This window comes from Caldanaerobacter subterraneus subsp. tengcongensis MB4 (genome assembly GCF_000007085.1).
GTDB lineage: Bacteria > Bacillota > Thermoanaerobacteria > Thermoanaerobacterales > Thermoanaerobacteraceae > Thermoanaerobacter > Thermoanaerobacter subterraneus.
Genome location: NC_003869.1, coordinates 2,618,872 through 2,676,542, shown reverse-complemented (window position 1 = coordinate 2,676,542; position 57,671 = coordinate 2,618,872). Strand labels below are relative to the sequence as shown.

General features: G+C 33.2%; 56 protein-coding genes and 6 pseudogenes (2 of these 62 only partly in view). 56 read left to right on the top strand and 6 right to left on the bottom strand.

Features of this window, described 5'->3' with window-relative positions:
* Window positions 1-411 carry the end of a cyanophycinase gene (locus TTE_RS13195; protein WP_009610976.1) on the top strand. 423 nt of this gene lie to the left of the window's left edge, so only the last 411 of its 834 coding nucleotides appear in the window; its start codon lies off the left edge, out of view; it ends in the stop codon at window positions 409-411.
* Window positions 408-3,047 (top strand): cyanophycin synthetase, encoded by a 2,640-nt coding sequence (gene cphA, locus TTE_RS13190; RefSeq protein ID WP_011026754.1) that lies wholly within the window; start codon window positions 408-410, stop codon window positions 3,045-3,047. The genes TTE_RS13195 and cphA overlap by 4 nt, the downstream gene beginning before the upstream one ends.
* On the opposite strand, the gene yyaC is transcribed toward cphA, so the two are convergent.
* On the bottom strand, window positions 3,044-3,604 hold the full coding sequence (gene yyaC, locus TTE_RS13185) for a spore protease YyaC (RefSeq protein WP_011026753.1): 561 nt from the start codon (window positions 3,602-3,604) through the stop codon (window positions 3,044-3,046). The two genes, cphA and yyaC, sit on opposite strands and share 4 nt — an antisense overlap.
* Window positions 3,605-3,755: 151 nt before the next feature.
* On the opposite strand from yyaC, the gene mscS reads away from it, so the two are divergent.
* The 12 genes from mscS (at window position 3,756) to hcp (ending at window position 13,470) form a co-directional block, all read left to right on the top strand.
* Window positions 3,756-4,604: a small-conductance mechanosensitive channel MscS gene (gene mscS, locus TTE_RS13180; protein WP_011026752.1), complete on the top strand. Its 849-nt coding sequence runs from the start codon at window positions 3,756-3,758 to the stop codon at window positions 4,602-4,604.
* Between the two features lie 10 nt (window positions 4,605-4,614).
* Entirely contained in the window at window positions 4,615-4,821 is a 207-nt protein-coding gene (locus tag TTE_RS13175) for a DUF951 domain-containing protein (protein ID WP_031314159.1), read from the top strand.
* Window positions 4,822-4,895: 74 nt separating this feature from the next.
* Window positions 4,896-5,183, top strand: a complete 288-nt coding sequence (rpsF, locus tag TTE_RS13170; protein WP_011026750.1) for a 30S ribosomal protein S6 — start codon at window positions 4,896-4,898, stop codon at window positions 5,181-5,183.
* Between the two features lie 30 nt (window positions 5,184-5,213).
* Window positions 5,214-5,666: a single-stranded DNA-binding protein gene (locus tag TTE_RS13165; RefSeq protein WP_011026749.1), complete on the top strand. Its 453-nt coding sequence runs from the start codon at window positions 5,214-5,216 to the stop codon at window positions 5,664-5,666.
* 21 nt (window positions 5,667-5,687) lie between these two features.
* Window positions 5,688-5,957, top strand: coding sequence for a 30S ribosomal protein S18 (rpsR, locus tag TTE_RS13160; RefSeq protein WP_011026748.1), 270 nt, complete (start codon window positions 5,688-5,690; stop codon window positions 5,955-5,957).
* A gap of 59 nt (window positions 5,958-6,016) precedes the next feature.
* A complete protein-coding gene (locus TTE_RS13155; RefSeq protein ID WP_011026747.1) occupies window positions 6,017-6,325 on the top strand; it encodes a MazG-like family protein in 309 nt (102 codons plus the stop codon).
* Window positions 6,326-6,329: 4 nt separating this feature from the next.
* Entirely contained in the window at window positions 6,330-7,238 is a 909-nt protein-coding gene (locus TTE_RS13150) for a YybS family protein (RefSeq protein ID WP_011026746.1), read from the top strand.
* A gap of 12 nt (window positions 7,239-7,250) precedes the next feature.
* Window positions 7,251-9,218: a DHH family phosphoesterase gene (locus tag TTE_RS13145; RefSeq protein ID WP_011026745.1), complete on the top strand. Its 1,968-nt coding sequence runs from the start codon at window positions 7,251-7,253 to the stop codon at window positions 9,216-9,218.
* Window positions 9,215-9,658: a 50S ribosomal protein L9 gene (gene rplI, locus TTE_RS13140; RefSeq protein WP_011026744.1), complete on the top strand. Its 444-nt coding sequence runs from the start codon at window positions 9,215-9,217 to the stop codon at window positions 9,656-9,658. The genes TTE_RS13145 and rplI overlap by 4 nt, the downstream gene beginning before the upstream one ends.
* 19 nt (window positions 9,659-9,677) lie before the next feature.
* Window positions 9,678-11,012 carry a replicative DNA helicase gene (dnaB, locus tag TTE_RS13135; RefSeq protein ID WP_011026743.1) on the top strand — a complete coding sequence of 445 codons (1,335 nt, stop codon included), beginning with the start codon at window positions 9,678-9,680 and terminating at the stop codon, window positions 11,010-11,012.
* Window positions 11,013-11,015: 3 nt separating this feature from the next.
* Window positions 11,016-11,705, top strand: coding sequence for a Crp/Fnr family transcriptional regulator (locus TTE_RS13130; RefSeq protein ID WP_081427439.1), 690 nt, complete (start codon window positions 11,016-11,018; stop codon window positions 11,703-11,705).
* Between the two features lie 115 nt (window positions 11,706-11,820).
* Window positions 11,821-13,470 carry a hydroxylamine reductase gene (gene hcp / locus TTE_RS13125; protein WP_041587251.1) on the top strand — a complete coding sequence of 550 codons (1,650 nt, stop codon included), beginning with the start codon at window positions 11,821-11,823 and terminating at the stop codon, window positions 13,468-13,470.
* A 209-nt stretch (window positions 13,471-13,679) separates the two neighbouring features.
* Here hcp and TTE_RS13120 read toward each other — a convergent pair whose 3' ends face one another.
* A complete protein-coding gene (locus TTE_RS13120) occupies window positions 13,680-14,645 on the bottom strand; it encodes a helix-turn-helix domain-containing protein (RefSeq protein WP_011026740.1) in 966 nt (321 codons plus the stop codon).
* A gap of 101 nt (window positions 14,646-14,746) precedes the next feature.
* Between TTE_RS13120 and TTE_RS14080 the strand changes: the two genes are divergently transcribed.
* The 9 genes from TTE_RS14080 (at window position 14,747) to TTE_RS13080 (ending at window position 22,925) form a co-directional block, all read left to right on the top strand.
* Window positions 14,747-14,896, top strand: a complete 150-nt coding sequence (locus tag TTE_RS14080) for a hypothetical protein (protein ID WP_162828801.1) — start codon at window positions 14,747-14,749, stop codon at window positions 14,894-14,896.
* Window positions 14,897-15,179: 283 nt separating this feature from the next.
* On the top strand, window positions 15,180-15,314 hold the full coding sequence (locus TTE_RS14535) for a hypothetical protein (protein WP_012268693.1): 135 nt from the start codon (window positions 15,180-15,182) through the stop codon (window positions 15,312-15,314).
* 144 nt (window positions 15,315-15,458) lie between these two features.
* Window positions 15,459-16,226, top strand: coding sequence for an SPASM domain-containing protein (locus TTE_RS13115; protein WP_011026739.1), 768 nt, complete (start codon window positions 15,459-15,461; stop codon window positions 16,224-16,226).
* 19 nt (window positions 16,227-16,245) lie between these two features.
* Entirely contained in the window at window positions 16,246-17,979 is a 1,734-nt protein-coding gene (locus TTE_RS13110; protein ID WP_011026738.1) for an ABC transporter ATP-binding protein, read from the top strand.
* Window positions 17,980-18,012: 33 nt separating this feature from the next.
* Window positions 18,013-18,831, top strand: coding sequence for an ABC transporter transmembrane domain-containing protein (locus tag TTE_RS13665; RefSeq protein WP_081427438.1), 819 nt, complete (start codon window positions 18,013-18,015; stop codon window positions 18,829-18,831).
* Window positions 18,832-19,521: 690 nt separating this feature from the next.
* Window positions 19,522-20,649 carry a hypothetical protein gene (locus tag TTE_RS13095; RefSeq protein WP_011026736.1) on the top strand — a complete coding sequence of 376 codons (1,128 nt, stop codon included), beginning with the start codon at window positions 19,522-19,524 and terminating at the stop codon, window positions 20,647-20,649.
* A gap of 32 nt (window positions 20,650-20,681) precedes the next feature.
* On the top strand, window positions 20,682-21,269 hold the full coding sequence (locus tag TTE_RS13090; protein ID WP_011026735.1) for a hypothetical protein: 588 nt from the start codon (window positions 20,682-20,684) through the stop codon (window positions 21,267-21,269).
* A 432-nt stretch (window positions 21,270-21,701) separates the two neighbouring features.
* A complete protein-coding gene (locus tag TTE_RS13085; RefSeq protein WP_041587250.1) occupies window positions 21,702-21,881 on the top strand; it encodes a hypothetical protein in 180 nt (59 codons plus the stop codon).
* Window positions 21,882-22,343: 462 nt separating this feature from the next.
* The gene (locus TTE_RS13080) at window positions 22,344-22,925 is read left to right on the top strand and encodes a hypothetical protein (RefSeq protein ID WP_226990209.1); all 582 of its coding nucleotides are present in this window, start codon (window positions 22,344-22,346) and stop codon (window positions 22,923-22,925) included.
* 319 nt (window positions 22,926-23,244) lie between these two features.
* Here the strand turns inward: TTE_RS13080 and TTE_RS13075 are convergent.
* Window positions 23,245-24,467 (bottom strand): annotated as a pseudogene (locus tag TTE_RS13075) (IS256 family transposase).
* A 205-nt stretch (window positions 24,468-24,672) separates the two neighbouring features.
* Between TTE_RS13075 and TTE_RS13070 the strand changes: the two are divergent.
* The 17 genes and pseudogenes from TTE_RS13070 to TTE_RS14070 all read left to right on the top strand — a co-directional run bounded on the left by TTE_RS13070 (window position 24,673) and on the right by TTE_RS14070 (window position 39,845).
* The gene (locus tag TTE_RS13070) at window positions 24,673-25,260 is read left to right on the top strand and encodes a hypothetical protein (protein WP_011026731.1); all 588 of its coding nucleotides are present in this window, start codon (window positions 24,673-24,675) and stop codon (window positions 25,258-25,260) included.
* A gap of 471 nt (window positions 25,261-25,731) precedes the next feature.
* Window positions 25,732-25,905 (top strand): hypothetical protein, encoded by a 174-nt coding sequence (locus TTE_RS14075; RefSeq protein ID WP_011026730.1) that lies wholly within the window; start codon window positions 25,732-25,734, stop codon window positions 25,903-25,905.
* A 441-nt stretch (window positions 25,906-26,346) separates the two neighbouring features.
* The gene (locus TTE_RS13065; RefSeq protein WP_011026729.1) at window positions 26,347-27,420 is read left to right on the top strand and encodes a hypothetical protein; all 1,074 of its coding nucleotides are present in this window, start codon (window positions 26,347-26,349) and stop codon (window positions 27,418-27,420) included.
* Window positions 27,421-27,895: 475 nt separating this feature from the next.
* Complete coding sequence (locus TTE_RS13985; RefSeq protein WP_157858526.1) at window positions 27,896-28,051, top strand: hypothetical protein; 156 nt, start codon at window positions 27,896-27,898, stop codon at window positions 28,049-28,051.
* Window positions 28,052-28,763: 712 nt separating this feature from the next.
* Window positions 28,764-28,988, top strand: a complete 225-nt coding sequence (locus TTE_RS13055; RefSeq protein ID WP_157858525.1) for a terminase gpP N-terminus-related DNA-binding protein — start codon at window positions 28,764-28,766, stop codon at window positions 28,986-28,988.
* 275 nt (window positions 28,989-29,263) lie between these two features.
* Window positions 29,264-29,971 (top strand): SPASM domain-containing protein, encoded by a 708-nt coding sequence (locus TTE_RS13050; RefSeq protein WP_041587247.1) that lies wholly within the window; start codon window positions 29,264-29,266, stop codon window positions 29,969-29,971.
* Between the two features lie 5 nt (window positions 29,972-29,976).
* A complete protein-coding gene (locus TTE_RS13045) occupies window positions 29,977-30,711 on the top strand; it encodes an MFS transporter (protein WP_011026725.1) in 735 nt (244 codons plus the stop codon).
* 277 nt (window positions 30,712-30,988) lie between these two features.
* Window positions 30,989-31,770 (top strand): annotated as a pseudogene (locus TTE_RS14410) (LuxR C-terminal-related transcriptional regulator).
* A 459-nt stretch (window positions 31,771-32,229) separates the two neighbouring features.
* Window positions 32,230-32,460: a hypothetical protein gene (locus TTE_RS13030; protein ID WP_011026723.1), complete on the top strand. Its 231-nt coding sequence runs from the start codon at window positions 32,230-32,232 to the stop codon at window positions 32,458-32,460.
* A gap of 443 nt (window positions 32,461-32,903) precedes the next feature.
* On the top strand, window positions 32,904-33,080 hold the full coding sequence (locus TTE_RS13980) for a hypothetical protein (RefSeq protein WP_157858524.1): 177 nt from the start codon (window positions 32,904-32,906) through the stop codon (window positions 33,078-33,080).
* A 254-nt stretch (window positions 33,081-33,334) separates the two neighbouring features.
* A complete protein-coding gene (locus TTE_RS13025; protein ID WP_011026721.1) occupies window positions 33,335-34,660 on the top strand; it encodes a radical SAM/SPASM domain-containing protein in 1,326 nt (441 codons plus the stop codon).
* 378 nt (window positions 34,661-35,038) lie between these two features.
* Entirely contained in the window at window positions 35,039-36,331 is a 1,293-nt protein-coding gene (locus TTE_RS13020; RefSeq protein WP_011026720.1) for a S41 family peptidase, read from the top strand.
* A gap of 20 nt (window positions 36,332-36,351) precedes the next feature.
* Window positions 36,352-36,558: a hypothetical protein gene (locus TTE_RS14405; RefSeq protein WP_226990143.1), complete on the top strand. Its 207-nt coding sequence runs from the start codon at window positions 36,352-36,354 to the stop codon at window positions 36,556-36,558.
* Window positions 36,559-36,746: 188 nt separating this feature from the next.
* Window positions 36,747-37,358, top strand: coding sequence for a S41 family peptidase (locus TTE_RS14395; RefSeq protein ID WP_226990208.1), 612 nt, complete (start codon window positions 36,747-36,749; stop codon window positions 37,356-37,358).
* The gene (locus TTE_RS14390; RefSeq protein WP_226990207.1) at window positions 37,355-37,735 is read left to right on the top strand and encodes a S41 family peptidase; all 381 of its coding nucleotides are present in this window, start codon (window positions 37,355-37,357) and stop codon (window positions 37,733-37,735) included. The genes TTE_RS14395 and TTE_RS14390 overlap by 4 nt, the downstream gene beginning before the upstream one ends.
* A gap of 29 nt (window positions 37,736-37,764) precedes the next feature.
* Window positions 37,765-39,414 carry an ABC transporter ATP-binding protein gene (locus tag TTE_RS13010; RefSeq protein WP_011026719.1) on the top strand — a complete coding sequence of 550 codons (1,650 nt, stop codon included), beginning with the start codon at window positions 37,765-37,767 and terminating at the stop codon, window positions 39,412-39,414.
* Between the two features lie 263 nt (window positions 39,415-39,677).
* Window positions 39,678-39,845 carry a hypothetical protein gene (locus TTE_RS14070; protein WP_011026718.1) on the top strand — a complete coding sequence of 56 codons (168 nt, stop codon included), beginning with the start codon at window positions 39,678-39,680 and terminating at the stop codon, window positions 39,843-39,845.
* A gap of 155 nt (window positions 39,846-40,000) precedes the next feature.
* Here TTE_RS14070 and TTE_RS13005 read toward each other — a convergent pair whose 3' ends face one another.
* Complete coding sequence (locus TTE_RS13005) at window positions 40,001-40,474, bottom strand: hypothetical protein (protein ID WP_011026717.1); 474 nt, start codon at window positions 40,472-40,474, stop codon at window positions 40,001-40,003.
* Window positions 40,475-40,719: 245 nt separating this feature from the next.
* Between TTE_RS13005 and TTE_RS13000 the strand changes: the two genes are divergently transcribed.
* The 5 genes and pseudogenes from TTE_RS13000 to TTE_RS14385 all read left to right on the top strand — a co-directional run bounded on the left by TTE_RS13000 (window position 40,720) and on the right by TTE_RS14385 (window position 46,078).
* Complete coding sequence (locus TTE_RS13000; RefSeq protein WP_011026716.1) at window positions 40,720-41,736, top strand: ABC transporter ATP-binding protein; 1,017 nt, start codon at window positions 40,720-40,722, stop codon at window positions 41,734-41,736.
* The gene (locus tag TTE_RS12995; RefSeq protein ID WP_011026715.1) at window positions 41,729-42,520 is read left to right on the top strand and encodes an ABC transporter permease; all 792 of its coding nucleotides are present in this window, start codon (window positions 41,729-41,731) and stop codon (window positions 42,518-42,520) included. Before TTE_RS13000 ends, TTE_RS12995 begins: the two co-directional genes overlap by 8 nt.
* A gap of 4 nt (window positions 42,521-42,524) precedes the next feature.
* Window positions 42,525-43,298: an ABC transporter permease gene (locus TTE_RS12990; protein ID WP_011026714.1), complete on the top strand. Its 774-nt coding sequence runs from the start codon at window positions 42,525-42,527 to the stop codon at window positions 43,296-43,298.
* A gap of 53 nt (window positions 43,299-43,351) precedes the next feature.
* Window positions 43,352-45,013 carry an ABC transporter ATP-binding protein gene (locus tag TTE_RS12985; RefSeq protein ID WP_011026713.1) on the top strand — a complete coding sequence of 554 codons (1,662 nt, stop codon included), beginning with the start codon at window positions 43,352-43,354 and terminating at the stop codon, window positions 45,011-45,013.
* A 282-nt stretch (window positions 45,014-45,295) separates the two neighbouring features.
* Window positions 45,296-46,078: pseudogene (locus TTE_RS14385) on the top strand (LuxR C-terminal-related transcriptional regulator).
* Window positions 46,079-46,294: 216 nt separating this feature from the next.
* Here TTE_RS14385 and TTE_RS13660 read toward each other — a convergent pair.
* Window positions 46,295-46,668, bottom strand: a pseudogene (locus TTE_RS13660) (transposase); the annotation flags it as partial.
* A 422-nt stretch (window positions 46,669-47,090) separates the two neighbouring features.
* On the opposite strand from TTE_RS13660, the gene TTE_RS12970 reads away from it, so the two are divergent.
* Complete coding sequence (locus TTE_RS12970) at window positions 47,091-48,326, top strand: hypothetical protein (RefSeq protein WP_011026710.1); 1,236 nt, start codon at window positions 47,091-47,093, stop codon at window positions 48,324-48,326.
* A gap of 17 nt (window positions 48,327-48,343) precedes the next feature.
* Window positions 48,344-48,880, top strand: a complete 537-nt coding sequence (locus TTE_RS12965; RefSeq protein WP_011026709.1) for a hypothetical protein — start codon at window positions 48,344-48,346, stop codon at window positions 48,878-48,880.
* 416 nt (window positions 48,881-49,296) lie between these two features.
* Here TTE_RS12965 and TTE_RS14380 read toward each other — a convergent pair.
* Window positions 49,297-49,663, bottom strand: a pseudogene (locus TTE_RS14380) (transposase); the annotation flags it as partial.
* Between the two features lie 109 nt (window positions 49,664-49,772).
* On the opposite strand from TTE_RS14380, the pseudogene TTE_RS12960 reads away from it, so the two are divergent.
* The 9 genes and pseudogenes from TTE_RS12960 to TTE_RS12930 all read left to right on the top strand — a co-directional run.
* A pseudogene (locus TTE_RS12960) lies at window positions 49,773-50,995 on the top strand (IS256 family transposase).
* A gap of 552 nt (window positions 50,996-51,547) precedes the next feature.
* Window positions 51,548-52,927: a TldD/PmbA family protein gene (locus TTE_RS12955; protein WP_011026707.1), complete on the top strand. Its 1,380-nt coding sequence runs from the start codon at window positions 51,548-51,550 to the stop codon at window positions 52,925-52,927.
* Window position 52,928: 1 nt separating this feature from the next.
* Window positions 52,929-54,224 (top strand): TldD/PmbA family protein, encoded by a 1,296-nt coding sequence (locus TTE_RS12950; protein ID WP_011026706.1) that lies wholly within the window; start codon window positions 52,929-52,931, stop codon window positions 54,222-54,224.
* A gap of 149 nt (window positions 54,225-54,373) precedes the next feature.
* Entirely contained in the window at window positions 54,374-55,102 is a 729-nt protein-coding gene (locus TTE_RS12945; protein ID WP_011026705.1) for a peptidase E, read from the top strand.
* A gap of 171 nt (window positions 55,103-55,273) precedes the next feature.
* Window positions 55,274-55,750 carry a DUF2975 domain-containing protein gene (locus TTE_RS12940; RefSeq protein WP_011026704.1) on the top strand — a complete coding sequence of 159 codons (477 nt, stop codon included), beginning with the start codon at window positions 55,274-55,276 and terminating at the stop codon, window positions 55,748-55,750.
* Window positions 55,751-55,785: 35 nt separating this feature from the next.
* A complete protein-coding gene (locus TTE_RS12935) occupies window positions 55,786-55,968 on the top strand; it encodes a helix-turn-helix domain-containing protein (protein ID WP_259082545.1) in 183 nt (60 codons plus the stop codon).
* Window positions 55,969-56,287: 319 nt separating this feature from the next.
* Window positions 56,288-56,431, top strand: a complete 144-nt coding sequence (locus tag TTE_RS14055; RefSeq protein WP_162828800.1) for a hypothetical protein — start codon at window positions 56,288-56,290, stop codon at window positions 56,429-56,431.
* 4 nt (window positions 56,432-56,435) lie between these two features.
* A complete protein-coding gene (locus TTE_RS14530; RefSeq protein WP_259082404.1) occupies window positions 56,436-56,567 on the top strand; it encodes a hypothetical protein in 132 nt (43 codons plus the stop codon).
* A gap of 1 nt (window position 56,568) precedes the next feature.
* A protein-coding gene (locus TTE_RS12930) for an ABC transporter ATP-binding protein (RefSeq protein ID WP_011026702.1) crosses the window boundary here: on the top strand, window positions 56,569-57,671 show its 5' portion. Its footprint extends 451 nt past the window's final position; only the first 1,103 of its 1,554 coding nucleotides appear in the window; it begins with the start codon at window positions 56,569-56,571; its stop codon lies beyond the right edge, outside the window.

Here is a 57,671-nt window from a genome sequence, read left to right as displayed (position 1 = left end):
TCTCAGACGATGATTGTAGAGGGGAATGACGATGATTCCCCTAGGAAATGCACTATAAAGATGGCACCAGGGCTGGGATTGTTAAAGAATGTAATAATAGACCAGCATTTTGCTCAAAGGGGTCGCATAGGGAGGCTTCTTGCTGCAATAGCACAGAATCCGAGCAATTTGGGCATAGGAATTGATGAGGATACGGCGATAGTGGTGGAGGAAAATCGCTTTAAAGTGATTGGCAATAATGCTGTAACAGTAGTGGACGGGAGGTGGCTTACTCATTCAAATGTCTCTGAATCGAAGCCCGATGAGATTTTGGCTCTGACAAATGTGCTCATTCACATCTTGCCGTCAGGTTATCAATTTGACTTAAAAAGGTGGCGGCCTGAACCTGCGATTGAGGAGGATAAAATATGAAAATAAAGGAAATAAGGGTGTACAGGGGAAGGAATGTATACAGCCACAGACCCGTGATAAAAATGACAGTAGACATAGAAGGGGAGGAAATCCCTACAAAAGATATACCCGGATTCAATGAAACTCTCCTTAATCTTCTTCCCGGATTAAAAAAACATACCTGCTCTTACGGCTATGAAGGTGGCTTTGCAAAAAGGCTGGAAGAGGGCACATACCTTCCCCATGTGACAGAACACATAATTTTAGAACTTCAAAACGTGCTGGGATATGACGTTAAGTTTGGAAGAGCGCGGAATGTTGAAGGAAGCCTGTATAATGTTATATTTGAATATAGCTTAGAAGAATGCGGAATAAGGGCAGCAAAGTTAGCTGTTGATTTAGTAAATAAGCTTATAAGAGGCGAGAAAATAGATTTGGAGGAAAAGTTGGAGAAAATTAGCAATATAATTGCAGAAGTAGAGCTGGGGCCTAGCACAATGGCCATAAAAATGGAAGCACTAAAAAGGGGGATACCGGTTACAAGAGTTGGAAATGGGAGCATACTGAGATTAGGATATGGCAAATATCAGAAAATAATTGAAGGGACTATTTCTCAGAATACGAGCTGTATCGCTGTTGACATCGCCTCAGACAAAATCCTGACCAAGAAAATACTTAAAGACCACGGCCTTCCAGTTCCAGAAGGAGATGTAGCTTACAATGAAGAAGAAGCTATTTCAATTGCAGAAGAGCTGGGCTATCCCGTTGTCATAAAGCCCTACAATGGGAATCAGGGGAAAGGAGTTCACCTCAATATCTCAAACAGAGAAGAAGTGGTGATAGCCTATAGAAATGCCAAAAATTACAGTGACCTTGTGATGGTGGAAAAGCAAATTAGAGGAAGACATTACAGAGTGCTGGTAGTGGGCGAGAAAGTCGTGGCTGTTGCGGAGAGAATCCCTGCCCACGTTATAGGGGATGGAGTTCACACAGTGAAAGAGCTTATTGAGATAGAGAATAAAAATCCTTTAAGAGGAAATGGCCATGAAAAACCCCTCACCAAAATAACAGTAGATGCTGTGTCAAAAATGGTGCTTCAGAAACAAGGGCTTACCCTTGATGATGTGCCAAGGAAAGGTAGAAAGGTTTTCTTAAGGGAAAGTGCTAACTTGAGCACTGGAGGAATTGCCATAGACAGAACTGACGAAATACACCCTCACAACATAGAAATTGCAGTAAGAGCAGCAAAAGCTATAGGACTTGACATAGCAGGAATAGACATTACTATGGAAGATATAAGAAAACCTCTATCTGCAACCAATGGGGCTATAATAGAAATAAATGCATCGCCTGGCATAAGAATGCACCATTATCCTAGCAAGGGCAAGCCCAGAAATGTTGCAAAAGCCATTGTTGACATGCTGTTTCCTAAAGGAAGCAAAGCTACAATTCCAATTGTGTCTATAACAGGCACTAACGGAAAGACGACAGTGACCAGAATGGTGGCCCATATCCTAAAAACCTATGGATATACAGTGGGAATGACTACAACAGATGGCATATACATTGACGATAAATGCATATACAAGGGAGATAATACAGGCCCCAAAAGCGCTAGAACTTGCCTTGCAGATAAAAACATAGATGCGGCAGTTTTAGAGACAGCAAGAGGAGGCATTTTAAGAGAAGGATTGGGATATGACCTGGCAGACGTGGGAGTTATAACAAATATTTCAGAAGACCACTTAGGGATAGATGGTATAAATACACTGGAAGATCTGGCCTTTGTAAAGGCTCTTGTGGTAGAAGCAGTAAAGGACGATGGCTATAGCGTTTTGAATGCGGATGACCCAATGACCCCTTATCTTGCAAAAAAAGCTAAAGGGAAAATAATATACTTCTCTATGTATGACAACAACTTAACTGTAAAAAGACATATTGAAAATGGCGGGATAGCTGTGTATGTAAAAGAAGGAGTTATTGTTATTGCCAATGGGCAGATAGTTCCTGTGGTAAGAATTGAAGAAATTCCCGCTACATTAGGAGGGAAAGTTTTACACAATATTGAAAATTCTCTTGCTGCAATTGCCGCTTCTTATGGAGTAAAGGTGCCAATCAACATAATAGCAAAAGGGATAAAGACGTTTTATCCTGACACCACCCACAATCCAGGAAGATTCAACCTATTCAACATTGGCAGTTTCCGAGTGTTGGTGGACTATGGCCACAATGTAGAAGGAATTAAAAAAGTCATAGAAGCAGCAAGAAAACTCGATGCAAATAGACTAATAGGTGTTATAGGGGTTCCCGGTGACAGAATGGATTCCAGCATATTTAAAGTAGGAGAGGTGTGTGGAGGAGGATTTGACTTCATCTATATAAAAGAGGATGAGGATTTAAGAGGCAGAAAACAGGGAGAGGTGGCAAAAATTTTAGAAGAAGGCGCTATAAAAGGGGGAATGGATAAAAAGAATATAAAAATCATCCTGAAAGAGACAGAAGCTTTAAAAGCGGCTATGCACAGTGCAGAGGCTGGAGATTTAATTGTGGTGTTTTATGAGAAATATGAGCCTCTGGTGAAGGTTATAGAGGAATTTGTAAAAAACAGGCAGATTAAAAACATGGAAGATGAAAACAAAGTAAGGGCATATCCTTAAGCCCTTACTTTGCTTTTCTCGCTTATTTCTGTTATGGTTCTAAAAACACCTGCTGCAATTATGTCTGCCATCTTCATTACAGTTCTAAGCCTGGTGTTTTGCAAAACCATGTACTCCATGAAACCGGATATATTTACTATACCTGTGACAAACATATCTCCCACAGGGGGGAGCTCTTTTGACACTCCTGCCCCTGGCTTTATGGGGCCTTTTCCAATGGAAATGTGGCCTACGTGTTTTAATGAGCCAAGAGAAGCATCAATAGCTATTGTAAAGGGCATATAAAAAGTATTTCTTATCTCTTTTAAAACATCAATTATGTTCTTCGCATGAAGGGGATCTTCCAAAGTTCCGAAGACATGAGCTTTATTTCTCAAAAGCGGCTTTAGCTTATGGCCTGTGAGGGGCCCCAAGCTATCTCCTGTAGACCTGTCTGTTCCTATGCAAAGGAGTATTATTTCTCTATAAGGTTCTTTATAGAGGTTTTTGAAGTAAAATTGAAATGTTCTGTAAAAATTTTCAAAGGCGTTTTTATCTTCTATATTTATGAACTCCATTTAATACCCCTTTCTCTGCAGTAGTCTTAAATATATTTTTGTCAAATGTGTAAATTTACATACACTCAATTTAATCTAAAAGCAGCGGTTGAAAAAAAGAGTAGATTCGTGTAATATAAAGATAAAACAGAAAAACAAGGTGATGGAGAAAATGTGGGCAGATATATACCACAAGCTAGTAGAAATTTATGACATAAAAGCAGTAAAATTTTTATTAGATGTGCTAAAAATACTCATCATTGCCTTCATTGGCATTAAGTTTGCTGATTTTCTAATATATAGGTTTTATAAGTTGTACAGTAAATCCAAAATTCAATTGCCTCAGAGGAAAATAGACACTCTGACATCTCTTACAAAAAATGCTGTCAGGTATATAATCTATTTTCTCGCCGGAGCTTCTATTCTCAAACTTTTCAACATAGATATGACCTCTTTACTGGCTGTTGCAGGTATCGGAAGCCTTGCCATAGGATTTGGAGCGCAGAATCTGGTGAAAGACATGATTTCAGGCTTTTTTATAATCTTTGAAGACCAGTTTTCTGTTGGGGATTATGTTACCATCAATGGGATTTCCGGTACAGTGGAGGAGATTGGTTTAAGAGTTACAAAAATTCGTGGCTTTTCTGATGGCCTTCACATAATACCGAACGGAGAAATAAAGATGGTAACTAATCTCACAAAAGACAGCATGATGGCAGTGGTCAATATAGCATTTCCGATAGATGAGGACGTAGACAAGATAATAGAAGGGCTTCAAGAGATATGCGAGGAAGTAAAGAAGTCGAGGGACGACTTAATAGAGGGCCCGACAGTATTAGGGATAACAGATATGCAGGATTCAAAGCTTGTCATAATGGTTTACGCAAAGACCCAGCCTATGCAAAAATGGGCGGTGGAAAGAGACATCCGCTACAGAGTTAAAAAGATGTTTGACCAGAAGAACATATCTTTCCCCTACCCGCGCACAACCGTCATTCTTTCAGAAAAGAAAACTAATTGAGGTGATGGCTTTGCCTAAAGACTTGCACGTTGGTGATATAGTGAAGCTTAAAAAGAAACACCCTTGTGGGTCTGACGAGTGGGAAATTTTGAGGGTTGGCATGGATATACGGATAAAATGCTTGAAATGTGGCAGGATGGTGTTAATGCCGAGGGCTAAGTTTGAAAAGAGCATCAAAAAAATTTTAAAAACAGTTGAAAATCCATCGGGACAATGATAGAATAGGAATGTAAATTGCCGCCTTGCCCTATTTTGCAAATAGGGCCGCTTAGTCCAGAAGGAGGTGAAAAGATGAGGTCATACGAGACTATGTATGTACTCTCTCCAGATTTGAATGAGGAAGAAAGAAAGGGCTTGATTGAGAGGTTCAAAAACCTCATAGTAGAAAGAGGCGGGGAAATTACCAATTTTGATGAATGGGGTAAAAGAAAACTGGCTTACCCTATTCAAAAGAAGTCAGAGGGTTATTATGTTTTAATGAATTTCAATAGTAGCCCAGATGTTTCACGCGAATTGGAGAGAGTATATAGGATTACTGATGGAGTCTTGCGCTACCTTATAATAAGGACAGACGATTAATTTTTATTAATATAAAAAGGTGGGTTAAAAATGTTAAATAAAGTAATTCTGATAGGCCGCTTGACAAAAGACCCTGTCATGAGGTATACCTCTGACATGGTTCCTGTTACTACCTTTACACTGGCGGTTAACAGGAACTATGTGAGCCAGAGCGGGGAAAGGCCTACAGATTTTATACCCATCGTCACGTGGAGAAAGCTGGCGGAAATCTGTGCTAACAATCTAAAAAAAGGGAGACTAGTAGCGGTTACAGGGAGTATACAGACAAGGACATGGGATGACAGCAGTGGTAACCGCCATTGGGTCACTGAAGTGGTAGCAGATGATGTGAGATTCTTAGAGCCTAAATCTGGCTTTGGTAGTGGCAGCGCTCCAGAAGAGGAGAAAGAATTGGATGAAGATTTTGATAAGCTATTCGAAGACATCCCCGACGATTTTGATGGGTTTACGCCTATAGAGAGCGAAGATGACTTGCCTTTTTAAAGGAAGAAAGGAGGTTTGAAAGTGACGACGGCAAATACCAATGAAACTGCGGCAGCTGCAGCTGCTAAAAATAGAAGAAACAAAAAGAAAAAGAGAGTATGCGCCTTTTGCGCAGATAACATAGATAGAATTGACTACAAAGACGTAGCAAGACTTCGCAAATATATCACAGAAAGAGGCAAAATTTTGCCGAGGAGAATAACAGGAAATTGCGCAAGACATCAGAGGCAGCTCACTAAAGCGATCAAAAGAGCAAGGCAAATTGCACTGCTACCATATACAGTAGAATAATGGTATAATTATAAGAGGGCTATGCCCTCTTTTAGTTTACTAAAAAGGGCGGAGGAAAGATGAAAAGCGATTTGGAAATTGCTAAAAATATAAGGGAGATAGAGAACTTAAAAGTAGAAATTTTGGGGAAATTATATAATTTGCTAAAATCTTTTGTCGATGCAGGAGAAGAAGATGCTATCTTAGATAGCATTGTAGATATTTTAATTTACACTTATCTTTTGGGGGATAAAATAGGTTACAGGTTTGAAGAGATAGATGAGGCATTTACAAAAAAATTGAAATCTTTAATTGTTGATAAAAACTTTGATGTAGAATATAATTTTTCTGAGCTCTTGAAGTATGTTAAAAGTCGAAAGCGGGAGTGATTTAATGGATACTAGAAAACTCACAAATGCGGCAATGATGGCGGCTTTGGCAGTAGTATTGAGCCTTTTAGGGGCATACTTTCCACCACTTTTTTTGCTCTTTTTCCTGATTCCGGCCCCCATTGCTATAGCCTGTATTCGCGGTTCTGAATCTTACGCTATTGCCGCTTCTTTTATAGTCTTTACAGCAGATGTCATTTTTATAGACTTGGGGACTGCTTTTACTGCTCTTTTTTTCGCGCTACAGGGATTTCTAATGGGCTACCTCATCTCTAAAAAGAGAAAAGCTAGTGAGGTGCTTCTTGATGTCACTGCCCTTTCAATTGTTGGCATGGTCGGGATATTTTATTTACTCAAACTGGCATTTAATGTAGACATAATGGCGCACTTTTTTAAAGCCATCGATGCCGCAGTTGCGAATATATCATCATCTTACAAGGGTCATCCTAATTTTTCCATGATACAGTCTAACCTGCTTTCTATAAAGCAGATGCTGGAGATGACAATACCTGCTTCTTTAATAATTGCTGTTTTGCTCATGGTTTGGCTAAACTATTTATTAGTTTACAGGATATTGAAAACGCAGCACTTTAATATAGAGCCATTGCCTCCTTTTGATGAGTGGAAAATGCCTTATATCACTGGCTGGATTTTTATCGTAGCCTTGCTGTATCAGTATTTTACAAAAGAACCTAATTTGATAATTACCAATATAGTAGTTCTTTTATCTTTTGGCTTTACTGTAGGGGGACTGGCGTTAATAAAATTTTATCTCACCCGAAAATTAAACATGAACTCGTGGGGAGCGAACTTGTTGCTGGTGTTTTTGCTCTTTTTCCCTTTGACCTCCTGGCTTTTGGCGGTTGTGGGGATAGCTGATACGAGCCTTGACCTTAGGAAATATTTAAGGTAAAGAGGTGTCTTTGTGGATAAAAAATTTTATAGGATAATATCTTCCATAAACATCTTAAACCTCTTGCTATCTGCTTTCTTAATAGGGTTTTTATTTTATTACAACAAAATAATCGCTTCTATTTCTTTTATCATCCTTTTATACATACTTTTGGCAGAATACTATGGGGTAAAGAGGAAAAAGATAGAGCTTGACAGGTACATAGAGGATATATTTTTCAGTGTGGACAAGGCTTCAAAAACTGTCTTGGCAAAGATTCCGCTTCCTGCTGTTATTTTAAATGACAGAGGAGAAATTATATGGTATAACACCCATTATTCTCAAACCTTTAATGAAAATGAAGAGATAAAAAAGCTCATAAAAAAGTATGTCACAGCAAAAACAGAAGAATTAAAAGGGCAGATAGAATTCAATGGCAGATACTATTCTGTCTTGAAAATAGAATCCTCTTTCAAGAAAAAAAGAGAGGGAGATACAAGTGCTACCTTGCTCTTTTTTGACGATACAGACTATGTACAATTGAAAAAGAGCTTGGCAACTTCAAGGCCTGTTGTAGCTCATATAATGATTGACAATTACGAAGAAGCATTGATGAGCGTGGAAGATGTAAAAAGAGCCGTCATCTCTTCTGAAATAGAGAAAAAACTCTCAGAATGGGCTTCTTCTATAAAAGCCTTTTTGAAAAAATATGATGACGACAAATACTTTGCAATTTTTAAAGAAGGAGAATTAAAAAAACTGGAAGAAAATAGATTTGACATATTAGACAAAATAAGAGAAACTGGAGAGGAAATGAGAGTCCTTCTCACCTTGAGCATAGGCGTAGGGGCAGAAGCTGACGATTTTCTCACTTTAAACGAGTACGCTTCTTCTGCTTTAGACCTTGCGCTGGGGAGGGGAGGAGACCAGGCTGTTGTAAAAAGAGGAGACAAAATATCTTTTTACGGCGGAAGGACACAGGCTGTAGAAAAAAGGACAAGAGTAAAAGCAAGAGTTATAGCCCACGCCTTAAGAGAACTTATTAAAGAATCTTCTACCATTTTTATAATGGGGCACAATTTTATGGACTTTGACTCTTTAGGTGCGGCTATTGGGATGTACAGAGCTTGTGCGGATTTGGGTAAAAAAGCTTATATAATCCTGGACAAATCCAATGTGGCTATAGATGAGCTTGTGAAGAAAATAAAGGCAACAGATGGGTATCAAGACCTGTTTATAAAAAGTTCAGAAGTGAAAAACATGATAGATGAAAACAGCTTATTAATAGTGGTGGATACACACAGGCCAAGTTATCTCAGCTACCCCGAAATTGTAGAATTGATTGATAGAATTGTTGTAATTGACCACCACAGAAGAGGTAAAGAATTCATTGACAAAGCTGTGTTAGTCTACTTAGAGCCATATGCTTCTTCTGCCAGTGAGCTTGTGACTGAAATACTCCAGTATATTGTAGAAAAAGTCGATTTAAAACCGATTGAGGCAGAAGCTCTTCTTGCTGGAATAGCTGTTGACACTAAAAACTTCACTTTTAGAACAGGTTCCAGGACTTTTGAAGCGGCTTCTTTCCTGAGAAAAAAAGGAGCAGATACAACTTCTGTGAAACAGCTTTTCCAGAACGATTTGGCTTCCTACATCATAAAAGCGACTATAGTAAAAAATGCAGAAATACTTGACAATGGCATTGCAATAGCTATAAGCCCTCCTGCTGCCAACAATTTAATAATCGCACAGGCGGCTGATGAACTTTTGACAATAAAAGGAGTAAAAGCTTCTTTTGTCCTTCTGCAGAGGGAAGAGGATGTCGCCATAAGCGGCCGTTCCATGGGAGATGTAAATGTACAAATAATACTAGAAAAATTGGGTGGAGGAGGACATTTGACTGTCGCCGGTGCACAGGTTAAAAAGCCTATGGAAGAAGTGTTAAATGAATTGAAACAGGCTATAAAAGAATACTTTGAAGAGGAAGGTGAAGATAGATGAAAGTTATATTGGTAAAAGATGTAAAAAATGTGGGTAAGGCAGGAGAGGTTGTAAATGTAAGCGATGGATATGGAAGGAATTATCTGATTCCTAAGGGACTTGCAATTGAAGCTACAGAGTCAAATTTAAAAATGTTAAATGAAAAGAAAAAGGCAGAAGAGAGAAAGAGGCAGCAGGAATTAGAGCAGGCAAAGGAACTGGCTCAAAAACTTTCTAAAGTGGGAGTGACATTGAAAGTAAAAGCAGGAGAAAATGGCAAACTCTTTGGTTCTGTTACTTCAAAAGATGTAGAAGAAGCCTTAAAAGAAAAGGGATTTGAAATTGACAAAAAGAAAATAGTCCTTCCTGAAAATATAAAGACAACTGGCACTTACTATGCCGAGATAAAATTGTATCAGGGAGTTACAGCAAAAGTGCAGGTGGATGTGGTAGCCGAGTGAAAAGTGAGGGGGAATATGAATGGACAGGACGCGCATCCCTCCCCAAAACATAGAGGCAGAACAATCGGTTTTAGGTTCAATGCTCTTGTCCAGAGAAGCCATAATAGAAGTGTCTGAGATATTAAGAGCAGAGGATTTTTATAAAGAATCCCACAAGAAACTTTTTGACGTAATAATGGAAATGTTTGAAAAGGACATACCAGTCGACCTTGTTACAGTAGTGGATGAGCTAAGGAAAAGGGACATGCTGGAAGTAGTGGGCGGAATAGAATACCTTGCAAGCCTCACTTCCAGCGTAATTACCACAGCCAATGTCTCCTATTACGCTAAACTTATAAAAGAAAAAGCTACTTTAAGGCGGCTTATTGAGGCATCTTCAGAGATTATGGAATTAAGCTATCAGGAAGACGACGTGGAAACTGTTTTAGATATTGCCGAACAGAAAATATTCGACATAGCCCAGGGAAGGAATACCACTACTTTTTCTTCAATGAAAGACATTTTAATGGATACTTTTTATAAAATTGAAGAGCTTTATAAAAACAAAGGAAAGCTTACAGGTATACCTTCGGGTTTTCCAGATTTAGATGCCAAGACAGCGGGATTTCAGCCTTCTGACTTTATATTAATCGCTGCAAGGCCTTCAATGGGCAAGACTTCATTTGCGCTAAACATTGCACAAAATGCCGCACTTTTAACAGGGCTTCCTGTTGCTATATTTAGTTTAGAGATGTCAAAAGAACAGCTTGTCACAAGGCTTATATGCTCAACGGCCAATATTGACAGCCAGAAACTCAGGACCGGAAATTTAGATGAAGAGGACTGGATGAAATTAGCAGCTGCCATGACTCCTCTTTCAAAGGCTCCTATCTACATTGACGATACTCCCGGTGTAACTGTAATGGACATAAGAGCAAAAGCAAGGAGATTAAAGCTTGAAAAGGGCTTAGGGTTGGTGATGATAGATTACCTTCAGCTTATGCAGGGAAGAGGAAGAGCAGAAAACAGACAGCAAGAAATTTCAGAAATATCAAGGTCATTAAAAAGCCTGGCAAGAGAATTAAACGTCCCAGTAATCACCTTATCCCAGCTTTCACGCGCACCTGAGACCAGGTCAGACCACAGGCCTGTTTTAAGCGATTTGAGAGAATCAGGAGCCATAGAGCAGGATGCTGACATTGTCATGTTTTTGTATAGAGATGATTACTATCATAAAGACTCTGAAAAGAAAAACATAGCAGAAGTGATAATTGCAAAACACAGAAACGGACCTACAGGAGTGGTAGAGCTTTTGTGGCTCGCTCAGTATACAAAATTTGTAAGTTTAGATAAGTACAGGACAGAAGAAGGATAAAGGGTGGTAAAGCCCGTGAAAGAACTTAAATATTTAAGAAAAATCCCTTACTTCAGTGAGCTAGAAGATGAAAAGCTCGAGAAACTACACAACATTGCAACATTAAAACCTGTCAAAAAGGGATGCATTATCTTCACAGAAGGTCAAAAAGGAGAAGCTATATATTTTGTGAAGACAGGAAAAATAAAAATCTCCAAAATCTCTTCTGTCGGGAAAGAATATACTATAAAGATAATGGAAGAAGGGGATGTCTTCGGAGAATCTACCTTATTTATAGGAGGCGAATATCCGGCTACTGCTGAAGCAATAGAGGATAGCGAAATTTTGGAACTAAGAAATAAAGACATAGAAGACCTAATTTTAAAAGATACCCAAATAGCCCTTAGCATAATAAAGATATTGGCAAAAAGGTTGAAATACATAGCTGTTGTGATAGAAAACCTAGCTTTAAGAGACTCTGTAGGAAGAACAGCTTCTATTTTACTTACTTTTGCGAGAGAAAGGGGCATATCCACAAAAGAAGGAATTTTGGTAGAAATAGACCTAAAAAGACAGGAACTGGCCAATTTAGCCGGAACTTCTCGAGAAAATATCACAAGGATTTTAAGTCAAATGGATAGAGATGGAATAATAAAGCTTGGCAAAGACAAAATATTGATAAAAGATTTAGAAGAACTCAGAAAAATGCTCTGATTTTGTCCCAAAGTTATTTGGGACTTTTTTATTTTATGTGATTTTTGTCACAGATTTTTCTCTTAATATACCCTATCATTTACTATGTAAAAACAAATTTAAGGAGGTAGTGGGCATGAAGATGTTTTGTTATCAATGTCAGGAGGCATTGAAGAATACAGGATGTACGACAATTGGTGTGTGCGGCAAAACAGCCGATGTAGCAAACCTTCAGGATTTGCTAATTTTTACCCTGAAGGGCATATCTTTTTTAAACTTAAAGGCAAGAGAAGTCGGTGTAAATAAAGAAAAAACAGATCGCTTCCTAATTGAAGGCTTATTTTCTACAATTACAAATGTGAATTTTGACAGGAACTTCTTCTTAAGAAAAATAAAAGAAGCAGTGGCATTGAGGGATGAAATCAAAGAAGACCTTAGAAATAAAGGTGTAAGAGTAGACGAATATAAAAATATAGATGCCATTTCATGGACTTATGGCACGGATGCCGATATAGAAGCAATTTCTCAGGAAGTAGGAGTTTTATCTACAGAAGATGAAGACATAAGGTCTTTAAGGGAGTTAATAACTTATGGTGTAAAGGGTATGGCAGCCTATGCATATCATGCATATCAACTGGGTTATAAAGATGACAATATATTTAAGTTTATGGAGAAAGCATTGGCTAAGGTTTTAGATGACAGTTTGACAGTGGATGACTATGTGGCTTTGGCAATGGAGACAGGGAAATACGGCGTAGATACAATGGCACTTCTTGACAAAGCCAATACTTCTACCTACGGTCATCCTGAGATAACAAAAGTCAATATTGGAGTGAGAAATAATCCAGGAATATTGGTAAGCGGTCACGATTTAAAGGACTTAGAACAGCTTCTTGAGCAAACTGCTGGCACAGGTGTAGATGTATATACTCATGGAGAGATGTTACCAGCTCACTATTATCCTGCTTTTAAGAAATATCCTCACTTTGTAGGCAATTATGGCAATGCATGGTGGCAGCAGGACAAGGAATTCGAACTATTTAACGGACCAATTTTAATGACTACAAACTGCCTCATTCCGCCTAAAGACTCTTATAAAGACAGAGTCTACACTACAGGCGTCGTAGGCTTTGAAGGGGTAAAATACATTCCTGAAGGACCAGATGGTAAGAAAGATTTCTCAGAGATAATTGAGCATGCCAAAAGATGCAAACCTCCTGTAGAGATTGAAAGAGGAGAAATAATAGGAGGCTTTGCTCACAACCAGGTTTTACAGTTAGCGGATAAGATTGTAGAAGCAGTAAAGACAGGAGCAATAAAGAGATTCTTTGTAATGGCAGGCTGCGACGGAAGAATGAAAAGTAGAACCTATTATACAGAATTTGCCAAAGCTCTTCCAAAAGACACAGTGATTCTAACCGCAGGATGTGCAAAATACAGATACAACAAGCTAAATCTTGGAGACATAGATGGCATTCCAAGAGTATTAGATGCCGGACAGTGCAACGACTCTTATTCCCTTGCTGTAATAGCAATGAAGCTTAAAGAAATATTCGGATTAAACGACATAAACGAACTTCCTATATCATATAACATTGCATGGTATGAACAAAAAGCTGTAATAGTACTTCTGGCACTACTTTACCTTGGAGTAAAAAATATTCACTTAGGCCCAACACTTCCTGCTTTCCTATCACCAAATGTGACAAAAGTATTAGTTGAGAAATTTGGTATTGGTGGCATAACAAACGTAGAAGATGACTTAAAAATGTTCTTAGGAGCGTAATCAAACACCGGAGACAGTTCAGTGGTGTGAAAAAATTCTCCAGCAAACCTTAGGGATAGTTCTATTTGTTTGAAAACAAAAAGCTCTCCATTTTCTGGAGAGCTTTTTGTTTTGTCCTTTGATAGAAGACACTATCTCATCAATGGATGTGACAGAATAATTGGAAATTTTGGGTGTCAAATGTAAAAATGAGAGAGAAAAATTTCGTTTTATTCATGACTTTTTATTACAAGCATATTGTTTTCCTTAGAAATTTCCAAATTATAGAACTTCCTGCAGGACTCCATAATCGTCTTTATAAGTTTTTCCTGACCAGTTATTTCGAGTAAATGTATAGATTTAGATAAAGAGTCTTTGTATTCTTCTCTGCCGAGATTGTACTCTGCAATTGCTTTTCTAAAATACAGAAGTCCCAGACCACTTAAAATATTATTTTTTACACAGGTTCCTATTCCAAGATTTGCATAATGTAAAGCTTCTTCGTCAAGCGAAAGAATGTGATAAGTATATGATATATTGTAATACAACCTTATTCTCGTTTCCCATTCTTCAGAAGAAAGATTATGTAAGCAGAATAAGAGGACTTCAAGGCTTTTTTCTGCACCTTCTATTTTTTTAAGGAGCAAAGCCATGTTCATTAGAATTCGAATTTCCATGTCACTGTAAACAAAATCCGCATAATTAGAAAGAGAGAAATTTGGGATAGTGATTTCCATCGCTTTTTGAAGCTTTTCCATAGCTTTTTCATAATTTTCATTGATTGTTTTTTCAAAGACAGACTCAGCAGTTAGTAAAAGTTGATTTAATAACTTAGAGTAATATAGGCTCATATCACCTTTTTCAAGCAATTTCTTTAACCTATCAATATCATCTCTCAAACTTTCAAAATCTCCGCTTTCAAGTTTCTTTTCGAGAGAGGATTTTATGTCAAAGAAAGTAGAATAATCTTTTAATCTGTATTTTAGGAGCAATTCATTTAAATCTTTTTTATAGAGATGGGACAAAAGATCTAAAGTTTCCTGTTTGGGTATGACTTTACCGTTTTCAATTTTTCTAAGTGTATCCCTGCTGATGAAAGCTTGTTCAGCAACATCGCTTTGGGAAAGTCCCAGAGATTTGCGAATATTTTTAAGTTCTTCACCAAATGCTTCTAAATCATAATAGAAACCATCCATTTTTTAACACCTCATGCCGATTCAAATCGGCTTGAAAATATCCTGGTTATTATCTATTATATAGTTAAAAGGAGAAAATGTAAAGGGCAGGTGAAGATGGAATGAATAAGAAACTAATAATTATGTTCTTTGTTGTAAACATTTTATTTACATCTTGCTTTTTTAGTCCATTAGGAGAAGGGAAAGTAGTTCCACTGTGGGAAGAAGATGCAATTGACTTGCACTCCTATGACTCCATTGGGATGAAATGATGGGGTGAATCGATTTAGTTTTCTTTTTAAAGTACATAAAACGCCAGAGACAAATGCAGGTGACAGTTCCTTTTATCCGATTTCTAGATTCCAAACAAAAAGAACCGCCTTCTTTGTTTGGATTATTTGTGTTAAAGTCCAAATTTTCGGATAATTTATTTTAAAAATCCCTTTTCAAATCTTATACCACTGTATTTTACTCTCTTAGAAGCCATTTTACAAATTTAGCCTATTGTAACTTACAGTTACAAAATTAAAAATTTTCACTGGTGATATAGTTTTTTTGCTTGGAATATTGACGTACATTAGTGTAACTCCAGCTTATGTGAATGATAAAAAAGAGGTGCTCCAATATCTAGTAGCAGAAGAAAGAGAACCAAGGATACATGGAGATATAAATAATCCATGGGGTGGATAGAAGCTTAGAAATTGAAAAGTATTTTTCATATCCAATGCTTACTTAATCGTAGAAGATACTATTACAAAGCCAAAATACATTTCAGGTAGGCTGAAGGCACATCTTAGAACTTTGATGTAACTACAAATAAAAAAGTTTTAAGATGTGCTGAGTATAGAAATTGATGCTGTAGCGTATAATGCTAAATTTCTTAAGAGTAATACAAACAATTTTAATACAATAGAATCTATATATACCCTTCCGGCTCAAAAGAAATATTCTAAACATCAGATCGCAGAGTACCTTTATAATGAGTTTAAAGTAAAACACATTGCTATTGGCGATGTGATTACAGAAGATGAAACGCTTAAAGTAGAAAAGGAAAAGGTCCAAGATATAGAAAAAGAAGTTGAATATGTGTTTGACAATATAATCGCTGATAGGTTTATTTATCTAAATGAATACTCTCTTCCATTAATATCATTTTTCTCCAAATCATATAATGATAATTTTTGTACTACAGGTATCTCAAATATTACGATAACAGCCAGCGGGGATATATGGCCATGCCAATTGTTCATTGGGAGAAATGAATATCATATGGGGAAAATAGATTTTAACGACATTACAAACTTCGATTTTAAAAAATTCAATAAGGTGTCAGATAATTTTTACAAAATAAAGAAATCTAGATTTTCAGAATGTCAGAAATGTATTGCTAGATATTGGTGTGTAAAGTGCTTGGGAGCTATACAAAAAAATAACTTAGAAGAAAATATTATAACAAGTGAGTGTATAAATATACGGAAAATAACAGAAATAGTCTTAGAAAAATTAGGATATTACATTTTAAATGGCAATTTTGAAAAACTATACGGCAACCTAAGGAAAACAACAAAAGGAATTGAGGATAAATTTTTAAATGTTGTGTGAAAAGGAGTGAAAGACCTGTATGAGAGAATTTCTATTCAAGTATAAAAAAGAGTTTGTGCTTGCAGTATTTTTCTTAGTAGCTTCTGTATTGATAAATATTTACTTTGCTTTTATTTATAAAAAACTCATAGATGTAGCAACTACACGTGATTTGGTGAAATTTTATTCTGTTGTCAAATTCGCAGTAATGTTTACCATATTGGAAGCAGTAGTTGGATGGTTAAATAGAACAACTCGATTTCATTACATGAAAAAAACTTTGATATACCTAAAAGACAGGTTATTTAGAGCAATCATTAAAAAGGATGTGGAACATTTTAATGAAGTTAATACAGGTAAGTACATTTCAATTATTTCAAATGATGTAAAGATTGTAGAAGAGGATTATTTTAACAATTTCTTTAGGCTTTTAGGCAGTGCAGTAGGATTTGTGGCTGCATTAATTTCTCTATTTATATTAAGTTACAAAATAACTGTGATGATAATACTCATGGCAATTCTTAGTGTAATAATTCCTCGCATTTTTGATGATAAGATTGCTAAAATGAGAAACGATTATTCTGAGAGCTTAGAACTTTTTACTATAGAATCTAAAGATACTCTTACAGGACTTGAAGTGATAAAGAGCTTCGGGATAGAGGATAAAGTACATGAGAAGTTTTCAAAAGTTAATGAAGATGTGGAAGATAAAAAGCTTAAATACAGCGTACTTTTAAATACCTCTGACACCATGTCAGAAATTTTAAGTAGCTTTATTTTCCTCTCTGTATTTGCAGTAGGTTTATACTTTACCATAAAAGGAGAGATGACTTTAGGAACGATGATTGCCTGTGTACAGCTTACCAATAACATAATTATGCCAATATACAGTATGGGTCAAAATCTCAACAGGATACTCTCATTAAAGAGCATATCACAGAAGATAAATGAAGTATTACAGGAAAAGGAAGAGAGGAATGATTATATACCAGTAAAATCTTTTAACGACTCAATAGAATTTAAAAACGTATCTTTTAGCTACACAGGGGAGACAAAAGCTTTGGATAATATAAACTTTACAATCAAAAAAGGAGGAAAGTACGCATTAGTAGGGACAAGTGGAGCAGGGAAATCCACAATACTCAAGTTATTGTTAAAACAATATGAAAACTATGAAGGAGAAATAAAATTAGATGGGATAGAATTAAGAAGAATAGACAAGAAAGACTTATTCAAGATAATAACCCTATTACATCAGAATGTATTCATATTTGACGGGACAGTAAAAGACAACATAACCCTATTTAATGACAGATACACGGATGAAGAAGTAGTAAGAGCGGCGAAGATAGCAGGATTAGGGCCGTTATTAGAGAAATTGCCAGAGGGGATATTAAGTGATGTAGGAGAAGGGGGAAAACTTTTATCGGGAGGGGAGAGGCAGAGGATAGCGATAGCTAGGTCAATAATAACAAATGCGTCAATACTGGCACTGGATGAGGCGACAGCGGCGTTAGACAATGAGACGGCGTATATGATAGAGAAGACGATACTAGATATGGACATAACAGCGATAGTTGTAACACACAGGTTGTGGAGTGAGCTACTCAAAAGGTATGACGAGATAATAGTATTAAGGGATGGAAGGATTGTGGAGAAAGGAAGGTTTGATGATTTAATGAAGATGAAAGGGTATTTTTACAGTTTGTTTAATATAGAGAAGCTGGATAAAGTAGAGGAGCGTATAGAAGAAGAGGGAATATATGTGGTGTAAGGTAAAGTGTTTTATAGAGGAGGATGAGCCAAAGTGAAGGCATTTTTGTTAAAATATAAAAAAGAATTTGTAATTGCAGTATTTTTTGCAATTCTTGCTGCTTTGATGAATGTTTTTGTAGCATTTATCTTAAAAATGTTTTTTGATGTAGCTACAATAGGCAGATTAGAGAATTTTTATACTGCCGTTGAAATAGCATTGGTTTTTGTGATTTTCAACAGCCTTGTACTCTGGTTGGCTCAAATATCTAAATTCGACTATATCAAAAAGAGCTTAATACATTTAAAAAATGTACTCTTTGAGAAAATTATAGGAAAAGATTTAAATCAATTTGATGAAGTAAATACCGGTAAATATATTTCAATTGTTTCCAACGATATAAACATGATAGAAGAAAATTATTTCAACAACTTTTTTGAACTGGTAAGCAGTGGAGTGGGATTTTTAGCAGCACTAATTGTTTTATTCATACTTAGTTATAAAATTACCTTTATAATAATTGGTTTGACAGTTTTAAGCATGTTAATACCGAGAGTTCTGGATAGAAAGATAAGCGATTTAAGAGGAATTTTCTCACACAGTTTAGAAGAATATACGAGTATGGCAAAAGATATCCTCGCGGGGTTTGAGGTAATAAAAAGCTTTGGCATAGAAGGAAAGGCAAAAGAGAATTTTGAAAATGTAAATGAAGAAGTAGAGAAAAATAAGCTCAAATTCAATTTAGTACTGAATATGGCAGATGTAATTGGGTATTTTTTAGCTTTGGGTTTAATGTTAGTAGTGTTTGGATTAGGTATGTGGGAAGAAGATGCAATAGAACTACACTCCTATAATTCCATTGGGATGAAGTAATGAGTGAATCGATTTAGTTTTCTCTTTAAAGTACATCAAACGCCGGGGACGGTTCCTTTTGTCCGATTTTTAGGTTTCAAACAAAGAGAACCGTCCCCTTTGTTTGGATGATTTATGTTAAAGTCCAAATTTTCAGATAATTTATTTTAAAAATCCCTTTTTAAATCCTGTACCACTGTATTTCACTGTTTTTGAAGCCATTTTGCAAATTTAACCTATTGTAACTTACAGTTACAAAATTAAAATTTTTCACTGGTGATATATGAAAAAAAGAGAAAAAGAAAGAAAAAAGCGAATAACTTCGATGAAACGAAATATTGGGGAGGCTTATAAACGTTTTTGCCATTTTACTGGTAGAGATAAGAATGTTAGGATAAAATTGAAAGAGGATTTGGGAGGAGAAGTAAATTGAAAAAGCGATAACTCTGCTGATCATAATAACCTCTTTATTGGAGATATTTATATTAATTAGGGTTGCTCTATATTATTTCCATATAAAAGATGTAAAAACAATTCAAAAATATTTGCCAGTAGCAAAAAGAAAATTATAAGGTCATTGAAATGGAAGAATTTAAATATTTAAAATTGCCTGTGGTGAACTTCATTTTCGAGGAATTGCTTAAAAATAAATTAATAAACTGTATTGCTTTGTTATAGGGTAGAAAATATTTGTAGGGAGGAGATAATTTTATGAGAAGATTTGTAATTTCGATATTGATAATTTTGTTAATTTTATCAACATGGAGCGCCGTCTTAGCTGATTCAATTAGTTCTAAGAATTATTACGAGTTGTCAGGAATAAGTGTAAGAATAGATGGGACAGAATTGAACGAATTATATTATAATGATAAGTTGAGTAATGTATCCTTAAAAAAAATAGATGATTTAATACTCTATACTGAAGTAGTAAATATTGAAAATATCGGAGAGTCAGAGTTCGTAGATGCAATAGTTAAATATAATGACGGGACCTTTGAAAAGGTAAGTAATATTGCTGATTGGGAAAGTGATAACCCTGATGTAGTATTTGCTTATAAAGGGAGAATTTTGGCAGTAGGTAAAGGAAGTACGATTGTCAGAGTATCAATTTCAAATTTTACAAGAGAAATTAAAGTAAATGTTGAAGGAAGGACTGATGTAAGAGAGGTAATTCTAAAATTAGATAAAGATACAGATAAAAAAACAAATTCTACCTATTTGAGAGATTATGTGGTTGATAAAGCAAAGAGAATGGTAGATGTTTCTTGGACTCCTTCTCAGAATCTAACCGGATGGTTAGGAAGATATACCTTTACAAAAGGTGTAACTTATAAAGGAATACCATATTCTCAGACACCGAATCAAAGAGATGAAATTGGTTTTTTGCAAAGTCTAAATAATGCAGCAGATTTTTATGTTCCGTATACAGATCCTAATGGTAGAATAATGCCTAGATATGGGAGTGATTGTTCTGGATTTGTGAGTTTTGCATGGGGGATAAGTAGACAGACGACATGGAGTTTTTTACAAGGGATAAAAAATGGGACGTACAAGAAAGTGGGTTCATACAATGTAGATAACCCTACCTCAAGTGAATTATTAACATCATATCTACAACTTCAAAGAGGAGATGCTGTAGTAAATGAAGGCCACACATTTTTAATTGCATATAACGACAAAACAAACAAAAAAGTATATGCATATGAACAAACTCCTTATTATGCGCAATATACTGTATGGACCTATACTCAAATGGCTGATGGAAAATATAGGCCTTTTACACTGACATACATGGATGACCCGATTTTACCGTATAGTTTGTTTCTCGAGTTAGAATAAATGAAAAAAGAAATAATCTAGGAGGGAGAAAAATGAAGAAATGGTTATATTTTATTTCATTATCCTTATTGATTTTCTTTCTTTTTGTGGCTTGTTCGGAGAAGATAGGTACAATTCCTGAAAATTATTCATATAATTATGATAACTATCTAGAGTACGATTACATGAAAAAAGCTGGAGATACTAAAGGCTCATTTAGTTTTAAATATCCAAAGGGATGGGTTGTAGAAAAATTACCCACATGGGAAGCAACTTCAGAAAAGGAAGCTTCTCCAGATTGGGGAGTAGAATTGTACAAAGAGGGGGATAAAGAAAATAAGATAACAATACTTGGAATTGTAGGGGGCGTGCCTGTAGATAAAAGCCGAGGGAATGAGTGGGAAAAACAGGGTTTTCAAAAAAGTCAACTCGTGGTTGGAAATGTGAAAAGAGGGGAAGTATACTCTGGAATAGTTGAAAACAAAGTAAAAACAGTAGTTCTTTATTATGACAAAGATAACCCACCAAGATTTGAGTCTGGCTGGCGCTTGGAAGCTCATGCCCAAGTCGACAAACAATTTTATAATAAAAACAAAAATGAAATATGGCATATTTTAGCTAGTGTAAAGAAAATTGAATAAAACTGCTATTGAGTATCAATTGTAATTATAGTATTTTGCTACTTTATAAATCAGTGCAGACAGACACCGGGGACGGTTCCTTTTGTCCGATTTTTAGGTTTCAAACAAAGAGAACCGTCCCCTTTGTTTGGATGATTTATGTTAAAGTCCAAATTTTCAGATAATTTATTTTAAAAATCCCTTTTTAAATCCTGTACCACTGTATTTCACTGTTTTTGAAGCCATTTTACAAATTTAACCTGTTGTAACTTACAGTTACAAAATTAAAATTTTTCACTGGTGATATATGAAAAAAAGAGAAAAAGAAAGAAAAAAGCGAATAACTTCGATGAAACGAAATATTGTAAGGGCCTATAAACGTTTTTGCCATTTTACTGGTAGAGGTAAGAATGTTAGGATAAAATTGAAAGAGGACTTGGGAGGTGAAGTAAATTGAGGAGAATTATAGTTTTGTTGATAATAGTAATTTCTTTGCTTGGGACATTGGCATATGTTAACATAGCTCCAACTTATGTGAATGATAAAAAAGTGGTACGCCAATACCTAGTAGCAGAAGAAAGAGGACCAATGATACATGGAGAAAGGTGGGATAAAACACATACCATCAATTGAAAGAACCAGTAGAATTATAAAAAATTTAGTGATATAGTTACTATATCCTTTCTAAATGACAAAACTGTACACGGAAATACTGCTTTGAAGAAGTTTCAAAGATTTGCGAATATTTTCTACTCTTAATCAAAAGCTTCTAAGTTATACTAAAATTTATCCATTTTTTGATGCCTTACCCTGATTTAAATCGTGTTGAAATTATTCTATTTACCATCTGTTATATAGTTAAGGAAGAGATATGTAAAGATGGCGCCATTTTGATATCTTCGTTGTGTTTTAACATGGTGGTCAAAAATAAAGTTGGACCATTAGGAGAGGAAGATTTAATAAGATGGCATTTTGCAGTGTCTGGGAGGTGATGGTAAAATGCGTTAAAATAACATTTTGGTAGTAAAAATTATTTAACAGGGGGCGTAGAAAATTACAAAATATAAAAATATATTGATGGTAATTATTTTGATTGTGGTCATAATTGCGTTAACATTTTTATATTACAAAACACATTTGGGCACTATAAACAAAATTAGGGATAACTTAATAACAAATAACGAAACCACGGATAATTTGGATATATTAAGCTATAAAGATTATAAGGAATTATTTGGAACAATGGTTAAGACTTTTAACATAGAGGGTTTCAAAGTGAAGGCTAGCACTATAGATGGGAATGTTACTGCAATTGAAAAAGAACTATCATTTGGTAAAAGGGAGTTTTTAACTTTAAACGGTGATTTTAATTCTCCAAATACTGATGAACAGTTTACTATAGAAAATGAAAAACAGAATATACAAATAACAGTTGGAATTTACTACACGGAAAATTATCTTGGTAATGATTTTGTGGGATGGATTTATAATAAAGGATTTGCACATTTAAATAAAAATTTAGCAGAAAAAAATAGTACAGCTGTTTTAACATATAAAAATTTGATAGTTTTAGTTCAATATTCATCAACAAGCGAAGTAGATATATCATTAATGAATAATGTCATGAAAGCATTAATAGAAATATTAAAAAATTTTGATAAGACAAAAAATGATTAGACTAGATATGATAATAACTACTTTTAAACTTTTAAAATATAATTTATGAAGAGAAAGGAGAAATCCAGAATGAAAAAAATTATATTGTTACTTATGATTCTTGTCTTTACATTATTTATAAATGCATATTTTGTTGGTCAAGTCCAAATTTTTGTGTAAAATCCCCCTGGTTAGAACATGAACCTTCTTTATCACCACCGTTCAATTCATTGTACTGCTTCCGCCCCCTGGTGTCAAGGATACGCTACGCCGGGCTTTTGCCCGTCCTTGACACCAGGGGGCTCCAGCAGTTATTAAAAACTAACGGTGGTGATAAAGGTCATTTTATTGAAATAACCTTATCCTTCGCTTTTTTTGAAATTTCTTTTTGCCACTCGAAATACTCAGTCATATCTAAATACTTCCTCCCTGAAGCCCATTTTTCATCTTGTTCCATTAACAATGCTCCTATTAGACGAATGCCAGATTCTCGACTTGGGAATATTCTTATAACTCTTTCACGACGACGAATTTCTTCATTTAGACGCTCTAACATATTAGTAGTGCGAAGTCTCCTTCGATAAGGCTCAGGAAGTTCTAAAACTGCTATTGCATCTTCAAATCCTTCTTCTAAAATCTCCATTGCTTTAGGAGCTTTATCTCTATATTCATCTAATACTTGATTTAATAGCATCCTTGCTGTTCTGGGATCTGGTGCTTCAAAATAGGCTTTCATTTGGCATGTAATTCTTTTTGTAAAGCTTTTGGAGTCTTATCAAGGATATTTCTCATAAAATGTGTTTGGCACCTTTGCCACGTAGCTCCCTGGAAGTGTCGACAAATAGCTTGTACAAGTCCACTATGATGATCGGAAACTACCAAATCAACTCCATGGAGCCCTCTCTGCTTCAGCCATGAAAAGAATTCACTCCAGCTATCTTCTGATTCACTGTCTCCTATCATAAGGCCTAATACTTCTCGTAAGCCTTTTCATTTATGCCTACAGCAATTAATACGCTGCGTTGACGAACACGTCCCTCTTCTCTTACTCTTACACCTGGCATCAACTATAACAAAGGGAAAGCTTTTTTCTCTTAAAGGTCTTGAATTCCACGCTGTAATAATAGGATCGAGATTTTTGCAAAGCTCGGAAATTGTGGATTTTGAAAATTCAGTTCCACAAAGTTCATAAGTGATTTCTTCGATTTTTCGGGTAGATACTCCATTAACCACCATCTCCATTAGTGCCAACAAAAGGGCCTGCTCACTTCTCTGGTAACGGTTAAAAAGGTCAGTGGTAAATTTGCCATTGCGGAGTCTTGGAACTCTTAAGGTGAGAGTTCCAACTCTGGTAATTAAACTTCTTGAATAATAACCATTACGATAATCCTGTCTTTCTTCTGTCCTTTCATAAGGTTCAGCTTTAACTTGTTCAGTAGCCTGAGCTGCTAAAATTTGATTAAGTACAGACTCTAATAATTTAGCTAACTTTTCATCTTTTGTTCCTTTTACAAAAAGATAATGCAAAATTTCAGAATCTATGGTAATATTGTATTGAGCCATTTCCTATCCCTCCGGTTAGATTTTTTGGTTCGTTTCTATTTCTATTCTAACCAGGGGTGGGGAATGGCTCAACTCCTTTTTACACAATTATATAGACTTAACTTATTTTGTTTATGCAAATGATTTATCCAATGGTAATGATAATACAATACCAGATAGTGTATTAGAAAAGGTCAAAAGTAAAGTAGAAAAATCCCAATTCAAATTGCCAGAAATAAGAGCTTGGGAAATAGATAAAGATGGAAGCAAAAGAGAAGTTATCCCAAAAAGTATCAAAAATAACAATGACTTAATATCTACTATGGGAGTACCTAATGACGGTTATATATATGTTTTTGATCACTATGACCCTAATTATGCAAGTAAAAATTGGCATTATGCAAGTGCAGGGACATACAGATTAGCAAATTATACTAATACCCCAATAAATGGTACTTATAAACAGCTGAACACCAAACAAATTTATTGGAATGTTTCAACAAATGTTTCAGGAGAAACTACAGTAGGGAATGGGTTTCTTGCTGGAATAAAATTAAAAACAGGTGTAGAAGTTGACAGAAGTCAAACATGGTATGCAGGAAAAGAGTATGGAGTTGCTTTTACTGTTCCTCCACGTACAGTATATTATTTAACTAATTATCAAGTGGGCATTAATTCTTCAGGGTTATTATATTGGAAAAAATATTCACCTTCAGGGACTTCATGGTTAGGTTGGTATACTGAAACTGCTGGGGGAACTGTTATTGATAAAGACGACATAAATATAGAAGTGACAGATTCTGAACCAATGTAAAACTTGACAAAGAGAACGGTTCCTTTTGTTTGAAATCAAAAAGTCCTCTAGAAATAGGAGGGCTTTTTGATTTATTCTCTATTAGAAAACATTATTTCGCCATTGTCAGAAAGAAAAGTATAAAAAGTTTTTGTAATTATAACATTTATACCTATAGGGGAGAATGACAAAAAATTAAAAGCAAAGGTATATAAAGTTTAAATTTTCAAACAATTTATTTTAAGAATACCTTTTTATGTTCTGTAATAGATAATATTACAGTCGTTGAAGCCATTTTATAAATTTAACCTGTTGTAAGTTACAGTTACAAAATTAAAATTTTTCACTGGCAATATATGAAAAATGAGAAAAAAAGCGAATAACTTCGCTGAAACGAAATATTGGAGAGGTCTATAAGCGTTTTTGTCATTTTATTAGTAGAGATAAGAATGTTAGGATAAAATTGAAAGAAAATTTGGGAGGTGAAGAAAATTGAAGAAAGCTATAGCTTTGTTGGCATTAGTAGATTTTTTACTTGGGATAGTGACGTACATTAACGTAAAGCCCTCCTATATAAATGATAAAAAAATAATGCAACAATACACGTTAGCAGAAGAAAGAGAACCAAAGGTATATAGAGAACCCATATATCAAGGGAAAAACTAAAAACTTAATATCCTCTTTCCAAATTAATGAAACTATACACGGAAACATTAGTTTAGGGAAATTCCACAGATTTGCGGATATTTTTAAGTTCCTCACAAAAAACTTCTAAGTTACAGTAGGATCCATCCATTTTTGACACTAACCCTGATTCAAATGGAAAGAAAAGATATGTAAAGTGGCGGTGTAAACAAAAAAGAAATTAATGCTTATCTTCCTAACATCTGTTATTTCAATGTTCTTTATTATATTTTAATGCAGGTATAATTACACCATTAGGGTAAGAAGATTTAACAAGATAGTATTTTGTAATATCTGGGAGGTGATGTTGTTATAAGACAAGTTTATAAATTATTGTGGAGGTGGTGATAAGAGAATCTTAGGAAAATGAATTTTTAAAACACGACTGATTTATTACAAAATATTAAGGTGAGGTGTGTGGATATGAAGAAAACAAATTATTTATTGATTTCTTTACTTGTAATATGCTTAATATTCCCCAGATTGGTACTAGCTCAAAGTTACTACAAAGAGAAATATAATATGACTGGGTATTCATATTCAATAGATGGCAATAAAATAGAAGATATAACAGTAAAGATAATAGAAAGCGATATAAAGGATGGGAGCTTATCGGGAAAAGCGGTTTTAATAACATCTACAGATAGTATACTGCTGAAATTTAACAATTTAAGACCCCAGAAATTGTCATCTGGCGAATTTAAAGATTACACTGGAATTGGAATAGCCCATACAAAAGAGGGAGATATGGATGTGGCAATAGCCATAGACAAAAATCTGGATAGAATAGCAGGGAGCATAGATTATAATAATGGGAACTCTATCAGGGTGTACAATTTTTTAGCAGGTAAAGATATACCTTCATTAGATCTGATAAGAGATAAAATAAATAGATACAGTAACTCAAGTCATTCTGAAAGTCCTGAAAATGTTTCTATATTAGGTATAGGAAAACTTGCAGATAGAACTGCTAATGGTATACACATACAGGTTTATGGACCATCATCTGTGTCGAGAAATAACCCTTCGCAACCATATCAGGTTAGAGTAAGACAAAACCTCTATACAGAAAATTGGGTAACAGTATCACATATAAGAATATGGGGTAGTCCTCCTAGAAATGGTGGTGAAGGATTATGGATTCAAGATGTAAATCCACATACAAGGGCTACTGGAACATTTTCAATTACTATATCAATTACTCCTTTTATAGGTATTACAATTAATACAGCAGTGGCAGGAGTAACGGAAAGCCATACTTCTACAGGAGTATCTTGGTACATTGTACCAACAGATCCTGTTATATCTTTTTATGATGGTCCAGATTCAAGCACAAATCCAACAGCTGTAGAGATGTATTTAGCGCCCATATCCGGAAGCGGAACGTATGTCTGTACAGGTTATGTTTCAGCGGAATTTAAGTTTTATGATGCTCTAAACAGATATTACGACACAAAAATAAATTCTGATGTACCGTATTCTGTAACAATATATTAATTAAGCAGTAGGAATAGCCGATTCTCTTTAAATTATAGATTGTTTATGGTAAAATAAAAATAAGAAAGTTACAAAAATTCTTCTGATTACAAAAAGTAATTGCAGACGCCTGTAAAACTACTATACTTAATGATAATGGTTAGAGGACTTTGTCATTAAACTTCTACAATATTATTCGATAAAAACACAGAATAGGAGTTTTCTCTAAAAAGGAAACACATAATTGAATTTTTTAAGGGAGAAAAAATCTATGCCCAAATTCTTTACTTACTTATTTGAGGTGTTTAATTGAAAATAATAGAGTTACGTTATTGCAAACCGAGAAAAGTTAATAATTATCTATACATCCGGAATTAAGTTTATAAGTAAATATAAATATTTATTTAAGAAACTAACCACGTTAAAAATTACCATAGTATCTGCGAAAAAATCTTTGCATAAAGTATGTATTTTCCATGAGTTAGGAGGGATTCTATTGGCATTATTTAGCATAGAACTCATTATAGTATCTATTGTGGCATTAGTTTTTCTTTTTGTTTCGGTATACAAGTCTTGGAGTAATACAGAGGAAATAAAAAAAGAACTGCAGGAAATTAAAGAATTATTAAAACAAAAAGATACCAAAAACTGAAATGTCAAACAGTGGGGACGGTTTTCTTTGAATTCAGACGGTGAGAACCGTCCCTCTTGTTTGATTATAGGAAGGTTTCCAACTTATACTTAAAAAAATACCTGTGCTCACAAATCCATCTGGCGAGTTTTATTCCTTAATGAAAAAGAATATTTGAATTACAGAAAAAGAAGAAGTAAAATAAAGCTTTCAGAAAATTGGAGGTAGAGGAGAGCTGTTAAGAGTAGTTCCAAATCTTGTGTTCATCTTTTTCCGTAATTGTTCATTTAGGTATTTAGCCAAGATATCAGAAATTGTTTCGACAAAAATTTTTATAAACTTTTTAGTAATTTTCTATAGCTATCTCCTTTAATTTTTCCGACCCAGTATATAAAATAAACGCATTGACTTTATGAGTGAATCGATTTAGTTTTCTCTTTAAAGTACATATAATAGAGGCTTATTTTACCTTCTTGAATTATTTTTAAGCTTTTTGTTTCTTCTTTTAAGTTTTTAAACTTACCGCTTTCAAGTTTAGTTTTAATGGAATTTTTTATTTTATAAAAAGTGTTTATTGTAAAATAAAAATAGACAAAGTTGTAAAGAAAAATCCCCACTTTTGCAACTAAAAAATCCCCAGATTTGCAAAGGGTCATTACAGGTACCCATAAAAACTATTATCCTTGTAGTTAGGGACAACTTAACTGCAAGGGAGGAATGGAGGATGCTCACAATGCCCCAAATAGATGATATCAGAAATGCGTTCTTTTTTAAAGGGTTAAATATCAGTGAAATTGCAAGGAAATTTAAAGTTGACCGTAAAACGGTACGCAAATATGTTTACCAGGAAAACTGGAATGTTTCAACTGACACCAAAGCGAAAAAGGTATTTCCAAAACTTGAGCCTTTTAAAGAAGATATAGATCAATGGATTGAAGAAGACAAAAGAGACAGTTAACTTAACATAAAATTCCCCATGGGTGCCTGGGGAAAAATCTTTGCAAAAATGGGGAATTCCCTCTTGCAAAAAACATTCAGACAAACGGTACTTTATTAACTGAAGAAGATGCTGCCTTTATAAAAAAACATAATGTTCATATAAGTTTATCATTGGATGCTCATTTAGCAGAAATAAATGACAAGTTACGCTGTTTTTATAATGGAAATGGAACTTTTACTCATGTGCGAAAAGCAATAGAGATGTTTAGTGACTACGAGTGGCAGGGAGTTATAGTGACGATAACTAAAAACAATGTGAATATAATAGACACAATAGCTGAGGCATTATATAATTGGGGAGTACGTTCTGCTTTATTTAATCCTATATCACCATCGGTATCTGAAAATACTGTTTTTGTGCCATCAATTAAGAAATTAATAGACAATTATAAGAAATTTATTGATGTAGTAATAAGACTAAATACCTACCAACCTAAAGGAAGGCGATTAGTGGTAGATAATATAGAATCATTGGTTTTAGCAATTTTTACTTCTAATATGCGAGGTATGTACTGCCATATGAGTCTTTGTGGAGCTGGGCGACTCTCTTACGTGATTACTTGGAATGGAGATGTATATCCTTGCTCTGAGTTTGTACAATTTGAAGAGTTTAAATGTGGGAATATATTTGAAGATTCTATTGAAACTATCATAAATTCAGAGGCATGTAAAAAGTTAAGACTTCGGAATGTTAATAAGATAGATACTTGTAATAATTGTCCATACAAACTTATATGTGGGGCTAATTGTCCTGCTGCAGTATATGGATTATCAGGAACATTGCTGGGAAAATCTCCTTATTGTAAATTTAATTTTGAGATTATAAACTATCTTTTTGAAAAGATTTCAGAACATGGTATTGAAATAGCTTATAAACTGGTAAGTGAAGCGTTTGAAGAGAAAATAAAGACAAGAAAACCATTAGTATGGATTGAGAGGTAAAGAATATGAGAAAAACTTCTTATTTTTCTCTACTATGCAAAAGAAACATTGCTATTATGTTTTTATCTAACATGGCTATAGGACTAATGGATGGGCCTATGAGATGGCTTTTGCCTTTGCTTTTGATGGAAAAAGGAGGACCATTTCTTGTAGGGCTTTCTTTTTCAATTGCTAATTTAGGCGATACAGTTATCGCCTTATTAGGAGGGCAATTCAGTGATAGATTTGGAAGAAAGATAATGCTAGTTATATCTTCACTTTTTTATGCTATTGGCAGTTTATTACTCTTTCTTGCTTTTTGGCAGGGGAGTTTGAATTTCATTATAATTGGGATGATTGCCACAATTTTCATATATGGTTTAAGTGGAATCTCTTCAGGTTCTACTCTGGCTCTGATAACTGAATCAATTTCGGAGGAAGATGCAGGGAAAGCTCTTTCATTAGTTTCTTTTGGAGGGCTCATGGGTCGCATTTTAGGTTCTTCATTTATAGGAATTCTTTTTAAAACAAAACCTGTTGAAGCATTGATTGCCATGACAGTGTTTTCTGCTATTTCAGTATTGCTAAGGCTTCAGCTTAAAGAAACTTTTGCATTAGATAGTGAAGGAATATCCACGTTTATGAGGACACTGACCGAGATTAAGAGAAATAAAATTATTATTGTGATTTCACATGACCCTAGTTTGTCAAATATTGCGGATAAAATAATTAAGTTTCCTATTAATCAAGGAACTTTTTAGAAGGTTAATAATTTTACTTTTGATTAATTTTTAAATTTATGAAAGGCAGAGGAGAAAGATGAGCGGGCATGTAATTGTCACTAACGGTGTATAATTGAGCCAGAAATAACAGTAATAGGAGGTTATTCTCCTCATTTTTTATTTCTAATTGTAAAATATTAGGCGAAAAATGCATTTTCGTTCCCCAAAATGACACTTTCGTTCCAAATTTCACAAATTTTGCTCTAAATATTGTATAATATTAAAAAACAGTTCAATCTTTTTGGGGGTATAAAAAATGAATTTTTTATGCCCACAGGAGGAACTAATTTCTTCATATGAGCGGTGTAGGGAAATTGGTATTGACCCTTCAATAACTCTGCCATTGGTGATATTAAATCAAGAAGATTTGCAAAAGAAAATACATAAAAATAAAGAACTCATAGAAGCTTTTCATATGAGTGTAGAAGAGGATTGGGTAAAAGGTGAATATCTATTTTTGCTTAGTGATTTTGAAGGATATTTATTGGACGTAAAATGCAGCACAAAAGAGAAAAAGTGTATAAAAGATTCAGGCTTTGAACAGGGAGTATCCTTTAGAGAAGAAAGCTGTGGTACAAATGCGATTTCAATGGCAATGCGATTAAAGAGGGTAGTGTATGTAAGACCTAAGGAGCACTACTGTGACATATTCAAAAAATGGCACTGTATTGCTTCACCTATAATGGTAGAAAATGGGAAATAGTAGGCTATGTGGATATATCAACCATTGATAAAAAAATTGCGGATGAAGTATCAATGGTAATAAAACTGCTAGCTGAGAAAATAGCAACTGAGTATGAAAAGATAGTAAAAGAAAAAGAGCTAAATGAGATAAAGATAAAATTAAATGACAGCCAGATAAAAATGCTGGCATTAGAGGCAAAAGGATATAGAGAATTAGACATAGCAGAAGCTCTTGGAATAGGGGTTGTGACTGTAAAATATCACAAAAGAAAAATAGTAGAGAAACTTGGGGTAAAAAATATCAAAGAGGCAGTAATAAAGGCAATTAGGTTGGGATTGATAGATTTGGATTAAAATTTGAGACTATACTTTAGTATAATTTTTTTGCTTATTTATGTAAACCTTAACTGGAAATGTAATAAAAACTATACTAAAGTATAGTAGACATGTAATTAGTTTCATTGTATAATGAAAATAAAGAATAAATAAAGAATGAATACAGAGGAAAATATATAACAATAATTTCTTAATCCATAAAGATTTTGAAATTTAGCAAAACCTAAATAAGGGAAAAGGGGGATATGAGGTTTATTAAACTCACTTATTTAATGGTTAGATAAGTAAGAAATAACAATATAAGCCATGAGATGCTCTTGTTGTGATGAGAAATTTAAAGAAAAACTAAGATATTAAGAGAAAATAAAAGATAATAGAGGGAGGTGAAGACGTGGGCAATATTAAATTGTTAAAATTAATAAAAAAACATCCTTTATTTTGTCGAATTGAAATATTAGGGGAACATGCACATGGACAATGGCAAAGATTTTGGAGAGCAGATTTAGAGCGACTATTTACAGTGGAATGATGGCTGTGTGGAATATGATGTTTATTTTAGGGCCGGTAGTTGGAAGTATTCTTTATTCAAGCAGTCCAAAACTTACTTTTTTTGTAGCTTCTACCCTTTTATTGGTTACGTTTATACCTATAAAAAAGATTAGTATCTATTTTCATAATTTAGTCCAAGCAGAAAAAATAACACATTGACATTAATCAAACACCGGAGACGATTCTCTTTGTTTTGTTGCCTATTAGAAAATATCATTCCATCATTGGCAGAAACAAAAGTATTGAAAGTTTTGTAGTTATAACATTTATAGCTACAAAAAGGGATATACAAGAAATCAAAATAAAAAAATATAAAGTTTAAATTTTCAGATAATTAATTTTGAAAATTACTCCTTAAGTTTTGAAAAGCTTTATTTTACCGCCTTTGAAGCCATTTTGCAAATTTAACCTGTTGTAACTTACAGTTACAAAATTAAAATTTTTCACTGGCGATATATGAAAAAAAGAGAAAAAGAAAGAAAAAAGCGAATAACTTCGATGAAACGAAATATTGTAAGGGCCTATAAGCGTTTTTGCCATTTTACTGGTAGAGGTAAGAATGGTAGGATAAAATTGAAAGAAAATTTGAGAGGTGAAGTAAATTGAGGAGAATTATAGTTTTGTTGATAATAGTAATTTCTTTGCTTGGAACATTGGCATATGGTAACATAGCTCCAGCTTATATGAATGATAAAAAAGTGATACAACAGCAATACCTAGTAGCAGAAGAAAGAGAACCAAGGGTACATGGAGATATAAATAATCCATGGGGTGGATAGAAGCTTAGAAATTGAAAAATATTTTTAATATCCAATGCTTACTTATCGTAGAAGATAAAAACTAAAGAAGTATAAAAAGATATCTATAGAACGGCTTAGATGAAAGCTTTTGAATTTTCCCCAATCTATTATAAATAAAAAAGATGTAAAGCAAAAATAGATTTCAGGCAGCCTAGAAGCACATCTTAGAACTTTTATGTAGAAAAGTTTTTGAGATGAGCTCAGGATAAAAATTCTTTAAGGGGAGAAAGAAAATGAAACCGTCTAGATATAACTTTTTCTTTGACTTTCCTGAAGAGCCGGAGAAAATAGTAGCTTATAACTCAAGAACAGGAGCTTTAGCCTTAATGGAAAAAAAGAATCACGACAAGTATAAAAATTATGTAGAAAAAGGCATTTCGATTGATGACAGTAAATTAATAGAAGACTTGAAAAAAGGTCAATTTCTCATAGATGACAATATTGACGAACTTCAGCTATTACGTTTCAATCTCTGGCGGAGTAGATTTAATGACAAAAATTTGGGTTTAACTATTGCACCTACATTAGGATGTAATTTTGCTTGTGTATACTGCTACGAAAAGGGCAATCAGAAAGATGTATTTATGAGTGAAGAAGTACAGGATAAAATAGTTAAATATATAAAGCAGCGGATAAAGTATTTGCAGAGTGTAAATATTACTTGGTATGGAGGGGAACCTTTATTAGCTTTTGACATTGTCAAAGATATGTCAGAAAAAATTATAAAGCTCTGTGATGAAAATGAAGTTATGTATGGAGCATCTATTATAACGAATGGATATAACTTGACAAGGGAAGTAGTGGAACAATTTAGGAACCTGCGATTATCATTTATACAAATAACATTGGATGGTCCCCAGGATGTACACGATAAAAGACGTCCTTTAAAAAGTGGACAGGGAACTTTTGAAAAGATACTAGTTAACATAGAAGAAAATATTGATATAATGCCAAATATTTCTTTAAGGATAAACGTAGACAAAGAAAACGTAAACAGAGTTAATGAAATATTAGATGGGTTGGAAAGAAGAGGATTGAAAAATAAACTTAGTGTTTATTTGGGATATGTAGAACCTACAAATGATTGTTATGTACCAAATAAGTGTCTATCTATGCATGAATATTCTAAGGTTACTTATATGTTTGAAAAAGTGTTAAAAGAAAGAGGTTTTTCGAATAATTTAATGCATAAGTACCCCCATTTAAAATACAATTTTTGTGGAGCAGATAGTGTAAATTCAATGGTGATAGACCCGGAGGGATACATATACAAGTGCTGGTCTGATATAGGGATAGAAGAGTATAGGGTAGGAAATATATTAAACGACACATCCTTAGTTTCTTTAAATGTTGATAAATATATGGAATATCTTCTTTATGACCCTACGATAGACGAGATGTGTATTGATTGCAAGCTCCTGCCAATTTGTATAGGAGGATGTCCAAGGAGAAGAATAGAAAGAATGACAGAAAGATGTGGAGATTATAAGTATGTTTTAGAAGAATATTTGAAGGATATAGCAAAAGAGCTATTAGAGAAAAAACAAGAAAAGGTTTAAACCAATTTGAGTGTATATTTCAGATATTAATTTTGATTAGAATGTGCGCACATTCTATAATATACTGGATTGGAAAAAGGAGGTGGAGAGAATGGAATATCTAATAGAAGGTTATAGTATTAAGCTGGGTACTATCATTCCAAATTGTCGTGAAGATCTTCCACCTGTGCCATGGCCAGGTCCTTGCGAGTGCTTAGGTTTTTGTTGGGGACAGGTATGCCGTCCGGCAAAAGAGTTACCCTACTATGAAGTAAGAAAATAAATTAATTATGTTAATAGCGATGCATCTGGAACTTTCAAGTTTTAGATGCATCGCTACTTTTAAAAATTATAAGTGAAAGGATGGATATATTCTTGAGCAGAAGGTTACCTATTTTAATGATTACTTTGGTATTTTTAGCAATCATATTCCTCGGTACACATATTTTTTTGAATACACAGCTTAATTTATGGCAACCAAAGGAATTAACAGAAAAGCAGAAAATAGAAGACTTTGAATACATGTACAGCATCTTAAAAGACAATTACGCACATTTTTATGAAGTGAAAAAAATGTATGGCTATGACTGGCTAGAGCATAAGGAGGAATTTAAAGAAAAAATAAGAAAAACGAAAGATAATTTGGGATTCTACCATACTTTGAGTAATATTTTATTTAAATTGCATGACGGACATACTTATGTCCTAAGTCCAGGGTATTACAAATATTTTTTAGGAATATTTGGGGATGGGGTTTATAAAGATATGTTTAGAAAATCGGAAGGTCATTATAAGATGTGGGAGGAAATTTTTAAGAAGGTTTATAAAAAAGGTGAGGTAGAGGACCCCTTTTTACAAACAAGGAAGAGGGAAAATATTGAAACAGATATTATAGAACCTGAAAAAGTTGCTTATTTAAAAGTCTATTCTTTTTTAATTGATAGGCATAAAGGAGAAGAAGAGTACAAAAAAGAAAAAGAGAAGATATATGATTTTTTGAAAGGTATAAAAGATTACCCATATCTAGTTATAGATGTTAGTGATAATGGAGGAGGCAGTACTAAATATTGGGTGGAAGCTATAGTAGCACCTCTAAGGAATAAATTAAAAGAAGTTGAAAACTTGTCAGTGAAGAAAACTTATCTCATAAGAGGTGGGGAGTATATTGTTAAACTGCTTAGTAATCGCATACCAGATTTGAGAAATAATACGATAGATAAGCTTCCTGTATATGATTTACTTCCAGAAGAAGTAAAAGAAAGTTTCACGTACTATGTTACTGAAAATGTAGTAAAAAATTACAAGGATTTTTTTGAAAGTATAGAGCCGATAGATTTTAAGGGGAAGATATTTTTAGTGGTTGGTAGTTCTACTTATTCAGGAGCAAGTATATTTGCAGAATTTTGTAGAGAAACGGGTTTTGCTACAGTAATAGGTGAAAGAACTGGAAAAGGAGATGGGGGATGGCTTACCACAAGTCTCCTGCGTCTTCCTAACAGCGGGTTAATCGTAAGATTTGATGGGGAAATGCTTATAAATCATGATGGTACTTCATATTTTGAAACAGGGACTATACCAGATATAGAAATAAAAATGATTCCTAAAAACCCATTTGAAAAAGATGAGGAGATAAAACAAAAAATACTGCAAGTAATTAAATCATTAGAAAGTGAAGAAAAGGGTATTAAATAAGGGAAAAAGGTGTGATATTGTTGAGTAAGAAACTGTCAATTTCCATGATTACTTTGATATTTTTACTGATTGTAATATTTTCAGCAGGATTTTTTACAGGTATATATACTTCAAACACTCTATTTGCATCAGAAGAATTAAAAGAGTTAACAGAAAAAGAAAAAATAGAAGATTTTGAGTATATGTATGATATTTTAAAAGACAATTACACACATTTTTATAAGTAAAGAAAATGTACGGCTATGACTGGTTAGCCTATAAGGAAGAGTTTATAGAAGAGATAAAAAATACAAGGAATAATATTGAGTTTTATAATAAATTAAATGAAATTTTGGGGAAATTGCATGATGGGCACCTTTATGTAGCAAGTCCTAGCTATTTTAATTACATTTTAAAATTAATTGAAGATGAAACGATGAGAGATTTTGTTGAATTTAAGCCTTTTATAAAAATATTTAAAGATTCCAAGAAAAATTATGAAAAATGGAGTGAATTGCTAGGAAGTGTAAATCCCAGTCATAATAGTAGCTTTTTTGTTCAAATGAGGAGAGGACAGAAAAATATAAAAACAGAAATTTTAGAAGAGGATAAAATAGCGTATTTAAGAGTTAATTCTTTTTTGATAGATAAAGATCAGAACAGTAAAAATTATCGGGAAGAGAAAAAAGAAATATACAACTTTTTAAAAACTATCAAAGATTATCCTTATTTAATTATAGACATTAGTGGAAATGTAGGAGGTTCTTCAGAATACTGGATGGATGCTATAGTAGCTCCACTGATAGGAGAAAGAGGTTTGGAATATTTAAAATTGGAATATTTAGAAAATGAGGATAAAAATACATATTTTTATTTATCGCGAAAGGGGAATTATACGCAAAAAAATTTCGGGAGATGTGTAATATTTTATGACGAAGATAAATTCAGAGAGAGTCCTATATACGATAAACTTTCAGAAGAGATGAAAAAAGATTTTACAATCTATGAATTTAAAAAAACCTATTTAAACAAGAGGAAAAGTATATAGAAAAGTTTTTCAAATCAAATGAATATGTAAATTTCAAAGGGAAGATATTTCTAATAATAGACAGAGCGACTTTTTCTGCAGCCACAGAATTTGCCAAGTTTTGTAAAGAAACAGGTTTTGCTACATTAGTGGGAAGAAATACTTTAGGCCATGGTTCACTTACCTCATATATGAGGCTTCCTAACAGTGGATTGATTGTGAGATTTGAAGCCGGCACAATTTTAAACCGAGACGGGGGTTCATTTTTTATAGAAGGTGTGAAACCAGACATAGAATTAGACGTTCCAGATACAAATGCTGGCTATCCAGAAGTAAGAGCAGAAATATTGAAGCAAAAGACAGTCGAATTGATTAAATCTTTAGGAAAAGAGAAGTAATTTCTAAAAATGCAAGAGAGTTGATCAATATGAAAATATTTAACTTTGTTAAAAAATTCATATTTAAGTACAAAAGCTCCCTGATAGTATTTCTATTTTTTAGTATCATTGGATGGCTCATGTCAATTATAGTACCTTACATTACAGGTAATTATATTGACCTTCTATTGCAGAGTAAAGATTTTAAAGTAATTTATGATTTTACAGCAAAGATAGTATTAATTGGAATAATCACTATAATTAGTTCTTTTGTAATGAACTACACCTATGTTAAAATTCAGACCAAATCAATGACAGACTTAAACTTTTACGTATTGGACCATGTAACTAAATTGCCTATTCTTTACTTTAAAGGGGTAGACAGTGCATGTCTAAATCAAAGAATAAACTTTGACAGCAATACTGTAGTTTCTTTTGTATTAGCCAATGTGCTAGATATTCTTACTAATGCTTTAACTATTATTTTCTTGGCTTATATTTCCATGAGAATAAATGCCAAATTGACTTTAGAATTAATGGCTTTGATTCCCTTATATATATTGCTTTACTTTGTGTTTAGAAAACCTTTATATATACGAGGCTATGAATTAAAAGAAAAACAGAACGAATTTTTTTCAAAAATGAATGATAATTTGCAAAATGTAAAAGTTATAAAACTAAATGCGACTTTTAAGGAAGAAAGGGCAAGATTAAATAGCGCATTTGAAAAAATGTTTAATTCATTACTAAGATATACAAAAGTTTCTTATCTTTTTAATAGCAGCAATTCAATGGTGACTACTATTGCAAGGGTAATAATATTTTTTGTTGGCGGAATGGAAATAATAAATGGAAATTTGACAATAGGAGATTTTACGATAATTAGTAGTTATTTTTCAATGATGATAGGAAGTGTAGGATACTTTTTAAACTTAGGTAAGTCATATCAGGATGCTTTAATTTCCTATGATAGATTAAGACAAATATTGGATGAGCCCCAAGAGATAAATGGTACTATTAGATTAGAGGGTATAGAGACTATTGAACTTAGAAATGTTTCCTTTGCTTATGACAATTCTAAAAAAATTATACACGATTTCAATTATGAATTTGAAAAAGGGAAAATATACTGCATTGTAGGTGATAATGGAGCCGGCAAAAGTACTCTCATTAATGTAATTCTTGGGATTTTAGTAAATTACTATTCAGGTGAGATATATTACAATTCAATAGAAATTAAGGAACTAGACATGTATTACATAAGAAGGAAAATTATTGGAGTCACAGAACAGGAACCAAAATTAGTTAATGACACAATTATAAATAACTTAATATATGGGGTGGAGGTTTACGATTATAAAACTATTGATAAACTGCTAAAAGATTTAAATGTAGATATAGATAAATTTCATGAAGGATTGAATACAAAACTAAATGAAGCCTCCAGCAACATTTCAGGAGGAGAAAAATTAAAGATAGCGATTGCCAGGACATTTTTAAAAGATCCAGATGTCATAGTGTTAGATGAGCCCACGTCTGCCTTAGATGTTGTTAGTATTGAGAAATTAAAATCTATGCTAACAGCACTCAAGAAGGAAAAAATAATTTTAATTGTTACTCATAACCAAGAGTTTTTAAATATAGCGGATGAAGTGATAGATTTAAATAGAATTTCTAAAAAGGTGGAATGTTTGGTGTAATAAGATGTCAATATAAGTATAAATGGCTTTTACATTTAGGTTGTAGCTGAAATTGTGTATAAATTGTAAGTTTTAAAATGAGTATTTTGCTATTTAAAATTTTTCATTGGAGATATATAAAAAGTGTGGAAAAGGAAGAAAAATATAGATAACTTCGCCAAAACGAAATATTGGAAAGGCTTATAAACAATTTTGCCATTTTACTGAAAAGAGGTAAGAATGGTAGGATAAAATTGAAAGAAAATTTGGGAGGATGAGGAAAATTGAAGAAAGCTATAGCTTTATTGGCATTAGTAGCTTTTTTACTTGGGATAGTGACGTACATTAACGTAAAGCCCTCCTATATAAATGATAAAAAAGTAATGCAACAATACATGTTAGTAGAAGAAAGAGAACCAAAGGTACATGGAGTATTTCAGAAAATTGAATGACAAGTTTATTGCAAAATACCAATAAGCTTTTGAATAACTTCTTTCTGCACTTTTGTTGTTTTTGGTGAATTTAAAAGAGTATTTAATTGCTTTTTAAGAGAATCTTTATCTATCACGCCTTCGTAACTGAAATTATATTCAAGGAATTTATAAATTTACATTGTCTGTTTATCTTCTAAAGTGGTAAGTGCATCTATAAATCTCTCTAAATTATTGTAACAGAGTTTACCAACTATATTTGCATATTGTTCTGCAAAAGCGTCGTCAAGACCCTGAGTTGCTTTCAAAATATTTGTTATATCTTTTGTATCCATATTATCGCATTTTCTTTCATAGAGCCATGTGAGAAGTTTCATGGCACCGCCATTACTTTGTTTTTCATAAAGGGACCAATTGAGTTTTGGAAGTGTTGATATTATCTTTTTTGCATTAGCTTCACTCGTTTCATCACCTTTAAACAGCGACAGTACATAAGCTTCAGGAGAAGTTTCCTTGGATTTGCCGTCTAATTCACTTTGTTGTTCATTGGAATCAGGTTTATTTGAAGGTTGGCTATAACATCCAACTAATAAGAAGAGTCCTACGATAAGTAGTAGTGTCATGATAAAAAAAGAGTATCTGCTAAACATCGTAATATCTCCTTTCATATTTTTTAAAAAGAATTTCTACCGTATATTCTATATTAAGGTAACAAAATGTAAAGTTGTAAAACAAAAAATTGACAAGCAAATGAAGACTTACTGTTTCTATTGTTATTTTACTGTCAAATGAAGAAATGGTAAAATAAATTTGTAAAGCTATAATTTTATTTGGCATAAAAATAGTATCAAATCTTATAGGATTAATTTTAAATTTTGAAAGGCAGAGGAGAAAAATGAGTAGTTATGTAATTGAAGTAAAGAATCTTACAAAAATTTATAGAAGACAGGTGAAAGAGGCGGGCCTTATAGAAAGTGTAAAGAGTATATTTAAACCTTTATATGAAGAAGTTGAAGCATTAAGAGGAGTTTCTTTCAATGTAGGAGAAGGAGAAATTGTAGGGTATATAGGGCCAAATGGTGCAGGGAAAACTACTACTTTAAAAATTCTTGCAGGAGTCCTTTTTCCTACAGAAGGAGAAGTTAAAGTGCTTGATGAAATTCCATACAAAAGGAGTAAAAAATTTTTATCTAAAATAAGCTTTATTATGGCATCAAGGGGATTTCTTGAAGAGGTAGCATGGGACCTACCTGTTTTAGACGGTTTTTATTTCATAAAAGAAATTTACAATCTTTCGTATAGCGAATACAAAAAGAGAGTAAACAAACTATCTGAAATGATGAAGATAGAAGATATTTTAAAAAGTCCTGTGAGGAACCTCTCCCATGGCCAGAGAAAAAAAGTGGAGATAGTTGCAAATTTGCTGTGGGAACCGAAGTTAATTTTATTAGACGAACCAACTTTAGGGCTTGACATATTTTCACAAAATGAACTTCACAATTTTTTAAAAGAGTATGTAAAGGATTATAAGGCTACTGTAATCCTCACAAGCCATAATATGAAAGATATAGAAAAATGTGCTTCAAGGGTTATAATGATTGATAAAGGTCGGAAATTATATGATGGAGATATTGAGGGGCTGAAGAAAAAAATATTTGGCAGGAAATTTATAAAAATCTGTTTTGATGAGGTATTTGATGAAAGTCTAGAAAAGAAATTCCTGAGTATAGAAGGTGTATCGGTCATATCAAAGGAAGAAAACTGCCTTACAATTAGTGCAGAAGAAAGCATTTCAAAGGATGTGGCGAAAGAAATTTTAAACAAATACAATATTTCAGATATTGAGATTATGGATCCAACATTAGAAGAAGTGGTGTATAGATTCTACAGTGAGGGGAAGGAAAATGATTAGACTGTATTTAGAAGGTGCAAAATGTGAAATAAAGAGAATGCTTCAATACAAAGCAAATTCACTATTTTACTTAACAGTTGTCCTCATTCCGCCTTTAGCCCTTTTCTTCCTCTGGAAGACAATACTTTCCCATGGAGGAAGCATTGGAGGATATAACCTTTCAGATATGGTTACATATTTTATTGTGACACAATTTTTTGTAATGAATACTCCTTATTCTGCTTGGATAGAAATAGGGGAAAGTATAAAAGATGGAAGTTTAAGCCTTTGGCTTACAAAGCCCGTGAACCATTATCTTCTTTATCTTTTTAGGCTTATTGGCTCATGGATTTTACAGTGGATCTTTGGAATCGCAGGAGTTATAGTGGTATCAATTATACTAAAAGATTATGTTGTAATTCCAAAGGAAGCCAGTACATATTTTTTAAGTATTTTATTTTGGATGGGTGGAATAGTAATAGGGTTTAGTTATGGTTATATACTTAACCTTTTGAGTTTTTGGTTTGAGAGAAGTACATACATTATATATTTTTCTGAAGGGATTGTTGCACTTTTATCTGGTATGCTGATTCCGCTGGATTTGCTGCCAGCTAAAAGCCTATGGCTTTTTTTGCCCTTTAAGTTTTGCGGCTATGTACCAGCACAAATATTTTTAGGGAAAATATCGGGATTAGATATTGTTTTTGAGTTTGTTTCAATGGCAATTTGGATATTTGTTTTAGTATCATTAAGCCATTTAGTCTTTAAAATAGGAAGTAGGAGATTTACTGCGTCGGGAGGATAATAAAATGAGGTTTATAAAGTCCCTTTTTAAATTGAGGCTAAAAATGGATTTGGCCTTTAGGGTTGATGCATTCTTCAACTTTTTTACCCAACTGGTTTATTTAATTGGTATCCTTTTGCTTTTTAGAGTTATATATTTAAATGTCAATGAAATAGTAGGCTGGAATATAGGGGATGTGTATGTCTTACTTGGGACCTATTTTATCCTTATTGAGGTCTATAACATGACCTTTAGAGGAGGTATATTGAGTTTACCTGAAACTGTAAAGGAAGGGAATTTGGAGATTTACCTATTAAAGCCTGTAAATACAATTGCATTTATATTACTTAAAAGAGTGAATATTGGAAGAGTATGGAGGGTACTGCCTGGATTTATACTTTTAATTTATGGACTTAAGATGAATGACATTCATGCAGGCATGAACTTAGTTTATTATATAATTTCACTTATTTTATCTTTAATCATATATACTATTTCAAATTTTTGTATAAGCCTTCTTTCCTTTTGGTTTTATGAGGTAAACAATATGTTTTACATATACGATGATTTAATGGAATTTGCTAAATATCCTGATGTAATATATTCAGGCATTATAAGGAAAGTATTTATGACTATTATACCTGTTATAATATTTTCATCTTTTCCTGCAAGAATATTAATTGGACTTTCAAGCTTTCAAGAAATATTTGCTTACCAGGCAATTTTATTACTTGTATTTTCAGGAATATCACTTACACTCTGGCAAAGAGGTCTTGTAAAATATCAGGGAAGGGGATAGAGTCTTAAAAGTTTCCTTGTTGTTTTATGTTTTTATTGAAAGAGGAGGTTAGTATGGTAGACTATAGATTTAAAGAGGTAAAGTTTAGAATTGTTCCATATCTTAATAAGTATAAATACGGTTATGCTTTTTTAATATTTGTTAGATTAATTTACACTGCAATTTTGATATATATCCCTACATATATTGGAATGTACATAGATTATATAACAAAAGTTGAAAGCAGCGTGAATTTGACTATCAGAGAATTTTTATTGAAATTTACCCTATTGATAATTTTAGAATTTGTAAGCATGTACATAGCTTACTATCTAAACGTAAAAATTTCAAATTATATGCTAATAGATATTGAATCTGACGTTATGTATGAGGTCAAAAGGCTACCTTATGAAAAAATATCAAGCGTTAACGGACAGTATCTGGCGCAGAGAATTAATAATGATTCTGTTACTATATCAGACTGTGTTGTAGAGAAATTCCCTTATGCAGCAATAGAGATATTAAAAATAATAGTACTCATTCCAATACTGTTTAGCATAAATACACTGCTGGGATTTTTATCTCTGCTAATTGTGTCAATGTATGTGCTGTTTTACAAACTTTCTCAAGCTCGTTATTATTCTTTGAATAAAGATATGTTGGAAAAACAAGCTGAATTTTTTTCAAGGATAGGGAGGCAATTGTTTAATATACTGGTAATAAAGATTAACTCATGGTATGAGGAAATTGACAGTGAATTTTTAAAAGCAAGCATACCATTTGTAAAGTCTTCTATTAAATTTTTAAGGTATGACTTTTGGATATCCAATCTTTCAAATTTAATGACTCGCCTGTTTTTTGCTATTGTAATAATTGTACTGGGTATATCCTTGGGGAAAGGTACAACTACCATTGGCAATTTAACTACTGCTATTATCTATGTACAAATTTTAATACCAGGAGTCGCAAGTATTATTGAAAGTGGGAAATCCTATCAGAAATATAAAGTTGCAAAGGACAGAATAAATGAACTTATCAGTATGGAAAAAGAGCACAATGGCAGTAAAATTATTGATGACATAAATGTAATAGAATGCAAAAATTTAACAGTGTTAATAGGTGAAAAAGAGATTTTTAATAATGTTTCTTGTCGTTTTGAAAGAGGCAATATTTATCTGATAGTGGGTGAAAATGGTACAGGTAAATCTACATTTGTGCACACACTGCTTGGAATATATCAACCTAAAAATGGAAAAATTTTATATGACGGAATTCCTATAGAAGAGCTGGATATGTATTCTGTAAGGAAAAGACTTATTTCTTTTACGGAGCAGCATCCTTATCTTTTAGAAGATACCATATATAACAATCTGGTTTATGGCAAAAAAGACCTGAATAAAGAAGAATTTATGAATAAAATACGTAAGATTCATTTATTGGATTTTATTGAATCTTTTGATAAAAAATATGATACAGAAATCAATGAAAAATCGTCTAATATATCAGGAGGCGAAAGACAGAGGATAGCAATTTCAAGGTCTTTACTAAAAGAAGCAGATGTGTTCATATTTGATGAACCTACAAATGCATTAGATAGTGAAGGAATATCCACGTTTATGAGGACACTGACCGAGATTAAGAGAAATAAAATTATTATTGTGATTTCACATGACCCTAGTTTGTCAAATATTGCGGATAAAATAATTAAGTTTCCTATTAATCAAGGAACTTTTTAGAAGGTTAATAATTTTACTTTTGATTAATTTTTAAATTTATGAAAGACAGAGGAGAAAGATGAGTGGGCATGTAATTGTCACTAACGGTGTATAATTGAGCCAGAAATAACAGTAATAGGAGGTTATTCTCCTCAATTTTTTGTAATTTCTAATTGTAAAATATTAGGCGAAAAATGCATTTTCGTTCCCCAAAATGACACTTTCGTTCCAAATTTCACAAATTTTATTAAAAATATTGTATAATATTAAAAAAGCCGTTTTAAAATTTTGGGGGTATAAAAAGTGAATTTTTCATGCCCACAAGAGGAACTGATTTCTTCATATGAGAGATGCAGGAAAATTGGCATTGCCCCTTCAATAATTTCTCCATTGATTTTATTAAATCAAAAAGATTTACAAGAAAAAATACAAAAATATCAAGAACTGATAGAAGCCTTTCATATGAGTGTAGAAGAAGATTGGGTAAAAGGTGAGTATCTATTTTTACTTGCTGACAGTGAAGGATATTTATTGGATGTAAAATGTAGCACAAAAGAAAAAGAGTGTATAAAAAATTCAGGCTTTGAACCGGGAGTATCTTTTAAAGAGGAAAGCTGTGGAACAAATGCAATTTCAATGGCAATGCGATTGACGAGGGTAGTGTATATAAAGCCTCAGGAGCACTACTGTGACATATTGAAAAAATGGCACTGCATTGCTTAACCTATAATAGTAGAAGATGGTGAAATAATAGGTTATGTTGATATATCAACTATTGATAAAAAAATTGCGGATGAAGTATTGATGGTAATAAAGCTGTTAGCTGAGAAAATAGCAATTGAATATGAAAAGAGGATAAAAGAAAAAGAGCTAAATGAGATAAAGGTAAGATTAAATGACAGCCAGATAAAAATACTGGCATTAGAGGCAAAGGGATACAGAGAATTAGACATAGCAAAAGTTCTTGGAATAGAGGTTGTGACTGTGAAATATCACAAAAAGAAAATAGTAGAAAAAATTGAGGTAAAAAACATTCAAGAGGCAGTTATAAAAGCAGTTAAGTTGGGATTGGTAGATATTAATTAAAGTTTGAGACTATACTTTTGTATAGTTTATAGTTTTTTTGTTTATTTATGTAAACATTAACTGGAAATGTAATAAAAACTATACTAAAATATAGTAGACATTGAGAAAAATGTATATTATGATAACTGTAGAAAAGTTTGGTAGATCAAGAAGGATATAAACAATAATATGGTTTTTGTGGCTTTAATAAAACATTATGTACCAGTCTAATAAGTATTTAGGGTTATTTAACTTAGTATTAGCTTTAATAGGGGTAGAGTCCATGGAAATAAACTCACATGAGATAATGCCCATATTTTTGAGGATATTAACCTGATTTTGAAAGATAGTAGTTAAATAATCATGATAGAACTCATTAATAAAACGGCGGAAAGTCCAATAAGAAGGAAGAGGTTTAAAAATATTGAAGCCACAAAGATGAGCAATGATAAGATTATTGCGGAGATAATCTAGGAGGTCAGAAATTGTACCGAATCTTAAAGCTTAATAACAATAAAAGTTCTAAACATTGCATGATGAGAATAACCCTTACGGCTAGGACTAGAGGAAGGGGATTCAGGTATTGAAGACAAGTCTAGATTTTTAAACATAGAAGAATAGAAATCAATTTTAGACTGAGAGGTAAAGAATTCAGGTATATTTAAAAGTAATTAAAGCTGGTACATGTGGGATTTTCTCCCTCTTAAAAACATTTTCATGCTGTATATATGATAATTCGACAAATGGGAGGGGAAATCCTACATAAAAGATAAAAAATTCAAGAGCGATAGGAAAAAAGCATGTCTGTAGAATGGCTTAAATGAAGGCTTTTGATTTTGCACAAGTCTATTATGTAATATTTGGGAGGTGATGATAAAAGAGCTGTAGCTTAGTTTTATTCAGTGAGATTAAGTTTAATTTGAGATTACAATTCCAAAAGCAGGAGGTGAAAATAATATTAAATAGGGAGAAGCGAACCATTTTTTAAGGAATACCAATTTAAAAAGTATTATTATGAAAGGATGATAATTAAATGGTTAGAAGATTTAAGAATTTCAAAAAATTAATTATGTTAATTTTGGGTACATTACTTATTCCGATTTTAACTGGTAATCTCGTTTTTGCCAATATTGGAAATAGTTTTGTTGATAATATAGCTAATAATATTTCTGAGACATTTTTTCTTGTCAAAACAATTACGATTCTCACCTCTGATGGTTTACCGTTGAAAAATGGATATGTTCAAGTTTATTCACTGGATATGAATGAAAATGTTTTTTTAGGTAAAACTGATGAAAATGGACAAGTTCAAATTAAAATTACATATAACAAATCAGATATAAAGAATTTATTTAGGTCCAAAAATGTAAGCGTGATAGATCTTCATTATATAATTTTTGCTGGAAACGATACGGAAATGGCTGTTGAAGGTATGACAGTGTCATATTTAATTGCTAATGACAAAAATCTGGATCTTTTAACAGATAATGAGATACTTAGAAAGGATACGGATATTCCTAAAAAAATAGAAACAGTAAAATTTAAAGACATAAAAAATTTTAAAATAAGTGAAAATGCCAAAGAGGCAAATAAAATACCAGCTACAAATTCTTTATATTTGAATGATGGGGCTGTAATAACACCAAATGAAGTTCCCAGTTGGTTTTTGGTTTCAGAAAAAGATTTAGGAGATAGAGAAACAACTGTAGCCTATGTAAATATATGTGACGGAGTACAATCTTCATTTGACATGTCTAAATCATCGTATGGAGTTGTGAAACTATCTGGAAGCTCTGTTATCTCAGTTTCTTATAGTTCAGGAAGTACCATTACAGCTAGGAATGAATCGGCAGAGGGTACTTATCCAGGTACTCACAGGGAATATAGAACAGGTTTTGAATTCTACGAACAGAAGTGGATGGACAATTATGGAAACGTAATGACAGTTCTTGTTCCTAGACAATGGAATGGCTACATAAATAAATACGATTCATATGAACCTATGTGCACCCCTGCTCATATATCTGATGCTTATAGATTAGGATATATTACTATTCAAGGGGGCCAATCAATAGAAGTTAGCTATTCTAATGGCTTAACTATTCAGGGAGCAGCAAAAATTCCTTCTATATTTTCAAATATAATATATAGTGTTGATGCAACATATACTTCATCAACCAATTCTGCGTTAACAAGGAAATTTACTACCAAATATAAGACATATCTTGTATATCCATCAACTAGTAAAACATATGTAATACCACATTAGTTTAAAGGAATGATAATATGAGAAATAAGAAAATGTTTTTGCTAATGCTTTCTATTTCTTTAGTAATAATAGCTGCTTCATCATACTTATTCTGGGTTATTGAAAGCAAATATATAAAGATACCTGAACCTATTGTGACGTTACAAGATCCTTTTACTAAGAAAATTAAAATTGCTGAAATTCCTCTTGTTATTGTGAGAATTGAATATAATAGCAGGTTTAAGCAGAAGTATAACTTCTGTGGAGGAGAACAATCATTAATAGATATAATTCTCAATCCCACAATTGCTTTACCCAATGATGAAATAAGTATACTTTTTAGAGAAAAGCCCTTGTATTGTGTAGTATTTGAAAGGCAAAAGAATGGGAATTACAAAAAAGTTTCCGAGACTTTTTTCGAACAAAAATCTGAATACATAAAAACGCCATCTTTTAACTTACCGAGTGAACCGGGAATATACGTGTACAGTCTTATGGTTGATTATTCGTTTGGTAGAGGGGTATATTATTTTTCCATAAAGGTAGTAGATGATAAAACAGATGATATCAAATAGCTGTACATTAATAAAATAGTTTTTGCTATGACTTATTTTTAAGTATTAATAGCGAATTAAAAATAATTTATTTTCGACGTTTTTAAATTGACCCACCCCATGGCAAAATATCCCTCCAATCTACAAAACATTTCAGAGGATTGGAAAGTTGTAAGAATGCTTAGGGGTGGGGCTACTATCATGATAAACAAACACAAAGCAAAGGGAAAAGTATTTATGATAATTACACTAGAAACATGGCATCGATAGAGGGATAGTTTTTGCGAATCCAGTAGATTATTTTCATTTATGTTATAGAGGAAGAATTTATGACAAAAATTTTCAAATTAAAGGAGATGGTGTAAATGATAAAATAAGAATGTACGAAAAGTGGAAAATAAAAATGTACAAATTTGTACATAAATTTGATATCCTTCTGGGCATCCTTTGTGACTAAATGAGTGTTTTATGTTACCTTTGGATAACATATATTCTTGAAATTTGGCGCTTGTATACTGTAAACCTAAATCACTATGAAGTATAAGCTCTCCCTGTGGTTTTTGAGCATTATAGGCATTTTCTACAGCACGAATAGCCAGCTCTGTATCCATCGTTTTAGAAAACGCATAGCCAATGGACTTTCTTGGTATAAAGATCTATTACTGTCGCAAGGTAACACCATTTGTCCTTAACAGTATAAATATATGTTATATCAGTAACCCACTTTTGATTAATTGTAGTGGTAGAAAAATCACTATTTAAAATGTTTTCTCTTTCTTCTACTCTGTTGTTAGAACTGTAAGGTTAAACAGTTAAGTCTATATAATTGTGTAAAAAGGAGTTGAGCCATTCCCCACCCCTGGTTAGAATAGAAATAGAAACGAACCAAAAAATCTAACCGGAGGGATAGGAAATGGCTCAATACAATATTACCATAGATTCTGAAATTTTGCATTATCTTTTTGTAAAAGGAACAAAAGATGAAAAGTTAGCTAAATTATTAGAGTCTGTACTTAATCAAATTTTAGCAGCTCAGGCTACTGAACAAGTTAAAGCTGAACCTTATGAAAGGACAGAAGAAAGACAGGATTATCGTAATGGTTATTATTCAAGAAGTTTAATTACCAGAGTTGGAACTCTCACCTTAAGAGTTCCAAGACTCCGCAATGGCAAATTTACCACTGACCTTTTTAACCGTTACCAGAGAAGTGAGCAGGCCCTTTTGTTGGCACTAATGGAGATGGTGGTTAATGGAGTATCTACCCGAAAAATCGAAGAAATCACTTATGAACTTTGTGGAACTGAATTTTCAAAATCCACAATTTCCGAGCTTTGCAAAAATCTCGATCCTATTATTACAGCGTGGAATTCAAGACCTTTAAGAGAAAAAAGCTTTCCCTTTGTTATAGTTGATGCCAGGTGTAAGAGTAAGAGAAGAGGGACGTGTTTGTCAACGCAGCGTATTAATTGCTGTAGGCATAAATGAAAAGGCTTACGAGAAGTATTAGGCCTTATGATAGGAGACAGTGAATCAGAAGATAGCTGGAGTGAATTCTTTTCATGGCTGAAGCAGAGAGGGCTCCATGGAGTTGATTTGGTAGTTTCCGATCATCATAGTGGACTTGTACAAGCCATTTGTCGACACTTCCAGGGAGCTACGTGGCAAAGGTGCCAAACACATTTTATGAGAAATATCCTTGATAAGACTCCAAAAGCTTTACAAAAAGAATTACATGCCAAATGAAAGCCTATTTTGAAGCACCAGATCCCAGAACAGCGAGAATGCTATTAAATCAAGTATTAGATGAATATAGAGATAAAGCTCCTAAAGCAATGGAGATTTTAGAAGAAGGGTTTGAAGATGCAATAGCGGTTTTAGAACTTCCTGAGCCTTATCGAAGGAGACTTCGCACTACTAATATGTTAGAGCGTCTAAATGAAGAAATTCGTCGTCGTGAAAGAGTTATAAGAATATTCCCAAGTCGAGAATCTGGCATTCGTCTAATAGGAGCATTGTTAATGGAACAAGATGAAAAATGGGCTTCAGGGAGGAAGTATTTAGATATGACTGAGTATTTCGAGTGGCAAAAAGAAATTTCAAAAAAAGCGAAGGATAAGGTTATTTCAATAAAATGACCTTTATCACCACCGTTAGTTTTTGATAACTGCTGGAGCCCCATGGTGTCAAGGACGGGCAAAAGCCCGGCGTAGCGTATCCTTGACACCATGGGGCGGAAGCAGTACAATGAATTGAACGGTGGTGATAAAGAAGGTTCATGTTCTAACCAGGGGGATTTTACACAAAAATTTGGACTTGACCGTTTTGCCAGGTGTTTATAGTTTATTTTTCTTAATTGCTTTTATGGTTAGCGTTGTTACATTTTTCATAGTAAAACTTCATATAAATAGAAAAATTAAATGAGCTTACGTACTTGTAAACAGTAAATAGGATTCAAAAAATAGAGTACTTTCTACTATAGAAATTAGAAATAAAACTTTGAAATTGCAAGTAATAAAGAGATAAAGTAGATAAATCAAGCAAAATGTCGGTTTCTTGATGTTTTAACAAGTTTTACTGGAAATTTAAATAATGCTATTATTAAAGCAATATAAATTAAAATTTTTAATCTATATTTTTTATTATTTAAGCACAACATTAAATAATTAAAGTTTTAGGGAGGGATATGTTTGAAAACTATTGATTTATACCAGTATAAAGAATTATTTTCTGTCTATACAGAACTTAGAGTGCAGAAAAATACTGAGCTTAATATTACTTTTGTGAATGGGAACATTGTGAAGAATTCTCAGTCATCAACAAGCGGTGTATCAGCTCGCGCTTATTTAAATGGTGCATGGGGGTTTGCTTCACATGCAGAAATAAGCGAGGAGGCCATTAAGAAGGTAATAAAAGAAGCTACAGATAATGCTAAATTTTTAGATGCTAAAGTGAATAAAAGAAAAGGACCTCTTCCCTCAAGGCCTGCCAGTATAGAAAAGGATTTTTCAACTAAGAAATCTCGTTTGACCCAAAAAGAGTTGATACATTTTCTAAGAGAGATAGATGAGATGGTATCTCGCAAATATCCCAAAATTGCCAGTAGAAAAATATTTTTGAACACCCTTGATATAGAAAAATATCTTTTGACATCAGATGGTTCTTATTTAAAAGCTATGATTCCGAGAAGTAATATTTACATCTCACTATCTCTAATAAAAAATGGGGAACCTGTTACAATTACTGATGCCTACGGAGGGCGAGGGCAATTTGAGGATGTTTTTTCATCACCTTCGGATTTTGAAGAAAAAATTGATGAACTTTATCGTCATTTAGTAAATAAAAGTGAAGGAGTGCTGCCTGAGCCGGGTATAAAAACCTGCATTATTGATGCAGATATTGCGGGTGTCCTTGCCCATGAAGCCATTGGCCACACAGTAGAAGCAGACCTTGTCTTAGGAGGCTCTGTAGCTTATGGGAAAATAGGAGAACAAGTTGCAAGCCCTTTGATTAGCATAGTTGATTTTGCTAACACTTGTTTTGACGAAACTTGCCCTGTTCCAGTATTCATAGATGATGAAGGGACAGAAGCAAAAGATGCGATACTAATAGAAAATGGAATTTTAAAAAGCTATATGCATAACAAAGAAAGTGCGCAGTACTTCGGTGTGGAGCCTACAGGTAATGCAAGGGCATATTTATTTTCTGATGAACCTCTAATAAGAATGAGGAATACAGCTATTTTACCTGGAAATGATACGTTGGAGAAAATGATCGAGTCTATTGATGATGGATATTATCTTGTAAAAGCAAGCAATGGGCAGGCTGATACTACAAGCGAATTTATGTTTGGTGTGACATTGGGTTATGAGATCAAAAATGGAAAGTTAGGTAGAGCCATAAAGGATACAACAATTTCGGGAGTAGCTTTTGATGTACTCAAAACGGTGACAATGGTCTCTAATGAAATAAAATGGATAAGCAGTGGCTGGTGTGGTAAAAAACAGCCTATGCCCGTTGGAATGGCCGGTCCTGCAATCAAATGCCAGATCAACATAGGGGGTAGGTAAGATGATGAGCCAAAAGGAGATAGTCAACTATACTCTTGAAGCCTTAAATAGAGCAGGTGCTCAGAAATCCCAAGTTAATCTCACTTTTACAGAAAAGCATGAAGTCAACCTTGAAGCTAATGAATTTACTATGGTAAGAACAACCTTTGATACGGATATAGTTTTAACAGCTATAAAAGATAAGAAAAAAGGTACTATTTCAATAAATAAATCCGATATTCAATCAATTGATTCTGCAGCACAAGATGTTATATTAGTTGCAGAGGCGTCACCTGAAGATGAGGCAAATGACATAGCCGAATATCAACCACCCAAAGTATTTTCATCAGGGGATAGAACTCCAGATTTAGAAATGATGTATTACAGGATGAATGAATTAGTCAAACAAATAAAAGAAAAATATCCCAAAATTATACTGATTCAAGCTTTTTTATATCATGAGTATAAACAAAGTTATTTTGTAAATTCCAATGGTGTTGATTATGTTTCTAATCAAGGTGTATATAACTTTTTTGCAATGTTTTCATCAAAGGACCAGGATAAAACCTCCTCTTTTAACTATACAAGTTTTTCTTTAAAAAACCTTGATAAAGAGCTATTAAATTGTGGCACTCTAGACATTTTACTAAAACAATTAGAAGAGCAGACAAACACAAGACCTGTAGAAGGTAAATTTGTAGGTGATGTCATAATTTCTCCTGATGCTGTAAATGATATATTAGATTTCCTCACAAGGTCGCTATCAGACAATTCTATAATATCTGGAACCAGTATATATAAAGATAAGCTTGAAAAGCAGATTGCAAGCCCTCTTTTGACTGTTCATTCTTGTCCTGTATCGGAGGAAATTTGTAGTGGCTATTTTGTCACGAAGGATGGGTACGAAGCTCGAAATATAACCATTATTGACAAAGGCGTATTAAAAAACTTTTTATTAAGTCTTTATGGTTCAAAAAAGACAGGATTAAAATATGCCTATAATGATGGAGGTGCTTTTGTAATTGAACCAGGTGAAACAGCACTTGATGATATGATTAGATCTGTAAAAAAAGGTATATTGCTTATGAGATTTTCAGGAGGGTATCCAAGTGACAGCGGTGATTTTTCCGGGGTTGCAAAAAATAGTTATCTGATTGAAGATGGCAAAATAAAATATCCTATAAGTGAAACGATGATTTCTGGCAACATTGCAGAGATGTTGAAGAATATAACTGCAATCTCCAAAGAACAAGTCAATTTTGGGTGGCAGGTACTCCCATGGATTAGCGTGAAAGGGGTAACCATATCAGGAAAATAAATCAAACGCCAGGGACGGTTCTCTTTGTTTGATTTTCAAACTTTCAAACAGAAAGAACCATTCCCTTTGTGTGGAAGTTTGATATCCGCTATTCAAAGAACACATAAGGAATGACGATAACATTAATTAATTTATAGAGGAGTGAGTATATGAAAAAAGTTGTTGCCATAGGGGGAGGAGAGATTTCAAAATTTGAAACTTTGAAAATAGATGAAGAAATAGTTAAACTAACTGGTAAAGCCAATCCAAAAGCTCTTTTTATACCAACTGCGAGCGGAGAACCTGAAGGTTACTGTGAAAGTTTTGACCTTGTCTATGGTAAAACGCTTGGATGCAAGACAGATGTTTTGTTTTTAATAAAAGATAGTTTGGATAGGACGCTAATAGAAGATAAAATCTTGTGGGCAGATTTGATTTATGTTGGCGGTGGTAACACAAAGAGGATGATGGAAATATGGAGGTCCAAAGGTGTTGACAAGATGTTGATTGATGCTTATCAGAGAGGAACGGTACTTTCAGGATTGAGTGCAGGAGCTATATGCTGGTTCAAATACGGTTTTAGTGATTCACTAAGATTTCAGGATGTAGAAACATGGAGTTATATTAAAGTTGAGGGTTTGGGGCTTTTTGATGCCATACTATGTCCTCATCTCGACGAAGAAAATAGAAGGGAATATTTTGAAAAATTTATGATGAACTTTGATGGTACAGGAATAGGATTAGAGAATGGCTGTGCAATTGAAATCATAGAAGATACTTTTAGAATTATTAAGTCTTTTGAAAATGCTCATGCCTATGTATTTAAAAGAAGAAGAGATAAATTGTTTGTTGAAGAGATAAAGAATGACGATTACCTTCCATTTAATTTGCTAAGTTAGATATTAAAATCAAACACCGGGGACGGTTCTTCTTGTTTGATTTTCAAACTTCAAACAAAAAGAACCGTCCCTTTGTTTGATTATTTTTATTGTTTATCGATAAAAATATATTGATTTTCAATAAATTATGTGTCATAATGTGAGTAAAATAATTGAAATTGAGGTGTAGTTATGAAAAAGTGGATGTTAAATTTATTAAAAATTTCTTTGGTGGTTATAGGCTTTGTAATACTTATGCTGTCTATTTTCTGGCTTCCAAGTGTAGCAAATACATTAGCTGAACAAAATCCAGAATACGCCTATCTAAAATATCCTCTTCTATTTGGTATTTATCTTACATGCATTCCTTTTTATATAGGTGTATACAATGGCTTTGTTATTTTAAGACTTATTGAGAAGGATAAAGCTTTTACAGAATATACCAACAAATCTCTCACTTATATATTTTACTCGTCCATTGCTATAATTTTACTTTATGTAATAGGCATGGTATATCTCATCTTTAACAACGCCTTACATCCGAGCCTATTTTTATTAGGTGTGGGTATAATTTTTATGTCTTTTATTATAGCATCTGCGGCAGGAGTGATTAAAGCTCTTTTAATAAAGGTTATAGAAATAAAAAACGAACATGACCTGACAATTTAGGAGGTTGGATTGTGATTAGAGTTAATCTTGATGTAATGTTAGCGAAAAGAAAGATGACGCTATCAGAACTTTCAGAAAAAGTCGGCATAACGATGGCAAATTTGTCAATTTTAAAGACAGGCAAAGCCAAAGCTATTCGCTTTTCGACTTTGGATGCTATTTGTAGAGTTTTAGAGTGTCAGCCAGGAGATATATTAGAGTATGTAGAAGATGAATGAAGAGCTATTTGCGTTGCCTTATATTGATAAGCAAAGGTGCTTGGGGACAGAAAAAAGGCTTTTGAGTAAACCCATAAGAAGTAAGTTTATTTTACTTCCTATGGGTTTTTAATTTATAGAGAAAAAAGGAGTAAAAGTTTGAAATTGAGAGTTTTTGAAAGATAAATTGGCTTAATCAATAATAACAAGCTTTTTTGCTACTTTAATAAATTTTACTGGAAATTTAAATAATGTTATTATTAAAGCAACAAAGTTTAAAAAATTTAAGTTGAAATTTATATAATTTAAAGAGGCAAAATGAAGAATAGGAGGTAGTCAATTGGATTTTATAAAAAGGGGGAAAATTTTTATAGGCTGCTTGTTTATAGGTACGGGCCTAGGAATATTTTTAGGTCATTTCATGGGAGGTCTTTTCTTAGGATTTGGAATGGGAATTGTATTAGGAGAAATTTTTGGGAGGTGAGGGTGTGAAAAAGTACTTTTTCAAAAATAAATTGCTTTTGACTGGGAATATAATTTTAACTCTGGCAGAAAGTATTTTGAGCGTTATGTTAGCATTCATTTTAGCAAATTTTGTAGATGCAGCAGTAGAGTTATGACATGGCACTTTTATATAAAACATGTATAATTTTTTCGCTGTATTTAATTTCTGTGTTGATTGTATGGTATTCCCTTAGGATTGTAAGAGCAAGCTATATAAGGCAAATGCTTTTTGATTTAAAAAATGACATATTTTCTAAGGTAATAAATAAAGAGATTGACCAGTTCCAGAAAGGCAACAGCGCTTCGTATATTTCCACATTAAATAACGATATAACGATACTGGAGCAAGATTATTTTAAAAATATATTGACGATGGTAGCGCTAATATTTTCTTTTATAATTGCAACAGTTGCAATTTTTAAATTAAATTTTTTCATCGCTGTAGGAGTTTTTGTTATAAGTATTTTTCTTGTGGCTATTCCTTATCTTTTTAGAGAAAAAATAAGTAGAGCTAAAAGAGAATTTTCAGATAGTTTATCTGATTTGACTGTGCAGACAAACGACATACTATCTGGTTTTGAAGTAGTAAAAAGCTTTAATGTGGAAAAATTAGTAGAGGGACAGTATAAAAAATACAATAAAAAAGTGGAAGATAACCGATTTTTCTTTGAAAAAATGCTTGCTTTGGCAAATTCTCTGACAGAGTTCTTTGGATATTTAATGTTTTTTGCTTCACTGGGGCTCGGTGCATATCTTGTAATAAAGCGCATTTTAGAACCTGGATTGATGATAGCTGCGGTGCAGTTAATGAATAATATTGTAAATCCCATGATAGGAATTATTGAAAGGGTAAATGCTTTGAAAGGGACAGAATCAATACAGAAAAAGATAATGGATATTATGGAAGATAAAGAACAGCAGGAAGGAGAGTTTATCTCAAAGACAGATTTTAATGACGCAATAGTTTTTGAAAATGTAAGCTTTTCTTATGGGAGGAGAGAAGAACCTACTTTAAAAAATATATCTTTTACGGTAAAGAAAGGAGAAAAATGTGCGATTATTGGTCCAAGTGGCAGTGGCAAATCAACAATAGTAAAACTTCTTTTAAAATACTATAACAATTTTGAAGGAAGAATTTTAATTGACGGAATAGACATAAGAAATATAAAAACTGAAGATTTGTACAACAATCTAATTTCTGTGATACACCAGAACGTGTT

What these genes read in the sequence shown, in the direction of transcription:
- cphA (WP_011026754.1), top strand. Translation starts at nt 408, where the DNA reads ATGAAAATAAAGGAAATAAGGGTGTACAGGGGAAGGAATGTATACAGC.
- TTE_RS13005 (WP_011026717.1), bottom strand. Translation starts at nt 40,474, where the DNA reads ATGTTTAGCAGATACTCTTTTTTTATCATGACACTACTACTTATCGTA.
- TTE_RS13120 (WP_011026740.1), bottom strand. Translation starts at nt 14,645, where the DNA reads ATGGATGGTTTCTATTATGATTTAGAAGCATTTGGTGAAGAACTTAAA.
- rpsF (WP_011026750.1), top strand. Translation starts at nt 4,896, where the DNA reads ATGAGGTCATACGAGACTATGTATGTACTCTCTCCAGATTTGAATGAG.
- TTE_RS14395 (WP_226990208.1), top strand. Translation starts at nt 36,747, where the DNA reads ATGAGAGATTTTGTTGAATTTAAGCCTTTTATAAAAATATTTAAAGAT.
- TTE_RS12945 (WP_011026705.1), top strand. Translation starts at nt 54,374, where the DNA reads ATGAAAAAAGTTGTTGCCATAGGGGGAGGAGAGATTTCAAAATTTGAA.
- TTE_RS12995 (WP_011026715.1), top strand. Translation starts at nt 41,729, where the DNA reads ATGATTAGACTGTATTTAGAAGGTGCAAAATGTGAAATAAAGAGAATG.
- TTE_RS13020 (WP_011026720.1), top strand. Translation starts at nt 35,039, where the DNA reads ATGATTACTTTGGTATTTTTAGCAATCATATTCCTCGGTACACATATT.
- TTE_RS13150 (WP_011026746.1), top strand. Translation starts at nt 6,330, where the DNA reads ATGGATACTAGAAAACTCACAAATGCGGCAATGATGGCGGCTTTGGCA.
- TTE_RS13165 (WP_011026749.1), top strand. Translation starts at nt 5,214, where the DNA reads ATGTTAAATAAAGTAATTCTGATAGGCCGCTTGACAAAAGACCCTGTC.
- TTE_RS12950 (WP_011026706.1), top strand. Translation starts at nt 52,929, where the DNA reads ATGATGAGCCAAAAGGAGATAGTCAACTATACTCTTGAAGCCTTAAAT.
- rplI (WP_011026744.1), top strand. Translation starts at nt 9,215, where the DNA reads ATGAAAGTTATATTGGTAAAAGATGTAAAAAATGTGGGTAAGGCAGGA.
- dnaB (WP_011026743.1), top strand. Translation starts at nt 9,678, where the DNA reads ATGGACAGGACGCGCATCCCTCCCCAAAACATAGAGGCAGAACAATCG.
- TTE_RS13000 (WP_011026716.1), top strand. Translation starts at nt 40,720, where the DNA reads ATGAGTAGTTATGTAATTGAAGTAAAGAATCTTACAAAAATTTATAGA.
- TTE_RS12965 (WP_011026709.1), top strand. Translation starts at nt 48,344, where the DNA reads ATGAGAAATAAGAAAATGTTTTTGCTAATGCTTTCTATTTCTTTAGTA.
- mscS (WP_011026752.1), top strand. Translation starts at nt 3,756, where the DNA reads ATGTGGGCAGATATATACCACAAGCTAGTAGAAATTTATGACATAAAA.
- TTE_RS13155 (WP_011026747.1), top strand. Translation starts at nt 6,017, where the DNA reads ATGAAAAGCGATTTGGAAATTGCTAAAAATATAAGGGAGATAGAGAAC.
- TTE_RS13065 (WP_011026729.1), top strand. Translation starts at nt 26,347, where the DNA reads ATGAAGAAAACAAATTATTTATTGATTTCTTTACTTGTAATATGCTTA.
- TTE_RS13025 (WP_011026721.1), top strand. Translation starts at nt 33,335, where the DNA reads ATGAAACCGTCTAGATATAACTTTTTCTTTGACTTTCCTGAAGAGCCG.
- yyaC (WP_011026753.1), bottom strand. Translation starts at nt 3,604, where the DNA reads ATGGAGTTCATAAATATAGAAGATAAAAACGCCTTTGAAAATTTTTAC.
- TTE_RS12985 (WP_011026713.1), top strand. Translation starts at nt 43,352, where the DNA reads ATGGTAGACTATAGATTTAAAGAGGTAAAGTTTAGAATTGTTCCATAT.
- TTE_RS13010 (WP_011026719.1), top strand. Translation starts at nt 37,765, where the DNA reads ATGAAAATATTTAACTTTGTTAAAAAATTCATATTTAAGTACAAAAGC.
- TTE_RS14080 (WP_162828801.1), top strand. Translation starts at nt 14,747, where the DNA reads ATGAATAAGAAACTAATAATTATGTTCTTTGTTGTAAACATTTTATTT.
- TTE_RS13110 (WP_011026738.1), top strand. Translation starts at nt 16,246, where the DNA reads ATGAGAGAATTTCTATTCAAGTATAAAAAAGAGTTTGTGCTTGCAGTA.
- TTE_RS13095 (WP_011026736.1), top strand. Translation starts at nt 19,522, where the DNA reads ATGAGAAGATTTGTAATTTCGATATTGATAATTTTGTTAATTTTATCA.
- TTE_RS12940 (WP_011026704.1), top strand. Translation starts at nt 55,274, where the DNA reads ATGAAAAAGTGGATGTTAAATTTATTAAAAATTTCTTTGGTGGTTATA.
- TTE_RS13055 (WP_157858525.1), top strand. Translation starts at nt 28,764, where the DNA reads ATGCCCCAAATAGATGATATCAGAAATGCGTTCTTTTTTAAAGGGTTA.
- TTE_RS13045 (WP_011026725.1), top strand. Translation starts at nt 29,977, where the DNA reads ATGAGAAAAACTTCTTATTTTTCTCTACTATGCAAAAGAAACATTGCT.
- hcp (WP_041587251.1), top strand. Translation starts at nt 11,821, where the DNA reads ATGAAGATGTTTTGTTATCAATGTCAGGAGGCATTGAAGAATACAGGA.
- TTE_RS13030 (WP_011026723.1), top strand. Translation starts at nt 32,230, where the DNA reads ATGGCAAAGATTTTGGAGAGCAGATTTAGAGCGACTATTTACAGTGGA.
- TTE_RS12935 (WP_259082545.1), top strand. Translation starts at nt 55,786, where the DNA reads ATGTTAGCGAAAAGAAAGATGACGCTATCAGAACTTTCAGAAAAAGTC.
- TTE_RS13090 (WP_011026735.1), top strand. Translation starts at nt 20,682, where the DNA reads ATGAAGAAATGGTTATATTTTATTTCATTATCCTTATTGATTTTCTTT.
- TTE_RS12990 (WP_011026714.1), top strand. Translation starts at nt 42,525, where the DNA reads ATGAGGTTTATAAAGTCCCTTTTTAAATTGAGGCTAAAAATGGATTTG.
- TTE_RS12970 (WP_011026710.1), top strand. Translation starts at nt 47,091, where the DNA reads ATGGTTAGAAGATTTAAGAATTTCAAAAAATTAATTATGTTAATTTTG.